The organism is Paraburkholderia sp. IMGN_8 (genome assembly GCF_038050405.1).
Taxonomy (GTDB): Bacteria; Pseudomonadota; Gammaproteobacteria; order Burkholderiales; family Burkholderiaceae; genus Paraburkholderia.
In genome coordinates, this window is sequence record NZ_CP150900.1 from 566,924 (window position 1) to 622,793 (window position 55,870).

Genomic DNA, 55,870 nt, shown 5'->3' on the forward strand with positions numbered 1-55,870 from the left:
AATGAAGCCATTCAGCCTCTGCGAGATCGCAAGGATAAGAGAGATTGAAAAGGGGCCGAGCCACAGCAGGCCGGTTCTCAATGACACCCTTCATTGCATCATCGGGCTAATTTTAGCTTGTGTAAGCTAAATATTCTGTCAAAAGTCGTCAAAGCCTGCTCCGTGGCGCTTTACCGCGCGATTGGAACCTTTTGCCTGCCGAACGAACGTTGATTCCGGGGGCCATTAGCGATACCCTTACGACTTTCATGGTCGTCAAACTCGTGATCTAACAGCGGGGAACCCTGATTCATGGCACGCAAGTGGCAGCGCATTAAAGGCGTGCTGATCGGTGCTTTGATGCTCGGCGGATTGTTCGGCTCCGTGCCTGGCGCGTTTGCGCGCGACTACACGGCACCCGCCGATACAGACGCACAGGTGCAAGGCACCATCGCCGCGGCGCAGTTGCCGCGCGAAGCGGTCAATACATTGAACTTGATTGCCGCAGGCGGGCCTTACCCGTATGAGAAGGACGGCATCGTATTCGGCAATCGCGAACGGTTGCTGCCGTCGCATCGGCGCGGCTATTACCACGAATACACCGTTCCCACGCCTCGCGCACATAATCGCGGCGCGCGTCGCATCGTCTGCGGAGGTCCGCTAAAGCGAACCGATAACTGCTACTACTCGGACGACCACTACACCAGTTTTAATCGTATTGTTGAATGACATCGGGATGAACGGCATGAGCGACAACGTCTACGCGCACGACTCCGGAGTCGCGACGGATCTTTTCGCGGCCGGCGACGGCAATTTGTTCCAGCGCGTCATGAAGATGCGCGTCGGCGGTCAAGGCCGGGATAACCAGAGCGAAGCTAGCACTGTGCTTTCATCGAACGAGGAGCCCATGAGCCTTTTCAAGACCGTACGACCGAACATCGTACAGTCGATCCGCGCGTTTCGCGTGCAGGATCTAGCCGACGAAGCCAATCAGCTCGGGCAGCATTTTCTGTATGCGTATTGCGCGAATGCGCAAAGCAAACAGGAAGTGCTTGAGACTATCGCTACATCGTTCCTGTTTCCGAAACACTTCGGCAAGAATTACGATGCGCTCTACGATTGTCTGACCGATCTGGTTCAGAAAGCGGGCGCACAGCCCGGCTTCGTGATCGTGCTCGAGCAACTGCCGGTTGCACAGAAATTCGACAAGGAAGGGCGCGAGACGCTATTGGACGTGTTCCGCGAAGCGGCCGAGTTCTGGGCCGAGCGCAAGGTTGCGTTCCGGGTGTTTTATTCGTTTGCCTGAACGCCGCTTGTCGCAGCAAAAGAAAGAGAAAGGCCCGCCAATTGGCGGGCCTTTGCTTTGGTGCTCGTTTTTTGCGCTGACTGTGGGGCCGGCCGGGCCAAATCGGCTGTCGGGCGCGGTGCGTCAGAGTGGCTTACCAGCCGCCCCAGCGAGCCGCCAGCGCCGAGAGCACCGCGATGCCGGCTGTTTCCGTGCGCAATACACGTGGGCCGAGGCCGACGGCGGTAAATCCGTGATCGGTCGCAGCTGCTTCTTCAGCGGCCGAAAAGCCGCCTTCCGGGCCGACCAGCACGGTCACGCGGCCGTACGGCGGATTAGCGGGCAAAGCTGAAAAGCTGATGCTGGCGCGTGGCGACAGCAAGATTCGCAGCTCGCCATCTTCAGGCGCGCGCGGCAGCGCGCCGAGCCAGGTGGCGATCTCGCGCACCGGCATGACTTCCGGCAAGCGGTTGCGTCCGCACTGTTCGCACGACGCGCGCACGATACCTTGCCAGTGCACATGCCGCCGTTGCGCGCGGTCGCCGGAAAGACGCACGACGCTGCGCGTGGTGGTGAGCGGCACGAAACTGGACGCGCCCAGTTCGACCGCCTTCTCGATCAGCCAGTCCATCTTGTCGCCGCCGGCAATACCTTGAGCGAGTGTCAGGTGATACGGTGCTTCGACTTCGATAGTGCGGAATTCGCGAATCCTTACCTTGGCCGAGCGGCGTTCGACTTCGACGAGTTCGGCGCTGTACTCGCCGCCTGCGCCGTTGAAAAGCACGATCGAATCGCCGGGCTGCAATCTCAGCACGAGAATGTGGCGCGTGACGTCATCGGGAAGCTGCATGATGTCGTCGGGCTGGAGAGGCGTATCGACGAAGAAGCGAGGCATCAGAAAAATACTCATTGGTTCAGGAAAGGTGGCGAGCGAGCGCCCAGCGGTAGCCGTCCAGATCTTCGACCTGGGCAAACCGGTCTCCCCAGAATTGATCCTGTGGCTCGCTCAGCGATTTTGCGCCGGCGGCCAGCGCCCGCGTGTAAACCGCGTCGACATCGTCGACATAGATATAGAACGATTGCGGCGCTATCGCGCCCGCGCTTCTGGGTGTCTTCGCAGCCGAGCCGAACGCGCCTTCCGGCGCGAACATCACGATCAACTGGCCCTGATAGATCATCTCGACATGCATGACAACACCGTCGTCCTGGACACTGTCACGTACTTCGAAGCCGAATGCCGCTTCGAAGAACGAGGTCGTGGCACGCGCGTCGCGTACCGTCAGATAGGGGGTCAACCAGGGCACACCGGCTGGACGGGGGGCGGTCATGGATTTCTCCGGATCTTTTGGGTTTTGCGGGACGCATGCTACGAAGCCAGGCGGGCGGCGGACCTATCGATATATCGATAGCGCGCACCGACCGAACCGTGCATTTTGCCCCTGCGTTACCGTGATGGCTTTAAGAATTGACTTAGTTTATCGCGCACAGACTGAGAATCCGAGAACAGTCCGGCGTGCGTAGCCGCGTCGTACTGCTTGAGCGCGTCGATTCGGCGCGCGGCGAGGCGGCTGGCGAGGTCGTCCACGGTGAGGGCGGCGGGGTCGAGCGTGTCGCTGGCGGTCGCCATCATCCAGAGCGAGCCGTATAGCGGGATGAAGGTGCTCATCGTGCGTACGACGGCGAACGCCTGGCGCAGATCGTCGAGCAGGCCGGCGACGCGTTCGGCATGAAAGTACGGCGAGCCGAGGTGCAGGGAGAGTGCGGAGGCCGGGCTCATCACCTGTTTGAGCTGCGCGTAGAACGCCGGTGTGTAGAGGCCGGCGAATCCGGTGGCGTCAGGTCGAACACGACGAGATCGAACTGCGCCGCTGTCGTCCTTGTTGTCGCTGCGGCCGCTGCTACGTAATGTGTGGCATCGCCGATCACGAGTTCGACGCGTGGATCGTCGAAGGCGCCGCCGTGCACGTCCGGCAAATGCTCGCGCGTCAGACGCACGACGTCGGCATCGAGCTCCGCCACCACGATTCGTTCGATGCCCGGGTGCCTCAGCAGTTGCCGTGCGGCGCCGCCGTCGCCGCCGCCCAGCACCAGCGCCGCTTTAGGCGACGGATGAGCCAAAGCGGCTGGATGCACCATGCATTCGTGATAGATGAACTCGTCGTCGGTGGAGGTCATCGGGCGGCCGTCGAGTGTGAACAGGCGTCCGAGCTGCGGGGTGTCCCATACCTCGATGCGCTGATAAGGCGAATCGACGCGCGCGAGCCGGCGCGCGTTCGGAAAGCCGTAGACGGCGTCGGTGCTCGGGTGGAACAGCAGAGGTGCGCTCACGGATGGCAGGGCTCGGTACGGAACATGGTGGGTTGAGGTTGCCCAATTGTAAAGGCGCCGCCGCGGCGCGGCTTCGGATCGCGCGCGGCCGGACAGCCAGGCGGCTTTCCGAGCGGGGAGCAGGTCAACGTTCTGTTAGAATGTCACGCTTTCAGCCTTGTCCGTTTGCTCTGCCCGTCTCGCGTCTCCTGGCGCCGCACCGTGCGCCGAAGTGGACTGGCCGCCGAGCTTCCGGGCCTCAAGCGCGCACCGCTTTTTGGACTCTGTCTCCGGACTCGACATGACGACCTCGTCTCCCGCAACCACCTCCCTGATGGCCAACGCAATCCGTGCGTTGTCCATGGATGCCGTTCAACAAGCGAATTCCGGTCACCCCGGCATGCCGATGGGCATGGCCGAAATCGGCGTGGCTTTGTGGTCGCGCCATCTGCGTCACAACCCGAAGAACCCGCACTGGGCCGATCGCGACCGTTTCGTTCTGTCGAACGGGCACGGCTCGATGCTGCTGTACTCGCTGCTGCATCTGACAGGCTACGATCTGCCGATGGAAGAGCTGAAGAACTTCCGCCAGATGCATTCGAAGACGCCGGGTCACCCGGAATACGGCATCACGCCGGGCGTCGAAACCACCACCGGCCCGCTCGGCCAGGGTCTGGCCAATGCAGTCGGCATGGCGCTCGCCGAGTCGCTCCTCGCCACCGAATTCAACAAGCCTGACGCGAAGATCGTCGATCACCACACGTACGTGTTCGTCGGCGACGGCTGCCTGATGGAAGGCATCTCCCACGAGGCCTGCTCGCTCGCCGGTGTGCTGAAGCTGAACAAGCTGATCGCGTTCTACGACGACAACGGCATCTCGATCGACGGCGAAGTGGTCCACTGGTTCCACGACGACACGCCGAAGCGCTTCGAAGCGTACGGCTGGAACGTGATTCCGAACGTGGTCGGCCATGACGTCGACGCGGTCGACGCCGCGATCAAGCAAGCCAAACAATCTGACAAGCCGACGCTGATCTGCTGCAAGACCGTGATCGGCGAAGGCGCGCCGACCAAGGCCGGCAGCCACGATTCGCACGGCTCGCCGCTCGGCGACAAGGAAATCGCGGCGACCCGCGCAGCCATCGGCTGGAAGTGGGAGCCGTTCGTGATCCCGCAAGAAGTCTACGCAGCGTGGGACGCGAAGGAAGGCGGCGCGCGCCTCGAGTCCGACTGGGACAAGGCATTCGCGCAATACGCGGCGAAATATCCGCAGGAAGCGGCTGAATTCACGCGCCGCAACGCAAAGCAACTGCCCGCCGACTGGAAGGAAAAGGCGCAGGCGATCATCGCCGGCGCGAACGAACGCGCGGAAACCGTCGCTACGCGTAAGGCATCGCAGCAAGCGATCGAAGGTTTGTCGGCCGTGCTGCCGGAACTGCTCGGCGGCTCCGCTGACCTGACCGGTTCGAACCTGACCAACTGGAAGGCCGCCAAGCCGGTGCGTGTGAACGCCGAAGGCAAAGCAGCCGGCAACTACGTGAACTACGGTGTGCGCGAGTTCGGCATGAGCGCGGCGATCAACGGCGTCGCGCTGCACGGCGGCTTCAAGGCGTTCGGCGGCACGTTCCTGACGTTCTCCGACTACAGCCGCAACGCGCTGCGCGTGGCCGCGCTGATGAAAGCGCCGTCGATCTTCGTGTTCACGCACGATTCGATCGGCCTCGGCGAAGACGGCCCGACTCACCAGTCGATCGAACACGTCGCGAGCCTGCGTCTGATCCCGAATCTGCAAGTGTGGCGCCCGGCCGATACGGTCGAAACGGCGGTGGCCTGGACTCACGCGGTCGAGCATCAAGGCCCGTCGTGCCTGATTTTCAGCCGTCAGAACCTGCCGTTCTCGGAGCGCACCGACGCGCAGATCGCCAACATCGAGAAGGGCGGTTATGTGCTGCGCGACTGGAACGACGAGATCGTCGCGCGCAAGATCATCCTGATTGCCACGGGTTCGGAAATCGAACTGGCGTTGAAGGCTGTCGAACCGTTGGCTCGTGAAGGCATTGCAGCGCGTGTCGTGTCGATGCCGTCGACCACCGTGTTCGACAAGCAGGACGCCGCATACCGCGAACGCGTGTTGCCGCACGGTGTGCGCCGCGTCGCGATCGAAGCGGGTGTCACGGATTTCTGGCGCAAGTACGTGGGTCTGGAAGGCGGCGTGGTCGGGATCGACACGTTCGGCGAATCGGCCCCGGCTGGCGTGCTGTTCAAGCATTTCGGCTTCACCGTCGAGCACGTCGTAGAGACGGCTAAAACCGCGCTCGGCTGATCTTCGGCAAGCGTTGCCGCATGCGTGCGAACGCGCGGCAACGCTGCCAGTCAGACGAACCTGGACGTATTTTTTCAGCCATCAGGAGATAGACCATGACGATTCGCGTCGCAATCAACGGCTACGGCCGGATCGGCCGCAACACGCTGCGCGCCTTCTATGAAAACGGCAAGAAGCACGATATCGAAATCGTCGCCATCAACGATCTTGGCGATGCCAGGACCAACGCTCACCTTACGCAATACGACACCGCGCACGGCAAGTTCCCGGGCGAAGTGTCGGTGGACGGCGACTACCTCGTTGTCAACGGCGACAAGATCCGCGTGCTGGCTAACCGCAACCCGGCAGAACTGCCGTGGGGCGAGCTGAACGTCGACGTCGTGATGGAATGCACGGGCTTTTTCACGACCAAGGAGAAGGCTAGCGCGCACATCAAGGGCGGCGCGAAGAAGGTGATCATCTCGGCGCCTGGCGGTAAAGATGTCGACGCAACGATCGTCTACGGCGTGAACCACAACGTGCTGAAGGCATCGGACACGGTGATCTCGAACGCATCGTGCACGACCAACTGCCTGGCACCGCTCGTCAAGCCGCTGAACGACAAGATCGGCCTGGTCAACGGCCTGATGACGACGATCCACGCGTACACGAACGACCAGGTTCTGACGGACGTGTACCACGAAGACCTGCGCCGCGCGCGCTCGGCCACGCATAGCCAGATCCCGACCAAGACTGGTGCTGCATCGGCAGTCGGCCTCGTGCTGCCGGAACTGAACGGCAAGCTGGACGGCTACGCGATCCGCGTCCCGACGATCAACGTGTCGGTCGTCGACCTGTCGTTCATCGCCGCGCGTGACACGACGGTCGAAGAAGTGAACGCGATCATGAAGGAAGCATCGGAAGGCGCGCTGAAGGGCATCCTCGGCTACAACGACGCGCCGCTGGTCTCGATCGACTTCAACCACAACCCGGCTTCGTCGACGTTCGATGCAACGCTGACCAAGGTGTCGGGCCGTCTGGTGAAGGTGTCGAGCTGGTACGACAACGAGTGGGGCTTCTCGAACCGCATGCTGGACACGGCTGTGGCGCTCGCTAACGCGAAGTAAGCTGTCTGCTTCGGGGTCCCTCCGCTCTAGCCGAAGGGACAAAAAAGCCGCTCTTCGAAGCGGCTTTTTTTACGCCTGCGGGATGGGGAAGTAGACGCCGGCGCGCTGCGCGGCATTGGAGATATGCGTTTCGATCGCTTTGCCGGCCGCGGTGGAGTCGCGCGCCGTGAGCGCGTCGAGAATCGCACGATGCTCGTGGTAGGTGGACAGCACAAGCTCGCGCCGGTAGAACGGCAGCCGTTGGCTTTCCTTCATGATGTCCGCGCTGCTGCTCAGAATCGATTCGATCGCCGCATTGCCGGCGATGCTCACGATCCGCATGTGGAAGTCGTAGTCGAGTTGGGCGGCTTCGTCGAGTTCTTCGCAGGTGAGCGCCGTCTGCATCGCCGCGATATTGTCTTCGAACCATACGAGGTCGGCGTCGCTGACAGCCTGCGCCGCCATTCGCGCGGCAAAACCCTCGAGCGCGAAACGCATCTGGTACGTATCCGGCAGCGACGACTGTTCAGCGAAGCGCCACGATTTCGCCGCCGTAGCCTGTGCGCTTTCCACATACACGCCCTTACCGGGGCGTATCACCAGCAAACCGAGCGCTTCGAGGGTGGACAGCGCCTCGCGCAGCGACGCGCGGCTGATCGCCAGTTCTTCGGAAAGCTGGCGCTGCGCCGGCAGCAGACTGCCCACCGGATAGGCGCCCGCTTCGATCCGTTCGCGGATGGTCGCGATGGCGGCATCAGTAACGGTATGCGGAACGTTTTTCATCCTGGCTCACTTGTGTGACGTGGTCTGACCAGCATTGTAGTACGCGTTCTGAACGCTCGTACGGATAGCCGCTCAACATGAGAATCCGGCCCTGAAACACGAAGAAAAGAACGGGTAAACACCGTGCTTTGAATCCTTGACGCCAGTATATCGGCTTCCTACTATTCGAGATAACAGAACTGGTCGGACCAGTCTGAACAGATGTGAATCGTAACCAGGAGAAAGCCGTGTTGAAGTTTTTCAATTCACTGTTTGGCCGGGTCGTCATAGCGCTGGTGGCGGGCATCGTGATCGGCGCCGTGTTCCCGCATTTCGCCCAATCGCTGCGCCCGCTCGGCGACGGCTTTCTCAAACTGATCAAGATGGTGATCGGCCCGATCGTCTTTTGCGTCGTCGTGAGCGGCATGGCGCATGCCGGCGATCTGCGCAAAGTGGGGCGTGTCGGCTTGAAGGCGGTGATCTACTTCGAAATCATGACCACGATTGCGCTCGTGATCGGCGCGGTGCTGGCCTATGCGACGCGGCCCGGCGTCGGCATGAATATCGACCTGCATTCGCTCGATCCCGCTTCGCTGTCCACGTACACCGAGCACGCGAAGAGCCTGAAGGACACAGCCGGCTTTCTGCTGAAGATCATTCCCGACACGGCGATCAACGCGTTCGCGACCGGTGACATCCTGCAAATCCTCGTGTTTTCGGTGCTGTTCGGCTCGGCGCTGTCGTTGCTCGGCAATAAGGCGCAGCGTGTCAGCAGCCTGATCGACGAGCTGGCGCAGGTGTTCTTCCGCGTGATGAGTTTCATCATCAAACTCGCGCCGCTCGGCGTGCTTGGCGCGATCGCTTTCACCACCGGCACCTACGGCGTGGAATCGCTCAAGCAACTCGGCATGCTGGTGCTGGTGTTCTACGCGAGCTGCATCGTGTTCGTGGTGGTCGTGCTCGGCGTCGTGATGCGGCTGTCCGGCTTCAGCATCTTCAAACTGATCCGCTACCTGCGCGAAGAACTGTCGATTGTGCTCGGCACGGCTTCGTCCGATGCGGTGCTGCCGCAGATCATGCGCAAGCTCGAATGGATGGGCGTCAAGGATTCGACCGTCGGCCTCGTGATTCCGACCGGCTACTCGTTCAATCTCGACGGCTTCTCGATCTATCTGACGCTCGCGGTGATCTTCATCGCGCAGGCCACCAATACGCCGCTCTCGATGCACGATCTGATCGTGGTGGTGCTGGTCTCGCTGGTGACGTCGAAGGGCGCGCACGGTATTCCCGGCTCGGCGATCGTGATTCTGGCCGCGACGCTGTCCGCGATTCCGGCGATTCCCGTGCTCGGTCTCGTGCTGATCCTGCCGGTCGACTGGTTCGTCGGCATCGCCCGCGCGCTCACTAACCTGATCGGCAACTGCGTCGCTACGGTGGTGGTCGCGGTGTGGGAAAACGATATCGACCGGAGCCGCGCCCATCGCGTGCTGAACCGCGACGCTGCGCTGCGCTACGTTCCTGCCGGTGAAGAAACAGGTATCGAGTCCACCGCCGGTGATCACGCGCCCGCGGTCTGATTTCATCCGATTTCGCGCGAGCCGACGCTCTGCGCTTTCTGGCCGGCGGATGCCGTGAATCCGCCGGCTGTCACCTACATAACTCACTGTTGCCTGACCGAGACTATGGCTAATCCGATCCTCGACCCCAACGCTCCCGCTTTCACCCGCCGCTACATGAACCTCGCCGACCCGCGTCTGGGTGCGAAGGCGCTCTACGCAAGCGATGAATTCTTCGCGCCGAAAGAACGCATGCTCGAGCCGCAACCGGCGGTGTTCATCCCCGGCAAGTACGACGACCACGGCAAGTGGATGGACGGCTGGGAGACCCGCCGCAAGCGCACCACCGGCCACGACTATTGCGTGATCAAGCTCGCGCGGCCGGGCGTCGTGCACGGCGTCGATCTGGACACGAGCCACTTCACCGGCAATTTTCCGCCGGCCGCCTCGATCGACGCGTGTCACGTGGACGGCGACGTCCCGCCGGACAACGTCGATTGGCAAACCCTCGTGCCGGCGACCACGTTGCAGGGCAACCAGCATCACTACGTCGAAGTGAACGACGCGCGCGCCTTCACGCATCTGCGCGTGAATCTGTATCCGGATGGCGGTCTCGCGCGCCTGCGCGTGTACGGCCAGCCGCAGCGCGACTGGGCGCGGGTCGAACGCGGCACGCTGCTGGACCTCGCCGCGATCGAAAACGGCGCGTACCTCGTCGCCGCGAACAACCAGCATTTCGGCCCTGCCTCGCAGATGCTGATGCCGGGGCGCGGCGTCAACATGGGCGACGGCTGGGAAACCCGGCGCCGTCGCGAGCCCGGTAACGACTGGGCAATCGTCGCGCTCGCGCGGCCGGGCGTGATTCGCAAGATCGAAGTCGATACGGCGCACTTCAAGGGCAATTTCCCCGACCGCTGCTCGCTGCAGGCAGCCTCGGTCACGGGCGGCACCGACGATTCGCTGGTCACGCAGGCGATGTTCTGGCCGGTGCTGCTCGGCGATCAGAAACTGCAGATGGACCACGTGCATACGTTCGCCGCGGAACTCGCGTCGCACGGGCCGGTGACGCATGTGCGTTTCAATATCTTCCCGGACGGCGGCGTGTCGCGCCTGCGGTTGTGGGGCGAAATCGCGTAACGGAGTGGCGTCGATGAAGACTTTGCAGATGGAGCGGCTGACGCGCGCGGCCTTCGCGCCGTTCGGCGACGTAATCGAGCTGGACGGCGCGCGCCATTTCGCGATCAACGGTGGCACGACCGAGCGCTATCACGACCTCGCCAAGGTCGACGTCACTGAAAACGGCGGGCGGCCGCTGATCAGCGTGTTTCGCGCGCAACCCCGGACGCTGCCGGTCGAAATCGCGATGATGGAGCGGCATCCGCTGGGCAGTCAGGCTTTCATTCCCTTAACGGCACGTCGATATCTGGTGGTCGTCGCCCCGGCGGGCGAGTTCGACCCGGCACAGATGCGGGGCTTCTGGAGCGACGGTTGGCAGGGCGTGAACTATGCGAAAGGCGTCTGGCATCATCCGCTGCTCGCGCTCGAGCAGGTGAGCGATTTTGTCGTGGTGGATCGGGGCGGCGAACAACCCAACTGCGACGAATTGTCGTTGTCCGAGCCGTACCGGCTCGTGTACGAAGCGAGCTTCGAAATGGTGGAATAGGGCCGGGATCGCAGCACGGCTACAGCACTGAGCATGCTGTAATCGCACGCAAAAAAGACCCGGCCGATTTTCACCGGCCGGGTCTTTTTGCGTTTTGTCTGCTCGACCGCGTACCCCGACGCGGCCTGCATCACGTCAATGCTTGCGATGCGGGCAATTCTCCTTGGTGCACGCGCCGTACAGTGCCAACGCGTGCTCCTGCAGCTTGAAGCCGCGTTCCTTTGCGATGGACTGCTGGCGGCTTTCGATTTCGGAGTCGAAAAACTCTTCGACGAGCCCGCAATCGAGGCATACGAGGTGATCGTGATGCGACCCTTCGTTCAGCTCGAATACCGCCTTGCCTGATTCGAAGTTGCTGCGCGACAGCAGGCCGGCCTGCTCGAACTGCGTCAGCACGCGATACACGGTTGCCAGGCCGATATCGAGTTCTTCATGCAGCAGGTTGCGGTAGACGTCTTCTGCGGTTAGGTGGCGCACCGGGCTATGCTGGAATATCTCAAGGATTTTGAGGCGCGGTAGGGTCGCCTTGAGCCCGATATTCTTGAGATCGGTTGGATTGGTCATGACAAGGGATCCCTAGAGTACAATGCTGGGCTCTCATAGTAATGTGTTTTTGCCGTTCTGGTCATCTTCGATGGAATGAAACTCGCGCGGCTCGTCCTCGGGCCCGCACGGTGAGTGAAATGATTTCAAAATCTCAATTGATCTACCGGGGGAGCCGCATGCGGGGTACCTTGATCGCTGCTGTGACTGTCGCGGTTCTTGCCGGATGTTCCACCTACGACAGCCTGACGCAGCGCGTTGCACAAAGCATCACGCCGTACCGGATTACCGTGGTGCAGGGCAATTTCGTCTCGAAAGAAGCGGCTTCGCAGATGCAGGTCGGCCTGTCGCGCGCGCAGGTGCGCCAGCTGCTCGGCACGCCGTTGCTTACCGACATGTTCCACGCGGATCGCTGGGACTACGTGTTCTATTTCAAGCGCGGCTCGACTAGCGTCGTGCAACAACGCGACTTCGTGGTGATCTTCGCGGGCGACCGCGTCGCCAGTTGGTCGGGCGGCGACGATCTGCCGTCCAACCTCGAGCTGCTAGCCGAAATCGACGGCGACAGGCGCGGCAGGAAGGCCGCCGTGCCGGTCGCGGCGAGCGGCGCAAGCGGCGCCAGCGCGCCGGTGGCCGCGGCGCCGGTTGCGGTGGACACCACGCGCTCGCCGTCCGCCGACGCCGCCGCAGTGGCTGCGCCGTCCACGGACGCGAACGCCGAAGCTGCACAGGCCGCCAATCGTGCGACCAATGCGGTGCAGTCGCCGTCGGGCAGAACGCGGTCATCGGTGCGCTCGACCGCCCCGACCGCCAACGGTGGCGGGGTGCCGCCGCAAGGCCCAACGTCCGCGGGTCAGCCGCAGTTCCAGTTCCATCGTCCGCCGCCGCCACAGGTTCCGGGCACGCAGGAAAATCCGGTGGGACCAACGGGCCCGCAAAGCAGCAACGGCGGCCCGACGTATAACGCGCCGCTGACTTCTTCTCCCGCAACTTCGGGAACGGGCGGCTAATCGGGCTGTCCGTGTCTTAAGAAGGGCACTGCGAACGGGCACTGCACACGGGCTACACGCCGTGCGTGGCGCCCGTCGGACTTTTTGCTTTTCCTGTTACGCGCGGCGCTTGCGCAAGATTTCGGCCGCCGCCGCTTTTGCCCGGTTTTTTGCCGGCTTTTTTGCTTTCGCCAAGCCTCGTAGCCATGAAAATTGCCATTGCTGGCGCATCGGGCCGTATGGGCCGGATGCTCATCGAAACCGTCCTTAACGATTCCGGCGCCACGTTGTCCGGCGCGCTTGACCGTGCAGGCTCCCCGCAACTCGGCCAGGACGCCGGTACGTTTCTCGGCAAACAAACGGGCGTCGCGCTGACCGACGACATCGAGCGCGTGTTCGCCGAGTCGGACTACCTGATCGACTTCACGCGCCCCGAAGGCACGCTGATGCATCTGGAAGCCGCGCAGCGCCACAACGTGAAAATGGTGATCGGCACGACCGGTTTCGACAACGAGCAGAAAGCGCAATTGCACGCCGCCGCGGACAAGATCGCCATCATGTTCTCGTCGAACATGAGCGTCGGCGTCAATGTGACGCTGAAGCTGCTCGAATTCGCCGCGAAGCACTTCGCGACCGGCTACGACATCGAAATCATCGAGGCGCATCACCGTCACAAGGTCGACGCGCCGTCCGGCACCGCGCTGACGATGGGTGAAGTGATCGCCAACGCGCTCGGCCGCAATCTCGACGATTGCGCCGTCTACAGCCGCGAAGGCGTGACCGGCGAACGCGATCCGTCCACCATCGGTTTTTCGGCGATTCGCGGCGGCGACATCGTCGGCGACCATACAGTGCTGTTCGCGGGCATCGGCGAGCGCATCGAAATCACGCACAAATCGGCGAGCCGCCTGTCGTACGCGCAAGGCGCGCTGCGCGCGGTGCGTTTCCTCGAAGGCCACGCAAACGGCTTGTTCGACATGCAGGACGTGCTCGGCCTGCGCTGAGCGTGTCGCGGGGTCTTTCGCAGACTCTGTGCGCCCCCTGAATCACTTCCGAAGGCGAGGTCAGATGGCAGGCAACGGCATTACCCATTACCTGCAAACCAGCGATGCGATCACGCATGCCGTCGCCTATGTGCTGCTGGCTATGTCGATTGCGAGCTGGTGCTTTCTGATCGTCAAAAGCTGGATTTTGGGGCGCGCGAAACATCAGGCCACGCGCGCGATCGCGCAGTTCTGGCAGGCGCCCACGCTTTCCGAGGGCGTCGCGGCACTCAAGCGTGTGGATCGCGAGCGCGTCTTTACGCCGCTCGCCGAAGCCGCGCTGCATGCGGTCGAAGTGGACATTCCGGGTGCGCTGCTCGCCCGCGTGGAGCGCAGCGAGCGGGTATTGCGGGCGCTGCGTCAGGCGCTCAGCGCGACGCAGCGGCGGCTCGAATTCGGCCAGGTGCTGCTGGCCTCGGTGGGCAGCACGGCGCCGTTCGTCGGCTTGCTCGGCACCGTTTGGGGCATCTATCACGCGCTCAGCAGCATCGCGGCGAGCGGTGATGCGATGATCGAGAATGTCGCCGGCCCGGTCGGCGAGGCGCTCATCATGACGGCCTTCGGTCTCGTGGTCGCGATTCCGGCGGTGCTCGCCTATAACGTGCTCGGGCGTCTGGTGCGGCAGTTATCAGAAGAACTCGACGGTTTCGCGCACGATCTGCACGCCTACGTGTGCGCGCCGGCCGATCAGGCCCAAGCCAAAACCCACGAACAGGCGCCAGCCCCGGTCCGGGCCCGTTAAGCGCACCGCTCAAGGCAGAAGGAGGCGACATGGCATTCGGCGGACTGGAAAAAAAGCAGACGGCCGCGCCGATGGCCGAGATCAACATGACGCCGCTGATCGACGTGATGTTGGTGCTGCTGGTGATCTTCATCATTACCGCGCCTTTATTCACGCACGCGATCCGGCTCGATCTGCCCAAGGTCGCTTCAGCGGCGGCGCGGCAAACGCCGCAAACCATTTCCCTTTCAATCGATGCCGCCGGCAAGCTGTACTGGAACGGCAACGTCATCACGCTTCAGCAGATGCGCGCGCGGTTCGCGCAAGCGGGCAAAGAGGCCGAGCAGCCCGAGATCCACCTGCGCGCCGAGCGCTCGACGCGTTACGAGGTGATCGCACAGGTAATGGGCGCGGCGCAGCAGGCGGGGCTGGAACGGATCGGCTTCGTGACGGACCCGCCGCCGCCGGGCGCCAGCCAATAGCAAGACCGCGCCAATCCCGAGCCGGCCGCGCTACCCGGAACCCGTAGCGCTGCATCCGGCGCCGATCCCGCCGGGATGGCCCGATCCCATCCCACCCGCGCACCACGCCACGCGGCGCACCCGTCCGCGAACGGTATAATCAGCCCTTTCCCCCGCAGAAGGGGAAATGACGCCATTTCATCCAGCAGAGCACCAAAGCGGCCGGTGCGAAAGCACCGAACCCATCAATCCCATCACACCATGCACGAAAAATACGTTCCCTCCGACGTCGAATCCGCCGCGCAAGGGCAATGGCGCGCCGTCGACGCGTACAAGACGTCGGAAACCACCGACAAACCCAAGTTCTATTGCGTCTCGATGCTGCCGTACCCGTCGGGCAAACTGCATATGGGGCACGTGCGCAACTACACGATCAACGACGTGATGTACCGCTATCTGCGGATGAACGGCTACAACGTGCTGATGCCGATGGGTTGGGACGCGTTCGGCATGCCGGCGGAAAACGCCGCCATGGCCAACAGCGTGCCGCCTGCCAAGTGGACCTACGACAACATCGACTACATGAAGAAGCAGATGCAGTCGATGGGCCTCGCGATCGACTGGTCGCGCGAAGTCGCGACTTGCAGCCCCGATTACTACAAGTGGAACCAGTGGCTGTTCCTGAAGATGCTCGAAAAGGGCATCGCGTACAAGAAAACCGGTACCGTCAACTGGGACCCGGTCGATCAGACCGTGCTCGCCAACGAGCAGGTGATCGATGGTCGCGGATGGCGTTCCGGCGCGCTGGTCGAAAAGCGCGAAATCCCGATGTACTACATGCGCATCACGCAGTACGCGGATGAGTTGCTGAACGACCTCGAAGGCCTCGGCTGGCCCGAGCGCGTCAAGGTGATGCAGCAGAACTGGATCGGCAAGAGCTTCGGCGTGAACTTCGGTTTCCCGTATGGAATCGACGGCGAGCAGAAGTTGCTGCGCGTGTTCACCACGCGTGCCGACACGATCATGGGTGTGACCTTCTGCGCGGTCGCCGCCGAGCATCCGCTCGCCACGCGTCTGGCGAAAGACAAGCCGGAACTGCAAGCGTTCATCGAGGAATGCAAGCGTGGCGGCGTCGCTGAAGCCGACATCGCGACGATGGAAAAAAAGGGCATGGGCACCGGCTTCTACGTCACGCATCCGCTGACGCAGGAACAGGTCGAAGTGTGGATCGGCAACTACGTGCTGATGAGCTACGGCGAAGGCGCGGTGATGGGCGTGCCGGCGCACGACGAGCGCGACTTCGCGTTCGTGAAGAAATACGGTCTGCCGATCAGGCAGGTGGTGGCGGTCGAAGGCAAGGAATTCTCGACCGAGGCCTGGCAGGAATGGTACGGCGACAAGGAAGGCGGCGTCTGCGTCAACAGCGGCAAGTACAACGGTCTGAACTACACGCAGGCGGTCGACGCGATCGCCGGCGACCTGAAGGAACTCGGTCTCGGCGACAAGCAGGTCACGTGGCGTCTGCGTGACTGGGGCGTGTCGCGCCAGCGTTACTGGGGCACGCCGATTCCGATCATCCACTGTCCGAAGTGCGGCGACGTGCCGGTGCCGGAAAAGGATCTGCCGGTTGTGCTGCCGGAAGACCTCGTGCCGGACGGCACGGGCAACCCGCTCGCGAAGTCCGAAGCGTTCGTGAGCTGCACCTGCCCGACGTGCGGCGGTGCGGCCAGGCGCGAAACCGACACGATGGACACTTTCGTCGACTCGTCCTGGTACTTCTACCGTTATGCGGCGCCGGATGCGAAGACCATGGTCGACGAGCGCACCGATTACTGGGCGCCGATGGACCAGTATATCGGCGGCATCGAGCACGCGATTCTGCACTTGCTGTACTCGCGCTTCTGGGCGAAGGTGATGCGCGATATGGGTCTGGTCAAGTTCGGCGAGCCGGCCAGGAACCTGCTCACGCAGGGCATGGTGCTCAACGAAACCTACTATCGTGAAAACGAAGCGGGCAAGAAGACCTGGTACAACCCGGCCGACGTGACCGTCACGTTCGACGACAAGGGCCGCCCAGTCGGCGCCGTGCTGAACGCGGACGGCCAACCGGTGGTGCTCGGCGGCGTCGAGAAGATGTCGAAGTCGAAAAACAACGGCGTCGATCCGCAATTGCTGATCGATCAGTACGGCGCGGATACCGCACGTCTGTTCGTGATGTTCGCCGCACCGCCTGAGCAACAGCTTGAGTGGTCCGGTTCGGGCGTGGAAGGCGCGAGCCGCTTCCTGCGCCGCGTGTGGAGCTTCGGTCACGCGAACGAAGCAGCGCTGCGCGCAGGCGGCAAGCTGGACGCCGCGACGTTCGGCGAGGCGGACAAGGCGCTGCGCCGCGAGATCTACAGCGTGCTGAAGCAGGCTGACTTCGATTACCAGCGTTTGCAGTACAACACGGTGGTGTCGGCGGCAATGAAGATGCTCAACGCGCTCGACAGCGCGAAGGGCGCGCAACCAGCCGTGCTGCGCGAGACGTATAGCGTGATGCTGCGCGTGCTGTACCCGGTCGTGCCGCATCAGACCTTCCAGCTGTGGCAGGAACTCGGTTATGCCGACGAATTCGGCTCGCTGCTCGATGCGGCATGGCCGAAGGTCGACGAACAGGCGCTGGAACAGGCCGAAATCGAACTCGTGTTGCAGGTGAACGGCAAGGTGCGCGGCGCGCTGACAGTGGCGAAGGACGCGCCGCGTGAAGCGATCGAACAGATCGCGGCTGCTCACGAAATGGTCGCGAAGTTCAGCGAAGGCAAGGCGCCGAAGAAGATCGTCGTGGTGCCGGGCCGCCTCGTGAACGTGGTCGTTTGACGGCGCACGAAAACATGACAGCAGGCAGGACGCCGCTGCGCGCGGCGGCGCTTGCCTGCGCTGCGCAATCTACTGCGAACCAGGAGCCAATGTGACTCGCAGATCGTTTTTGACGCTGGCTTGCAGCGTGCTGATGTTGTCCGCCTGCGGCTTCCAGCTGCGCGGCCAGCAGGACTACGCATTCAAACGCCTCTATATCTCCGGCGGGTCGGCAGCGGCCGGTGCGCGCCTGACGCGTCTGGTGCAAGGCGGTAGCGATACGGTGGTGGTCAGTTCGGTTTCGAACGCCGACGCGACGCTGCAGATTACCGAAGGCCGCGGCATCAGCACGCTGACCTTGAACTCGCTCGGCGTGGTCGAGGAGTATCAAATGAATCTTTCGATGAACTACACGCTGGTCGGTAAGGACGGCACTGTGCTGATTCCGTCGAGCGTGATCGCGTTGAACCGCGCGATGACCTATAGCGACCAGTACTCGCAGGCCAAGAGCGCGGAATCCGATATCCTGTTCGCCGACATGGAAAACGACGCGATCGACCAGCTCACGCGCCGTCTGGCTATCGTGAAGTCGCTGCATCCGGCGCCTGGCCAGGAAGTGCCGGCAGTCGCGCCGCGCGCGCCTCTGCCGCCGCCGCCGCTGTGAGCGTGGTGCTTTGCTTACATTGTTTCTTTTGCCGCACTTGTTCAACCTCGCCGATCGGTAGCCATGCAACTGCGACTTGACGCGCTCGAAGCGCATCTCGCCAAGGGACTCGCCGGACTGTACGTCGTGTACGGCGACGAGCACCTGCTCGCGCAGGAAGCGTGCGACCGGATTCGCGCGACGGCGCGCGCGGCCGGCTTCACCGACCGCTCGGTGTTTACTGTCGAACGCGGCTTCGACTGGAGTTCGCTGCTTGGCGCGAGTCAGTCGATGTCGCTGTTCGGCGATCGCCAACTGGTCGAGTTGCGCATTCCGTCGGGTAAGCCGGGCAAAGAAGGCGCGGACGCGCTGAAAGCGCTCGCCGCCGCCGTCAATGACGACGTGCTGACGCTGATCACGTTGCCGAGGCTGGACGCCGCCACGCAGAAAGCCGCATGGTTTACCGCGCTGGCTGATGCCGGTGTCGCGTTGAAGATCGATCCGGTCGAGCGCGCGCAGTTGCCGAATTGGGTCGCCCAGCGGCTTGCTGCCCAGGGCCAGCGGGTCGCCGCGGGTGAAGAAGGGCGGCGCGCGTTGGAATTTATCGCCGAGCGCGTGGAAGGCAATCTGCTCGCCGCGCACCAGGAAATCCAGAAGCTCGGGCTGCTGTATCCGGCCGGTTCGCTAAGCTTCGAGCAGGTTCAGGACGCTGTGCTGAATGTCGCCCGTTACGACGTTTTCAAGCTGAACGAGGCGATGCTGGCAGGCGATGTCGGCCGTTTGTCACGCATGCTCGACGGCCTGCGCGGCGAAGGCGAAGCTGCTGTGCTGGTGCTGTGGGCGGTTGTCGAAGAAGTGCGCACGCTATTGCGGATCAAGCGCGGCGTAGCGGCGGGTAAGCCGCTCGCGATGCTGGTGCGCGAGAATCGTGTGTGGGGTCCGCGCGAACGGCTGATCGGGCCGGCGCTTTCGCGCGTCACTGAGGGCGCGCTGGAGAAGGCGCTCGCTTTGGCGGCGCGGCTGGATCGTCAGGTGAAGGGATTGTCCGGCGGCACGCCGGGCAATCATCGCAACGATCCGCCGCCTGATCCGTGGGACGGCTTGTTCGAACTGGCGATGACGGTGGCCTCGCCCGCAAAAGCGGCACCCGTGCCGCCACCGCGACCTCGCTCGGCGGCAACTGCACCGGCGCGAAGGCCAGTTTGATCTGCCTGGTTGAGCTTGGCTGAGCCAGGTTGACGCGGCGGCTTGGCGCGGCTCGATGCGCAAGAGTGGTAAGGCGTGAGCCGCACTGCCAGTGTCTCGAAGACGTCTCGCACCACCGACGTTCAGTATCCAGAGGATCAAGCCCCTCGCGCCCTCCAGCCGCCGCGGCGAGCAAAGCGCCGCCACCCGACTTACAATCGTTTCATCTTTCGCTAATTCTGCCTGCCCGCCGCACGTGAACGTGCGCGGCACCACGAGAATCAACATGGATATCGACCAGTACATGACCGACCTGGGCCGCCGCGCCCGCCACGCTTCGCGTGCGATGGCGCGTGCGTCGACGGCGGCGAAGAATGCCGCGCTCGCAGCCGTTGCTCAGGCGATCGAACGCGATGCCGCGCTGCTGAAGGAAGCCAACGCGCGCGACGTCGCGCGCGCACGCGACAAAGGTCTCGACGCTGCGTTCATCGACCGTCTGACGCTGTCGGACAAGGCGTTGAGGACGATGGTCGAAGGTTTGCGGCAAGTCGCCGCGCTGGCCGATCCGATTGGTGAAATCAGCAATCTGAAGTACCGGCCAAGCGGGATTCAGGTCGGTCAGATGCGCGTGCCGCTCGGTGTGATCGGCATCATCTACGAATCGCGTCCGAACGTGACGATCGATGCCGCCGCGCTGTGCCTGAAGTCGGGCAATGCGACAATCCTGCGTGGCGGGTCCGAAGCGCTGGAGTGCAACACGGCGCTGGCGAAGCTGATCGGCGAAGGGCTGGAAGCCGCCGGTTTGCCGCAGGACGCTGTGCAAGTGGTGGCCACCTCGGACCGTGCCGCGGTCGGCAAGCTGATCACGATGACCGAATACGTCGACGTGATCGTGCCGCGCGGCGGCAAGAGCCTGATCGAGCGGCTGATGAACGAAGCGCGCGTGCCGATGATCAAGCACCTCGACGGCATCTGCCATGTGTATGTCGACGATCGCGCGGATCTGACTAAGGCGCTGACCGTCTGCGACAACGCCAAGACGCATCGCTACGGCACCTGCAACACGATGGAAACGCTGCTGGTGGCGCGCGGCATTGCGGCTGAAGTGCTGCCGCCTTTGGGCAAGCTGTACCGCGGCAAGGAAGTCGAACTGCGTGTGGACGCTGCCGCGCGCGCGGTGCTGTCGGCGGCCGGCGTCGGCCCGCTAGTCGATGCGACCGAGGAAGACTGGCGCACCGAATATCTCGCGCCGGTGCTGGCGATCAAGGTGGTCGACGGCCTCGATGCGGCCATCGAGCACATCAACACCTACAGCTCCGCGCACACGGACGCGATCGTCACCGAAGATCACGACCGCGCGATGCGCTTCCTGCGGGAAGTCGATTCGGCGAGCGTGATGGTCAACGCGTCGACACGCTTTGCCGATGGCTTCGAGTTTGGCCTTGGCGCGGAAATCGGCATTTCGAACGACAAGCTGCATGCGCGTGGGCCGGTGGGGCTGGAAGGGCTGACGTCGCTGAAATACGTTGTGCTCGGGCACGGCGAAGGCCGGCAATAACGGTTCGCTTCCGGCGCGCTATCGCCATCGCTGGGATCGACACGAGCCTTCCGTTCAGTGCGCTGGCAGCCCCCGCTCATTTCGACGCTGACAAGCAGTACAAGGACCGCTGATGCTTTGGGTAAAAACGTTTCACATCGTTCTGATTGCTTCCTGGTTTGCCGGCCTGTTCTATCTGCCGCGCATCTTCGTCAATCTGGCGATGGAGACGGAACCCGCCGCCACGGCGCGGCTTTTGACGATGGCGCGTAAGCTGTTCCGCTTCATGACGTTTATCGCGGTGCCGGCGCTCGCATGCGGTCTGTGGCTGTGGCTCGCGGTCGGCATCGGACGCGGGCAGGGCTGGATTCACGCGAAGGTGGGCGTGGTGGTGTTGCTGATCGTCTATCACGCGTACTGCGGCGTGCTGCTGCGGACTTTCGAGCGTGGCGAGAACCGCCGGACGGATAAGTGGTATCGGTTGTTCAATGAACTGCCCGTGCTGGGCATGCTGGCGGCCGTGGCATTGGTTGTTTTGAAGCCGTTCTAAGACGAAGCGCGGACCGGCCCCGGTCCGCGTGTCACGTCATCTTCGTAGCGTGCTCGATGCGCTACGTACCCGTGGCCGGCCCCTGAATCCGGCGCCGCAACAATACTTCCTTCGCCTGCGCAAGTTTCTCGACCAGTTCCGGTCCCCGGCTTAGCGCCACGCCCACCGCGAGAATATCGCCGATCGCCAGATGCGAGACGCGCGAGGTCATCGGCGAAAAGATATCCGTGTCTTCGTCCACGTTCGCAAACAGGCCCACCGTCGCGAGCCGAGCGAGCGGCGAATTGCCGTGCGTGATTGCAATCACCTTCGCGCCCGCCGCCAGAGCGGACTTCGCCGCATCGACGATATCGCGCGTACGTCCGGTATTCGAAATCGCCACAACCACATCGCCTTCACCCAGCAGCGCCGCAGACATCAAAAACGTATGCGGATCCGAATACGCGACGCTCGGCATACCCAGGCGAAAAAACTTGTGCTGCACATCCAGCGCAGCAATACCCGAGCCTCCCGCACCGTAAAACTCGATGCGCCGCGCCTGCGCCAAAAGTGTGATCGCCGCCGCCACGCTGTCCGACGACAGATTGTTGCGCACCTGGATCAGCGCGCCGATGGTCCGGTCGAGCACCTTCGCGGCGACGCCTGGCGTCGGCTCGTCCGGCCGCACGTCGCGGTAGACGGCGGGCACTTCCGCGGCAATGCCTTGCGCCAGCCGGATCTTGAACTCGCGAAAGCCCGAAAAGCCGAGCGCATGGCAGAACCGCGCAATGGTCGGCTGGCTGACGCCGGCGCGTGCAGCCACCTCGGTCATCGACAGATCGAGCACCTCGCGCGGCGCTTCGATCACGTAATCGGCCAGCTTGCGCTCGGACGGGCGCAGCTGCTCGCGCATCTCTTCCACCTGGGACAGCATCATTTGAAAACTCGCACTATGCTGAAGAATGCGGGGACTATATCTGATTGCCAGTGAGTGTACAAAAACTACATTTAGCGCTGTAGGTGTAATCCCCAGGCTTCGCGCGTTCATCACTGATTGGCCGCCAGTAAAGCGATGCGGGCAGTTCCGAGATGCGGCGGTGCAGCAGGAATCGTCGTTGCGATCGTGTAGTTTTTCTACTAAGATTGCGGCGTCGACTGTTTCGACATCCCCGCGATACCTGCCTGGCATAGTGCGCGTACACCTCACGCCAGCGACGAAGGAGCTCCGATGGTTTCCCCGCATTCGCAATTGTTGAAGGTCACGCAACGCGTGGTCGAGCGCAGCAAGCCCACTCGCGAGGCGTACCTGGCCCGCATCGCACACGCGCAGGGCAAATTCCCGGCGCGCGGCGCGCTCTCGTGCGCCAATCTGGCCCACGGCTTTGCCGGGCTCGAAGGCAACGACAAGCTCGTCATCAAGCAGATCCGCCAGCCGAACATCGGCATCGTTTCGTCGTACAACGAGATGCTGTCCGCGCACGCGCCGTACAAAAACTACCCGGATATCATCAAGGAAGCCGCGCGTGAAAATGGCGGCGTCGCGCAATTCGCCGGCGGCGTGCCGGCCATGTGCGATGGCGTCACGCAAGGCAACGCGGGCATGGAACTGTCGTTGTTCTCGCGCGAAGTGATCGCGATGAGCACCGCAGTCGCCCTGACGCACAATATGTTCGACGCGGCGCTGTGCCTCGGCATCTGCGACAAGATCGTGCCGGGTTTGCTGATCGGCGCGCTGCAATTCGGCCATCTGCCGACGATTTTCGTGCCGGCCGGCCCGATGGGAAGCGGCCTCTCGAACGACGACAAAGCCAAGACCCGGCAGCTGTTCGCCACCGGCCAGTGCGGCCGCGACGCGCTGCTCGAAGCGGAGGCCGCCGCGTATCACAGCCACGGCACCTGCACGTTCTACGGCACCGCGAACAGCAATCAGATGCTGATGGAAGTCATGGGCCTGCACCTGCCGGGTTCCGCATTTGTGCATCCGCATACGCCGCTGCGCGACGCGCTGACCGCGCAGGCCGCGCGTCGCGTGCTCGATCTGACGGTGGAACGTGGCAACTACATGCCGATCGGCCATGTGGTCGACGAGAAAGCCATCGTCAACGGCATCGTCGCGTTGCTGGCCACGGGCGGTTCGACCAATCACACGCTGCATCTGGTTGCGATTGCGCGGGCGGCCGGCATCGTGATCGATTGGGACGACTTCGACACGTTGTCGCAAGCCGTGCCGCTGCTCGCGAAGATTTACCCGAACGGCAAGGCCGATGTGAATCACTTCCACGCGGCCGGCGGCGTGGCGTTCCTGGTCCGCAATCTGCTGGAAGGCGGCTTGCTGCATGAAGACGTGAACACCGTCGCGGGGAAGGGGCTCAAGCACTACACGGAAGAGCCGAAGCTGCTCGACGGCAAGCTGCAATGGGTGCCGGGCGCGCAGGTAAGCGAAGACACAGCGGTGCTGCGCGGCATCAAGGAGCCGTTCCAGCCGGACGGCGGCTTGCGTCTGATGCAAGGCAAGCTCGGTCGCGGCGTGATCAAGATTTCCGCCGTGGCGGCGCAGCATCGCAAGGTGAAGGCGCCGGCCATCGTGTTCGATTCGCAGGAAGCCGTGCAGGAAGCTTTCGACAACGGCGAACTGAAACGCGACTTCATCGCCGTGGTGCGCTTCCAGGGCGCCCGCGCAAACGGCATGCCCGAGCTGCATCGTTTGACGCCGTTGCTCGGTGTGTTGCAGGATCAAGGTTTCCACGTTGCACTGGTCACCGACGGCCGCATGTCCGGTGCCTCGGGCAAGGTGCCGGCGGTGATTCACCTGTCGCCGGAAGCGTTGCTGCAAGGCCCGATCGGCAAAGTCCGCACCGGCGACATGCTGGTGATCGATGCGGAAGCTGGCGTGCTGGACATTGAAATCGATGCAGCCGCATGGGCTGCGCGACCGGAAGCGGTGCCGCAGCACCAGGCGGAAAACGAAGTCGGCTTCGGCCGCGAATTGTTCGGCGTGTTCCGTGCGGCGGCAGCGCCCGCGGAGCAGGGCGCCTCGGTGTTCGGCCCGATGGTCGGCGAGCGCCACGCGCACCACGGCGCGCAGGGCAAAGCACACACAAGCACCACTCAAGCCAGCCACGCGCTGCAGAAACAAGGAGTCTGACTATGACGTCGAAAACAGTAAGCGATATCGTGCGCCTCGGCCCGGTGATTCCGGTGCTCGCATTCGACTCGGCCGAACAGGGCGAACATGTGTCGCGCGCGCTGCATGCGGGCGGCGTGAAAGTGCTGGAAATCACGCTGCGCACGGCGGCCGGTCTGGAAGCGATCCAACGCGCGAGCCAGTTGGCCGAAGACATCGTGGTCGGCGTCGGCACGATCACGAAACCCGAACATTGCGCTCAGGCGAAGAAGGCGGGCGCACAGTTCGGTGTGTCGCCGGGTCTGACGAAAGACATGCACAAAGCCGCGCAGGATGCGGGTTTGCCGCTGCTGCCGGGCGTGATGACACCAAGCGACATCATCGCAGCGCTGGAACTCGGCTACGAAATCGTCAAGTTTTTCCCGGCCCAACAGGCCGGCGGCGTGCCGATGCTGCAAGCCTTTTATGGCCCGTTCCCGACGTTGAAGTTTTGCCCGACCGGCGGCATTACTGCCGAAAGCGCCATCAATTTCCTCGCACAACCGAACGTCGTGTGCGTGGGCGGATCGTGGTTGACGCCGAAGGCTGCAGTTGCCGCGCAGAATTGGGACGAAGTGACGCGTCTTGCGCGCGCCGCCAGCGAGCTCGCCGCGCCTGCGCATTGAACTGACCAGCGCGTACGTTCGCCAGTTCAGCAGGTTCAGGCCAAGGAGCCTCGTCGAAGCAGCCCGTCAGGCTGTCGCGGCGAGGCTCCTTTTAATATGCGGCGCTGCCCTTTTGGCGCGCCTTGAAACAAAACAGACAGTAAAATTCAGCGTCCGCACGACTGCCTGGTACCGGCAGCGTCACAGGCTGCGAGACACACTGTGCCAGCTTCGTCGGCACCGAGAATCAACAACACAAAGGAGGAGCTTCATGGAAGCTGTCCACGGCAGCATGCTGCTGGTTTACGGGGTGATCGCCATCGCAGCGCTGATCTTGCTGATCACGCGCTTCAAGGTTTATCCGTTTCTCGTCCTGATCATCGTCTCGCTACTGCTTGGGCTCGCGGCCGGCATGCCGATGAGCACGATCGTCAAATCGTTCGAAACCGGCAATGGCAATACGCTCGGTCACATCGCGGTGGTGGTCGGTCTCGGCACGATGCTCGGCAAGATGATGGCCGAATCGGGCGGCGCGGAGCGCGTCGCGACCACGCTGATCGACTGGTTCGGTGAGAAGAACATTCACTGGGCGATGATGTTCGTCGCGATCATCGTCGGTTTGCCGGTGTTCTTCGAAGTCGGCTTCGTGCTGCTGATTCCGATTGCCTTCAACGTCGCCAAGCGCACCGGCAAGTCGCTGCTGCTGATCGGCCTGCCGATGGTCGCAGGACTGTCTGTCGTGCACGGGCTGATTCCGCCGCACCCGGCCGCGATGCTCGCGGTGCAGGCGTATCACGCCGATATCGGCAAGACGATTGCGTATGGACTGCTGGTCGGCGTGCCGACCGCGATCGTCGCCGGTCCGCTGTTCGCGCTGCTGATTCATCGCCAGATCAAGCTGCCGGCGAACAATCCGCTCGCCGCGCAATTCACCGAGTCTCACGCGGAAGGGGTGAAGCGTGAGCTCCCCGGGTTCGGCATTACGCTGTTCACGATCCTGCTGCCGGTCATCCTGATGCTGGTCGGCAGTTGGGCCGATCTGGTGTTCACGCCGAAAACCCTGCCGAACGATCTGCTGCATTTTGTCGGCAACTCGGACGTGGCGCTGCTGATTGCGGTGCTGGTCAGCTTCTGGACCTTCGGGGCGAAGCGCGGCTTCAATCGTGAGCAGATCCAGAAGTTCTGCGGCGAGTGTCTTGCGCCGATCGCGGGCATCACGCTGATCGTCGGCGCGGGCGGCGGCTTCGGACGTGTGCTGATGGATAGCGGCATCTCGAAGGAAATCGTCGGTGCGGCGACCTCGGCGCATCTGTCGCCGCTGCTGCTTGGTTGGATCGTCGCGGCGATGATCCGTCTTGCGACCGGCTCGGCCACGGTGGCGATGACGACCGCGTGCGGCATCGTCGCGCCGATCGCCTCGGCCAGCGGCGTGCAGGTCACGCCGGAATTGCTGGTGCTCGCCACGGGTTCCGGTTCGCTGATCTTCTCGCACGTCAACGACGGCGGCTTCTGGCTGATCAAGGAATATTTCGGCATGACGGTGGGGCAGACGTTCAAGACGTGGTCGCTCTGCGAAACCATCATTTCCGTGTTGGGTTTGGCTTTAACCTTCGCACTCGCGACGGTCGTGTAAGGAGTAATTGATGATTCTGATCGCAATGGGCGTGTCGGGCGCCGGCAAAACGAGGATTGGCGAAATGCTGGCCGAGTGCCTGCACTGCGCATTCACCGACGGCGACGCGTTTCACAGCGCTGCTAACAAAGAGAAAATGCACCACGGCATTCCCCTCACCGACGAAGACCGCTGGCCGTGGTTGCAAACCATCCGTGCAGCGATTGAAGAGAAGCAGAAGGCGGGCGAGAACGCGGTGTTCACGTGTTCGTCGCTCAAGCGCTCGTACCGCGACGTTCTGCGTGGCGGCAGCAACGGTGACAAGGACGTGTGCTTCGTCTATCTGAAGGGGTCGTACGAGATGCTGCACGACCGGCTGACCACGCGTACCGGCCATTTCTTCGATCCGTCGCTGCTGCAAAGCCAGCTCGATACGCTCGAAGAACCGGGCGCTGATGAGGCGATTACCGTGAGCATCGAGTTGTCGCCGGAAGAGATCGTCGATGAGGTGTTGAAGCAGATGAAGGCGCGTTGAGCGTTTTCGTCGCTCACGCGGCAGGATGAAAAAAGGCGCTCCGAGTGAGCGCCTTTTTTGGCTGATTTTTATGCCTGAGGCAACGAGGCAATGACTGAGCTTAAGCGATTCGCTTCGCCAGTTCCACCGCCTTGCCGATATACGACGCCGGCGTCATTGCGAGCAAGCGATCCTTCGCGTCCTGCGGAATAGCCAGGCCGGTAACGAACGTCTGCAACGCTTCGCGCGTGATGCCCTTGCCGCGCGTCAGTTCCTTCAACTGCTCATACGGGTTCTCGATGCCGTAACGGCGCATCACCGTTTGTACCGGCTCGGCCAGCACTTCCCAGCAGTTGTCGAGGTCTTCGTTCAGGCGCTGCGCATTGACTTCGAGCTTGTCGAGACCGCGGATCAGCGAGTCGTACGCGAGCAGCGAGTAGCCGAACGCGACGCCCATATTGCGCAGCACCGTCGAATCGGTCAGGTCGCGCTGCCAGCGCGATACCGGCAACTTGTCGGCCAGATGGCGCAGCGTCGCGTTGGCGAGGCCCAGGTTGCCTTCCGAGTTTTCGAAGTCGATCGGATTGACCTTGTGCGGCATCGTCGACGAACCGATTTCGCCTGCCTTCGTGCGCTGTTTGAAGTAACCGACCGAGATGTAACCCCACACGTCGCGATCGAGGTCGAGCAGGATCGTGTTGGCGCGCGACACGGCGTCGAACAGTTCGGCCATGTAATCGTGCGGCTCGATCTGGATCGTGTACGGATTGAACGTGAGCTTCAGACGCTGTTCGACCACTTCACGCGAGAACGCTTCCCAGTCGAACTCCGGATAGGCGGACAGATGCGCATTGAAGTTGCCGACCGCGCCGTTCATCTTGCCCAGCAGTTCGACCTTCGCGACGCGGTCGATCGCGCGGTCGAGACGCGCGGCGACGTTGGCGATTTCCTTGCCGAGCGTGGTCGGGCTGGCCGGCTGGCCGTGCGTGCGCGACAGCATCGGCTGTTCGGCATGCGCGTGCGCCAGCGCGACGAGGCGCTGATGCACCGAGCGCAGCGCCGGCAGAATGACGTGCTCGCGTGCGCCGGCCAGCATCAGGCCGTGCGACGTGTTGTTGATGTCTTCCGAGGTGCACGCGAAGTGGATGAACTCGCTTGCGCGCTCCAGTTCTTCCTGACCCTTCACCGATTCCTTCAGCCAATACTCGACCGCCTTCACGTCGTGATTCGTCACGCGTTCAATGTCCTTGATGCGCGCGGCGTCGTGCGCGGTGAAGCGCTCGGCCAGTTGCAGCAGGAATTGTTCGGACGCGTCGGAAAAGCGCGGCACTTCGGCGAAACCGGCACGCGACAAGGCGATCAGCCAGTGGATTTCAACCGTCACGCGATGGCGCATGAACGCGGCTTCCGAGAGCCAGTCGCGCAGGGCTTCGGTTTTCGACGCATAGCGGCCGTCGAGCGGGGAGAGCGCGGTCAGCGCGAACAGGGTGTCGGGGCGGGTGTCGGACATGATGGGGGCCGGGTCGGGGCGTTGAGCGCTCAGTGAGCGGATCGGGAACGGAGGGAACCGCGAATTTTACCACCGCGCGGCTGTTTGCCCGATCTTGGGATCGATCTGGCGACGAACCCGGCCTGCGCCACGCTCGCTTCGAGTTCTCGCTCAAGCCGTGCTAACGCCCTGGCTCCTTGGCCGCGCCGCTAGAATGCTGACTTCTTCTCTCTCCGCTGGCAGCAGGTTTTCGCATGGAACTGAAATGGCTCGAGGACTTCGTTTCGCTCGCGGAAACGCGTAGTTTCAGCCGCTCGGCCGAATTGCGGCACGTCACGCAGCCGGCGTTTTCGCGGCGGATCCAGGCCTTGGAAGCATGGCTCGGCACCGAATTGATCGACCGTTCGGTCTACCCGACGCGGCTGACCGCGGCCGGCCAGGTGTTCAACGAGCAGGCGCTCGCGATGCTGTCGCAGTTCCACGAGGCGCGCGCGCTGCTGCGCGGACACACGGCGACACCCCAGGCGACCATCGAGTTCGCGGTGCCGCACACGCTGTCGCTGACTTACTTCCCGCGCTGGCTGCAACGCATCGAAGCGCAGATGGGGCCGATCCATACGCGGCTGCGCGCGCTGAACGTGCACGACGCGGCTTTGTCGCTGGTGGAAGGCGGCTGCGATCTGATGATGGGCTATCACCATCCCAGCCACCCGGTCGCGCTCGATCCGGCGCGCTACGACATGCTGACGCTCGGCAACGAGCCGATCAGCCCGTTCTCGGCGCCGGGCCGCGCGAGCCGGCCGCGTCACACGCTGCCCGGCGGCGCCGACGCGCCGACGCCGTATCTGTCATACACGCCGAACGCGTACCTCGGCCGCATGACCGAGGTGATCCTCGCCAACGCGCCCGAGCGCCTTTACCTCGACCGGCTGTACGAGACCGACATGGCCGAGGGGCTCAAGGCGATGGCGCTGGCCGGTCACGGTATCGCGTTCCTGCCGCACAGCGCAGTGGAAGACGCGGTCGCCGACGGCAAGCTGATCCGGCTGGATCGCGCGACACGCGGCACGCCCGAAGGACAGCTTACGCTGACCATGGAAATCCGCCTGTATCGCGACAAGCTGGCGGCGAAAAGCGATGATGCGCGGCAGATACTCGTGCGTCAGTTGTGGGACCTGGTGTCGGAGGAGCTGGCGCAGCGCGCTGTCTGAAACTGCCCGCGTACGACGTCAAATTGCGAGTTCTCGACGATTATGCAAAAAAAACATAATCGGATAAGGAAACGGCATTGGATTTCAAATCGGCGTTTTTCGACAATGGCGGCATTCGATCAACGCCGGAGCGTTCATGTCTTCCCAGCAGCCAGTCGCACAATCCGCATCATCGTTGCAGTCCGTCCCGTCCTACCTCAATATCGAAGACCTCGGCCCGTGGGGCAACTACCTGCGTCAGGTCGACCGCGTCGCGCCGTACCTCGGCTCGCTGTCCCGCTGGCTCGAAACCCTGAAGCGCCCGAAGCGCATTCTGATCGTCGATGTGCCTATCGAACTCGATAACGGCACGGTCGCGCACTTCGAAGGCTATCGCGTGCAGCACAACGTGTCGCGTGGTCCGGGCAAGGGCGGCGTGCGCTATCACCAGGACGTGACGCTGTCGGAAGTGATGGCGCTGTCGGCGTGGATGTCGGTCAAGAACGCGGCTGTGAACGTGCCGTACGGCGGCGCGAAGGGCGGTATCCGCGTCGATCCGCGTACCTTGTCGCGTGGTGAGTTGGAGCGCGTGACGCGCCGCTACACGAGCGAAATCGGCATCATCATCGGACCGAACACCGACATCCCCGCGCCGGACGTGAACACGAACGAGCAGATCATGGCGTGGATGATGGACACGTACTCGATGAACCAGGGCCAAACGGCCACGGGCGTCGTGACCGGCAAGCCGATTGCGCTTGGCGGTTCGCTGGGCCGCCGCGAAGCGACGGGCCGCGGCGTGTTCGTGGTCGGTTGCGAAGCGGCGCGCCGCATCGGCTTCGACATCGAAGGTGCGCGCATTGCCGTGCAAGGCTTCGGTAACGTCGGCGGGATTGCTGCACGTCTGTTCCAGGAAGCGGGCGCTAAAGTGGTCGCGGTGCAGGATCACACCGGTTCGCTGTACAAGTCGAGCGGTATCGATGCGGGCGCATTGCTCGAGCACGTCGCGAAGACGGGCGGTGTCGGCGGTTTCCCGGAAGCCGACGCGATCGCGAATGAAGACTTCTGGACCGTCGAATCGGACATCCTGATTCCGGCCGCGCTGGAAAACCAGATCACCGAAAAGAACGCCGGAAAGATCAAGACGAAGATCATCGTGGAAGGCGCTAACGGCCCGACCACCACCGCAGCGGACGACATTCTGCATGACCGCGGCATTCTCGTGATTCCGGACGTGGTCGCCAACGCGGGCGGCGTGACGGTGTCGTACTTCGAATGGGTGCAGGACTTCTCGAGCTTCTTCTGGACCGAAGACGAGATCAACCAGCGCCTCGAGCGCGTGATGCGTGAAGCATTCGCCGCGGTGTGGCAAGTGTCGAGCGAGCAGAATGTGTCGGTGCGGACCGCGGCGTTTATCGTGGCCTGTAAGCGCATCCTGCAAGCGCGCGAAATGCGCGGCCTGTATCCCTGATCTGTTTGCGTGAAACGGCCGGTCCGCCACCCTGCGGGCCGCAGCCCATTCTTGCTTTGACGCGGTTCACAAGACCGCGTGTATGACCGGCGGGCGGCATCGTATCGATGCCGCCCGCCTTTGTATATCCGGAAAGGTTGACCGATCGGCCGGAAGCGCTGTAAACCTGTAGCGGCGTAGACGCAACAAACATGGTTTATAGCCATACTTTCAGAATAATTACTTTGCTAAACTGGCGCCGGTTCTTGCCAAGGAGATCACAAATGAAGGTTAAAAAAGCTGCGCTGCTGCTCGCGACTCTCGGACTGTTTACGGTTGGCGCGCATGCGCAAGACGCTGGTACGCTGAAAAAGATCAAGGACACGGGCGTGATTTCGCTGGGTCATCGTGAATCGTCGATCCCGTTTTCGTACTACGACGACAAGCAGAACGTCATCGGTTACTCGCAGGAATTCGCGCTGAAGGTGGTGGACGCGGTCAAGGCCAAGCTGAACATGCCTAACCTGAAGGTCAAGCTCACGCCTGTCACGTCGCAAAACCGTATTCCGCTGGTGCAGAACGGCACCGTCGACATGGAATGCGGCTCGACCACCAACAACGCAGAGCGCCAGCAACAAGCTGCGTTCTCGAACACGATCTTCGTGATCGGCACGCGTTTGATGACCAAGAAGGATTCGGGCGTCAAGGACTGGGCCGACCTGAAGGGCAAGACGGTCGTGACGACCGCCGGCACCACGTCCGAGCGTATCCTGCGCAAGATGAACCAGGACAAGAGCATGGGCATGAACATCATCAGCGCGAAGGACCACGGCGAGTCGTTCCTGACGCTCTCCACCGGCCGCGCTGCCGCGTTCATGATGGATGATGCGCTGCTGGCAGGCGAACGCGCCAAGTCGAACAACCCGGGCGATTTCGTGATCGTCGGTACGCCGCAATCGCATGAAGCGTACGGCTGCATGATTCGCAAGAACGATCCGGAGTTCAAGAAGGTGGTGGACGACGCGATTGCGAAGGTCGAAACCTCGGGCGAAGCCAGCCAGATCTACAAGAAGTGGTTCGAATCGCCGATTCCGCCGAAGGGCCTGAACCTGAACTTCCCGGAAAGCGACGACATGAAGGCGCTCTACAAGAGCCCGAATGACAAGGCGATCGACTAAACCTTAGCTGTCTTTTTGAAACGCTGAACGAAACGGAAGGGGCCACGCGCTTCTTCCGTTTCTTTTTGCAGGAGTCTTCGTCATGTCATATCACTGGAACTGGGGCATTCTGCTGAGTCCGGTCTCCACCGGCGAGCCGACCACCTATCTGGGCTGGCTGATGTCCGGCTTCTGGGTGACGATCACCGTGTCGCTGTCGGCATGGGTGATCGCGCTGATCGTCGGATCGCTCTTCGGTGTGCTGCGTACGGTGCCGAACAAATGGGCCTCCGGCATCGGCACACTCTACGTCGCGATTTTCCGTAACATCCCGCTGATCGTGCAGTTCTTCATCTGGTATCTGGTGATACCGGAGTTGCTGCCGGTGTCGATCGGTACCTGGTACAAGCAATTGCCGCCGAGTGCGCAGTTCTTCTCGTCGTCGATTGTGTGTCTCGGGCTCTTCACCGCCGCGCGGGTGTGCGAGCAGGTGCGCTCGGGCATCAACGCGTTGCCGCGCGGCCAGCGCGCCGCGGGTCTGGCGATGGGTTTCACGCAGTGGCAGACGTACCGTTATGTGCTGCTGCCGGTCGCGTACCGGATCATCGTGCCGCCGCTCACGTCCGAGTTTTTGAATATCTTCAAGAACTCGGCGGTCGCGTCGACCATCGGTCTGCTGGATCTGTCCGCACAGGCGCGCCAACTGGTCGACTACACGTCGCAGGCGTATGAGTCGTTTATCGCTGTCACGCTGGCGTATGTGCTGATCAATCTGATCGTGATGCAACTGATGCGCTGGGTCGAACACAAGACCCGGTTGCCCGGCTATATCGGAGGCAAGTGATGCACCATTTCGACTGGAGCGGTATTCCGGGCGCACTGCCTACGCTGTGGACCGGCGCCATCGTCACTATCAAGATCACGTTGATCGCGATCGTGATCGGCATTATCTGGGGCACCATTCTTGCAATCATGCGGCTGTCGCCGTTCAAGCCGTTCGAATGGTTCGCGAAGGGCTACGTGACGGTGTTCCGCTCGATCCCGCTGGTGATGGTCCTGCTGTGGTTTTTCCTGATCGTGCCGCAGGTGCTGCAGAACGTGCTTGGGCTTTCGCCGGATATCGACATCCGGCTCGCATCGGCGATGGTCGCGTTTTCGCTGTTCGAGGCGGCGTACTATTCGGAGATTATCCGGGCTGGTATCCAGGCGGTGCCGCGCGGGCAGGTCAACGCGGCGTTTGCGCTCGGCATGAGCTACCCGCAGGCGATGCGCCTCATTGTGCTGCCGCAGGCGTTCCGCGCGATGGTGCCGCTGCTGCTTACGCAAGGTATCGTGCTGTTTCAGGATACGTCGCTCGTCTACGTGATCAGCCTCGCCGACTTCTTTCGCACCGCCACGAATATTGGCGACCGTGACGGTACGAATGTTGAAATGGTACTGTTCGCGGGCGCGTGTTATTTCGTGATCTGCGTGATCGCGTCGAACCTCGTCAAAGGTCTCCAGAAAAAGGTCGCAAGATGATCTCTATCAAGAATGTTTCGAAGTGGTACGGCCAGTTTCAAGTACTGACCGACTGCACGACGGAAGTCAAAAAAGGTGAAGTGGTGGTGGTGTGCGGCCCGTCGGGCTCGGGCAAGTCCACGCTGATCAAAACCGTGAACGGCCTCGAGCCGTTCCAGAAGGGCGAGATCGTCATCAACGGTCAATCGCTGACCGACAAGAAAACCAATCTGTCGAAGTTGCGTGCGAAAGTCGGCATGGTGTTCCAGCACTTCGAACTCTTCCCGCATTTGTCGATCGTGCAGAACCTGACGCTCGCGCAGGTGAAGGTGCTCGGCCGCACGAATGACGAAGCCACGACCAAGGGCTACAAGCTGCTCGATCGCGTCGGTCTGCGTGCGCATGCGGATAAGTTTCCGGGGCAGTTGTCGGGCGGTCAGCAGCAGCGTGTGGCGATTGCACGCGCGCTGTCGATGGATCCGATCGCGATGCTGTTCGACGAGCCGACCTCCGCGCTCGATCCGGAAATGATCAACGAAGTGCTCGACGTGATGGTCGAACTCGCGCAGGAAGGCATGACGATGATGTGTGTCACGCACGAAATGGGCTTTGCCAAGAAGGTCGCGCACCGCGTGATCTTCATGGACAAGGGCTTGATCGTGGAAGACGACCGCAAGGAAGACTTCTTCGCGAACCCGAAGTCGGATCGCGCGAAGGATTTTCTGGCGAAGATCCTGCACTGAGGTTTGTTCGCGGCACGTTATGCCGCCTTCGTCCTTTTGCAGAAAAAAGCCGCTTCGGAAGAAGCGGCTTTTTTATTTGTTGCGTGCTTCCGCGAGTTCGGGGTTTAGCGCACCGGGATCAGGATTCGAACGCCGCAGCGTCGTCCGCCGCTTCCAGATCGACTTCCGACTCTGTCAACGCTGACGCCGCGATCGTGGTTGCCGAAGCCGATGCATCCAGCGCCGGGTTGCGCAGTTTCTCTAGCACAGAAGGCGGTACCGGCACATTGACGCGGCCGATCACTTCGCCGTGCTGGAACATCATCAGATCGCCGGGTTTGAACGCGGTCCACACTTCGTTATCGGTGAGCGGTTGCGTCGCAATCACGGCGACGCGGTCTTCCGGCGTCGTGTACTTCGCGAAATCGATCGACACGTCTGCATCGACGAGATGCGCGGTCGAGAACGGCCAGCGTCGCACGATGAAGTGCAGATGTGTCGAGCAGTGCGCGAACAACGCCTGGCCGTTCGACATCAGGAAGTTGAATACGCCGAATTGCGTGATCTCGCGCGTGAGCGTTTCCAGTGCCGCGAACAGTTCGTCGAGCGGCGGCTGGCAGCCGGGGAAAGCCTTGCGCAAACCTTGCAGCAGCGCGCAGAACGCGAGTTCGCTATCGGTCGTGCCGACCGGTTGATAGACGCCCGTCAGCGTTGGCGAATAATTTTTCAGGTCGCCGTTGTGCGCGAAGATCCAGTGACGCCCCCACAACTCACGCATGAACGGATGGCAGTTCTCCAGCAGGATGTGCCCTTGCGTCGCCTTGCGGATATGCGCAATCGTGTTCTTCGATTTGATTGGGTAGCGCTTGACCATCTCGGCGATCGGCGAGGTGGCCGACGATTGATGGTCGATGAACAGGCGGCAGGCCTTGTCTTCGAAGAAGGCGATGCCCCAGCCGTCCGCATGGTGATCGGTGACGCCGCCGCGCTCCGCAAAGCCGGTGAACGAGAACGTGACGTCCGTCGGCGCGGCGCAGTTCATTCCGAGAAGTTGGCACATGTTGCGGGTGAGCCTGTGAACGGGGCGAGCCGTTACAATGATGATTTCCCAAGCATATCACCGAGCCAGAACCGCCAAATAGCAAAATTGACGTGTGTTTAGCCCGCAACACCGCGGTTTGCTGCGGTTTGCAGCCGTCGATTGGCTTTGTCGCCGAGGTTCGTTCCCCTCTCGCCATGACTGCTTCCAACGCTTCCCTCGATTCCCTCACGCTCGCACGCCCGGACGATTGGCACCTGCACGTCCGCGACGGCGAGATGCTTGCCGCCGTGCTGCCGGACACCGCGCGCCAGTTCGGCCGCGCGATCATCATGCCGAACCTGAAACCGCCGGTCACCACCACCGCGATGGCGCAGGCGTACCGCGAGCGCGTCGTCGCCGCGATTCCGGCCGGCGTGAAGTTCGAACCGCTGATGACGCTGTATCTCACCGACAACACGCCGCCTGACGAAATCCGCCGCGCACGCGAAAGCGGCTTCGTGCATGGCATAAAGCTGTACCCCGCGGGCGCGACGACCAATTCGGACGCGGGCGTCACCGACATCATGAAGTGCGCGAAAACGCTCGAAGCGATGCAGGAAACCGGCATGCCGCTGCTGGTGCACGGCGAAGTGACGGATTCGTCGATCGATCTGTTCGACCGCGAGAAAGTGTTTATCGATCGTGTGATGACGCCGCTGCGCCGCGAGTTTCCAGCCCTGAAAGTGGTGTTCGAGCACATCACCACGAAAGACGCAGTCGACTACATCCGTGAGGCCGGCGTGGCTCCGGGGCTGCTGGGCGCGACGATCACCGCGCACCATCTGCTGTACAACCGCAATGCGATCTTCCAGGGCGGCATCCGCCCGCATTACTACTGTCTGCCGGTGCTCAAGCGCGAGACGCATCGCGTGGCGCTGGTCGAGGCGGCGACCTCGGGCAATCCGCGTTTCTTCCTCGGCACGGATAGCGCGCCGCATCCGAAGGGTTTGAAGGAGCACGCGTGCGGCTGCGCGGGCTGCTACACGGCGCTGCACGCGCTCGAACTGTATGCGGAAGCGTTCGACAAAGCGGGTGCGCTGGATAAGCTCGAAGGCTTTGCGAGCTTCTTCGGGGCGGATTTCTACGGCCTGCCGCGCAGCGCGGAAAAGGTCACGTTGCGTCGCGAGGAATGGACGCTGCCCGCCGAGTTGCCGGTCGGCGATACGCCGGTCGTGCCGTTGCGTGGCGGTGAGTCGATTGGTTGGCGGCTGGTCTGAGCTTGGACCAGATGCAGGTGATGCAGGTGCAGGAGGCGGCGCGCGTGGGTTTCGCCGATATTGACTGGTCGAAGCCGTGGTTCGCGCAGTTTGCCGTGCGCGGCGCCCGCTGGCAGGAGGCCGCGCTGACGAGCTACGCGGCTTTGCTCGATGAAATGAACGCGGATGCTGGCGCGATGCAGCAGCGCACCGGGCGCGGTCAGCGCCTGGCGTTCATCGCGCAGGACGATTTGCCGCCGGGCGCGGCTTACGAGGCGCACATCGCGTCGACCGGCTGCGTGCCGACTCGTCACAATCTGCATGACTTCTTCAACGCGTCGATGTGGTTTGCGTTTCCGCGCATCAAGGCGGCGCTGAACGCGCGTCAGTCTGCGGCAATCGACGTCTTAGGCGTCGGCCCGACCCGCGGCGGCGTGCGCGATGCGTTGACTCTGTTCGACGAAAACGCGTTGCTGTTCACCTGCGCGGATCCGGCATTGAGTGCCGCCTTGCGTGGATTCGACTGGCAGACGCTGCTGGTTTCGCGGCGTGATGCGTGGGGCATGTATTGTGAAGTGCGCTGCTTCGGGCATGCGTTGCTGGAAAAACTGATCGCGCCGTTCAAGGCTTGCACGGGTCACGCCTGGATCGTCGACGTACCCACCGAGTACTTTGGGTGGCCCGCCTTGGCGCGCGACGCGTGGCTAGATGAAGCGGTCGGCACCGCGCTGCTGAATACCGAAGCGTTGACGAGCCGCCTGTTCGCGCCGCTCCCCGTGCTGGGCATTCCGGGCTGGTGGCCGGACAACGAATCGCCCGCGTTTTACGACGACGTCTCGGTGTTCCGCGCCGGCCGCCGCTCGCGCTGAAACGCCAGCGGGCCAAGCGCGGCTCCGTACGCGACGACACCCATTCGGCTATTTCCACTGCGCGAGCGGCTTCCCGCCCGTCGCAGTGGTAAAATCCGCCCCAGCAAAGCGGGCCAGGCAGTCGCGGCCTCTGCGGCTTCGGCCAAAGAGGGCGAGGAAAGTCCGGACTCCACAGGGCAGGGTGATGGCTAACGGCCATCCGTGGCGACACGCGGAACAGGGCAACAGAAAGCAAACCGCCGATGGCCCGGCGCGAGCCGGGATCAGGTAAGGGTGAAACGGTGCGGTAAGAGCGCACCGCGGCTGCTGCAAGGCAGACCGGCACGGTAACCTCCACCCGGAGCAATTCCAAGTAGGCAGGCGCGCATCTTCGAGATGCAGGACGGGGCCCCCGTCTCGTCTGCGGGTAGGAAGCTTGAGCGCGTCAGTAATGGCGCGCCTAGAGGAATGGCTGCCACGCGCGTCGCGTTTTCGGACGTTGCGCGTGCACAGAATCCGGCTTATCGGCTTGCTTTGCCACCCAATGAAAAATGCCGGCGTCCGTGTGGACGCCGGCATTTTCTTTTTGTGCGCTCCTTCGGCTACCGGAGCCGACGAGCCGCGCCGCGCTTAGCTCGCGACGATATCGAACGAGTGCGACAGTTCGGCGGTTTTTGCGATCATGATCGACGCCGAGCAGTATTTGTCGTGCGACAGATTGATCGCCCGTTCCACGGTAGCCGGATTCAGATTCTTGCCGGTCACGGTGAAGTGGAAGTGGATCTTGGTGAACACCTTCGGATCTTCGCTCGCGCGTTCCGCCTTCAGCGTTACCGAGCAGCCGGCAATTTCCTGACGGCTCTTCTTCAGGATCATCACGACGTCGTACGCCGTGCAGCCGCCCGTGCCGAGCAGAACCATTTCCATCGGACGCGGCGCAAGATTGCGGCCGCCGCCTTCCGGCGCGCCGTCCATCGTGACCAAATGGCCGCTGCCCGTCTCGGCGGCGAACGCCATCCCGTCTTGCCCCATCCAGCTAACTTTGCATTCCATGCTGTGCTCCACCGCGCTTCGCTTATTCGAGACGGCATTGTAGCCCGGCGTTTGCGTGTCCGCCCGGAGGGACTTCGGCGGGAAATTATGCACAATGACGGCTTGCGTGTTGCGGTGCGGCATGTTCAGCCGGTTCGGGAATGCCCTGAAGGGTTTAGGGGTTTTACTCTAGTCGATGTCTGCCGTCGAGGCCGCTCTTGGAAGGTTTAGTGTTTGATTTAAAAGAGAATTTCCAGCGTGGTGGCCAGCTTTTGTGTTTCCCATATAATGAAATCACATTTCGCAATGCAAATGTTCTTGCATCGCACAAGGGTGCCTCATATAATCGATCCCATCGGTTGCCAGTAGTCCTGCAACCTCCGCTGTCTCCTCCACCTCCTCCTTTGGTGGATTAAACCCGAACCGCTCGTTCGGGTTTTTTTTCGTCTTCGCTTTTGCCTTCAAGGCACGGTTTCACGACCCGGCACGAAGGCCGGATGACTACTGTCCTGGCCACCTGCGCAACACGCCTGCCAGTCCAAGCAGCCGCAGATTTTGACTTGACGTCACAAATTCCTTTATAATCCAAGGCTTTTCCGCATCCGCGCCCGCGGAGGAAGAACAGGGAGAGCCTGCACGCGCCTCGATGCGCACACTACAAGCAGGAAAAAAACATTGGGCGCAGCAATTTTTTTGGATCGATCATGAAGACGTTTTCCGCAAAAGCCCATGAGGTGACGCGCGAATGGTACGTGATTGACGCGACGGATAAGGTTCTCGGGCGTGTCGCCAGCGAAGTGGCACACCGTCTTCGCGGCAAGCACAAGCCTGAATTCACTCCCCACGTCGACACCGGTGATTTCATCATCGTTATCAACGCAGGCAAGCTGAAAGTCACGGGCAACAAGGCTACTGACAAGAAGTACTATCGCCACTCGGGTTACCCGGGCGGTATCTATGAAACGACGTTCGGCAAAATGCAAGAACGCTTCCCGGGCCGTGCGCTCGAGAAAGCGGTCAAGGGCATGCTGCCGAAGGGCCCGCTCGGCTACGCGATGATCAAGAAGCTGAAGGTCTACGCCGAAGCAACGCATCCGCATTCGGCGCAACAGCCGAAAGCGCTCGAGATCTAAGGGGAGCCCACATGATCGGTAACTGGAATTACGGCACGGGCCGCCGCAAGAGCGCCGTCGCACGTGTGTTCATCAAGGCAGGCAAGGGCGATATCGTTGTGAACGGCAAGCCTATCGCCGATTACTTCTCGCGCGAAACGTCGCTGATGATCGTGCGTCAGCCGCTGGAACTCACGAACCACGGCGTTACGTTCGACATCAAAGTCAACGTAACGGGTGGCGGTGAAACGGGTCAAGCCGGTGCGGTTCGCCACGGCATCACCCGCGCGCTGATGGACTATGATGCAACGCTGAAGCCGACGCTGTCGAACGCCGGCTTCGTGACGCGTGATGCTCGTGAAGTCGAACGTAAGAAGGTCGGCTTCCACAAGGCACGCCGCAGGAAGCAATTCTCGAAGCGTTAATCGCTTTGGGTGCGATCCGGCTCTTGGGCCGGAGCGCTGCAAAAGCCGCCGACGCTTTCGCGAAGGCGGCTTTTTTATTTTTTCTCCCGTTTTTGCATTGGCCATTTCGTTGCTGCGGCGGCTGTTTGGCACGCGCGGACGCGCGCGGACAGGCTGGGAGCGGCTATGGCGTCGTCAAACGATTTTCCTGGAAGAACCCATTGATTTTGTGGGCTTCAGCACGATATCGAGATCAGCCCTACAATAGCGGTTAGAAGCTTTTTGGAGAGTTCGAATGAACGCAGTCACCGATACACCCGTGACCGAGATGCCCGCCCCCTTCGTTTTCACCGACGCAGCGGCTGACAAGGTCAAGCAACTGATCGAAGAAGAAGGCAACGCGGACCTCAAACTGCGCGTTTTCGTGCAGGGCGGCGGCTGCTCGGGCTTTCAGTACGGTTTTACGTTCGACGAAGCCGTCAACGAAGACGACACCGTCATGAACAAGAGCGGCGTCCAGCTGCTGATCGATTCGATGAGCTACCAGTATCTGGTCGGCGCTGAGATCGACTACAAGGACGACATCAACGGCGCGCAGTTCGTCATCAAGAACCCGAATGCCACGACCACCTGCGGCTGCGGTTCGTCGTTCTCGGTTTGATGGCAGCGGTTTGATGGCCCTTTGGGCGACAGGTTGTAAAAAAACGGGGCGTTGGCCCTAATGCCGTTCAGTTAAGCGACTGAACGGCATTTTCATTTGGGGCACACAAACTGGTTGTAAACGGCCGCTGGCGATGTTAACCTGCATCGCCATGCTGGCCGATGACCTCATCTGTCTTGTCGAATCGCAGCCGCCTGTCGATCTGAACCGGCTGGGCGAGCATCTGCCTTACGACTGGATCGAGAACACGGTTCAAGCCACGGGCGTGGCCAGCATCCGTCGGCGACGTTTGCCCGCGCAGCAGGTCGTGTGGCTGGTCATCGCGCTGGCGCTGTACCGTCATCAATCGATCAGCGAGGTCGTGGACGAGCTTGATCTCGCCTTACCTGCACGCGATGCGTCATTTGTCAGTAAAAGCGCGGTGACGCAGGCGCGGCAGCGCACCGGCGCCGCGCCGCTGGCGTGGCTGCTTCGCGAGTCGGCCAGCAACTGGGCCGCCCAGGATCAGGCGCAATATCAGTTCAAAGGCTTCTCGCTGTACGCCATGGACGGCACGACGTTGCGCACGGCCGACAGTGCGGCCAATCGAGATCATTCCGGTGCGCCGGCGTGCGTACACGGGCGGGTGGGAAGTTATCCCCAGTTGCGCGCCGTGACGCTCACCGCCATTCCCACGCACCTGGTGCGCGACGTCGAGTTCGGCCCGTACGACATCAACGAGATGCCATCGGCTGGCAAGCTCATCCCACGTGTACCTGAGAACTCCATCACAGTGTTCGACAGAGGATTCCTGTCGGCGCAGATCCTGTGCAACCTGGTTGCAGGCGGCCAGAACCGGCATTTCATCATTCCCGCCAAATCCAATACGTGCTGGGACGTGGTGACAGGTCAACCCGGCGACCAGATGGTACGGATGCGCGTGTCGCCTCAGGCCCGCAGGAAATGCCCCGGGTTACCCGAGTTCTGGCAGGCGCGTGCGGTTCTGAGCGTCGATGCACGCGGGCGTCAACGCACCCTGCTGACCTCGCTGACCGACCGAAGACGCTTCAAACCGGCAGATATCGTTGCGTGCTACGAGCGTCGCTGGCAGATCGAGACCAGCTATCACGAGTTGAAGCAGTCCATGCTGGGCATGGAGCTGACCCTTCGCAGCCAGACCGTCGAAGGGGTCTACCAGGAAGTGTGGGGCACCCTGATCGCCTACAACCTGATCCGACTGGAAATAGCAAAAGCCGCACTGGAAGCCCGGTGTGCGCCAGAAGCGTTGAGCTTCATCCGTGCATTCCACACCATCCAGTACGAAATGACATGGGCCGCCGCAACACGCTCGTACGGCAAGCTGCCCGCCTTGCTCACGCGTCTGCGCGAACGCCTCAAGCAACTTCCCAACGAAAAACGGCCCGGGCGCTGTTGCGCTCGGGCCGTTAAATCCAGACCTTTCCGTTACACCGTTCGATACCTCAAAAGAGACCTTAACTGAACGGCATTAGGGCGTTGGCCCCGTTTTTTATTGCCTGAACCAGAAGCGCGCGGTCAACGCGGATAAATCGCCCCCAGCACGCGCTCGGCGGCGGCGCCGGTGACGGCCGGCAAATTGCCCGGCAGGCGCGCCACGCAACGCATCGCCAGCCACGCGAACGCCAGAGGCTCAACCTGGCTTGGCGGCACGCCGAGGGCGTCGGTGGTCAGCACCGGCACGCCGCTCACGCCGCTTTCCTCCAGCGCTGCCTGCAGCGCCTTCATCAGTTCCGGGTTGCGCGCGCCGCCGCCACAAACATAAACCGCCCTGGCATCCGACGCATGCCGCTCGATCTCGCGCGCGACTGTCACCGCGGTCAGCGCGACCAGCGTTGCTTGCACGTCGGCGGGAGAAAGCGTGGCGAACGGCTGGAGCTTAGCGTCGAGCCATTCGGGATTGAACAGGTCGCGGCCGGTGCTTTTCGGCGGTTGTTGCGCGAAAAAGGGTTCGTCGAGCAATGCGCAAAGCAGCATGCGATCGACTTGACCGCTCGCCGCGAAATGGCCGTTTTCGTCGAACGGTTTGCCAAGATGGCGCTGCGCCCACTCGTCCAGCAGCGCGTTGGCCGGACCGCAGTCGAAGCCGCGTACGCTGCCCGTCGCGTTCAGGATCGTGATGTTGCTGATGCCGCCAAGATTGCAGACCACCCGCGTTTCGTTTTTTGCGCCAAATACCGTGGCGTGAAACGCCGGTACGAGCGGCGCGCCCTGACCGCCGGCTGCGACATCGCGACTGCGGAAGTCGGCGACCACGTCGATGTGCGTCATTTCCGCGAGCAGCGCCGGGTTGTTGATTTGCCGCGTATAGCCTTTCTCCGGCCGATGCCGCACCGTCTGGCCATGCACGCCGATCGCGCGGACCTCGGCGGCGGACAATCTGCCGCTGCGCAGCAGTTCGTGGCAGCACACCGTATAGCGGGTGGCGAGCGCATTGGCCGCCAGCGCCTCGCGTTCAATCTCGTTGTCGCCCGGCTGTTGCAGCGCGAACAGCGCCTCGCGCAAGCCTGCCGCGAAGCCGACGAACGCCTCGGCCCGTACAACCGGCGGTTTCCCTTTGGCAAATTCGACGGCCACGCCGTCCACGCCGTCCATGCTCGTGCCGGACATCAGTCCGAAGTAGACGCCGTCTGCGGGGTCTTGCGCCACGTTGCTGCTCCTCTCGATGGTTCGTTGCGACCGTTTTAGCAGATTATCAGCGCAAGCGAGGCGGAACATAAAGCTTTGCGACGCCGGCCCTGCGCCTGATTTGCGCTTGAATCAGCGGAAATCGGCCGGCGCAGGGTGCGTTGTGGCTGAGTCAGTGGGTGCGGCGGCGCGCATCTATGGGACAATCTCCTTTTTTCGCGACTTCACGTTTCCAGCATGAGCACCGAGTCCATCAAGCCCAGCCCCGCCTTCCCGATCACCGACGAAGTCCGTCACGCGCTCGCCGTCACCAAACGCGGTGTCGACGAACTGCTGATCGAAGACGAATTCGCGCAAAAACTCGCGAAGAGCCAAGCGACCGGCACGCCGCTGCGCATCAAGCTGGGCCTCGATCCGACCGCGCCGGATATCCACATCGGCCACACGGTCGTGCTGAACAAAATGCGTCAGTTGCAGGACCTCGGCCACACCGTGATTTTCCTGATCGGCGATTTCACCTCGCTGATCGGCGATCCGTCGGGCCGTAACGCCACGCGCCCGCCGCTCACGCGCGAGCAGATCGAATCGAACGCAAAGACCTATTTCGAGCAGGCCGCGCTGGTGCTCGACCGCGACAGGACGGAAATCCGCTACAACAGCGAATGGTCCATGCCGCTCGGCGCCGACGGCATGATCAAGCTCGCGTCGCGCTACACGGTGGCGCGCATTCTTGAGCGCGAAGATTTCACCAAGCGTTTCCAGGGCGGCGTGCCGATCTCGATCCACGAGTTCCTGTACCCGCTGATGCAAGGCTACGACTCTGTCGCGCTAAATGCCGACCTCGAGCTCGGGGGCACGGACCAGAAGTTCAACCTGCTGGTGGGCCGTGAACTGCAGAAGCAATACGGCCAGGAACAGCAGTGCATCTTGACGATGCCGCTGCTCGAAGGGCTCGACGGCGTCGAAAAAATGTCGAAGTCGAAGAACAACTACATTGGCATCAGCGAAAAACCGAACGACATGTTCGGCAAGCTGATGAGCATTTCCGACGTGCTGATGTGGCGTTACTTCGAACTGCTGTCGTTCCGCCCGATGGAAGAGATCGCCGGCTTCAAGCGTGAGATCGAAGCGGGTCGCAATCCGCGCGATTTCAAGGTGATGCTCGGCCAGGAAATCGTCGCGCGCTTCCACTCGCAAGCCGATGCCGAGCGTGCGCTCGAAGACTTCAACCACCGCGCGAAGGGCGGCGTGCCGGACGATATTCCCGCCGTGACGCTCGCGGGCGCGCCGCTCGCGATCGGCCAGTTGCTCAAGCAGGCCAACCTCGTGCCGTCGACCAGCGAAGCGCTGCGCAACATCGAGCAGGGCGGCGTGAAGATCGACGGCGCGACCGTGTCCGACAAGGGCCTCAAGGTCGAAGCCGGCGAGTTCATCGTGCAGGTCGGCAAGCGCCGTTTTGCGCGCGTCACGCTGACGGCTTGATGCCCGCGTTTTTGCCGATGCATCCGGAGTCGAGCCGTTGATCGCGCTGATCCAACGCGTGCGGCGCGCGGAAGTGCGCGTCGGCGAACGTGTGACCGGCGCGATCGATGCGGGCCTGCTCGCGCTCGTGTGCGCCGAACGCGGCGACACCGACGCGGTAGCCGACCGGCTGCTGGCGAAGGTGCTCGGCTACCGCGTATTCAGCGACGCGGCCGGCAAGATGAATCTGTCCGTACAGAATCTCGATGGCGCCGGGCGCGCAGGCGGTCTGCTGCTCGTTTCGCAGTTCACGTTGGCCGCGGACACCAACAGCGGCCTGCGCCCGAGCTTCACGCCGGCGGCGCCGCCTGACGAAGGCAAGCGTCTGTTCGATTACTTCGTATCGTCCGCACGTGCGAAGCATCCGATCGTCGAGACCGGTGAATTCGGCGCCGATATGCAAGTGTCGCTCGTCAACGACGGACCGGTCACGTTCTGGTTGCAGACACACGCCTGAACTGCCGCTGACGCTTCTCGCCCAACGGCGCGCATCAACTTCACCTACCGCTTTTTGCGACAATAGCGGCTCGGCATAACCGGCTACTGGCGCCCACGCTCATCCCATGACCACGCAGATTCTGTTTATCCGGCACGGCGAGACCGACTGGAACCGCATCAAGCGCATTCAAGGGCACATCGACATTCCGCTCGCGACAACCGGCCTGGCACAAGCGCAACGGCTCGCGCGCCGCATCGCGGACGATGCAAAGCAGGGCGCGCGGCTCGATGCGATCTATTCGAGCGATTTGCAACGCGCACAGCAAACGGCGCAACCGATCGCGGATGCGCTCGGCTTGCCGCTGCAACTGCGCGAAGGCCTGCGTGAGCGTTCGTATGGTGCGTTCCAAGGGCATGACAGCGACGAGATCGCCGCCCGTTTTCCCGACGAGTATGCGCACTGGCAAACCCGTGATCCGGGTTTCGCGCCGCCGGACGGCGAATCACAACGCGCGTTTTACCATCGCGTGCTGCACGCGATCGAGCCGGTCGTTGCCGCGCATCCGGGCGGCCGGATCGCGTGTGTCGCGCATGGCGGCGTGCTGGATTGTGTGCGCCGGTTTGCTAGCGCTTTGCCGCTCGACGCGCCGCGCAATTACGCGTTGCTGAACACAAGCGTCAACGTGGTGGATTTCGATGCTGGAAAGGCAACGATCGTTTCGTGGGCAGACGTCGCGCATCTCGATGCAGCCAGCGAGGACGACAGCTTCAGGAAAGTGCAGGAGCCGGGGCGTTAATCTGTACGAGTCGGTTGGCGCGGGTCAGTTCGATTTTCGCGCGGCGGCAACGCGCCGGCCGCGAGCTTCGAGCGGATCCTTGCAGCGAGCAATTGCGCGAGACCGCCGCGAGAGGTGGGCTGCCTGGCTTGATCGGAAATCGCTAGATCGGCCTCACGCGAGGGATAACCGGCTCAGGACGCGGCCGAATCCCACAGTCCGGGCACAGGGCTCGAAGCATCAGGCGCTGCGAGACCGAAATGGCGATACGTCAGCAACGTGGCAACCCGGCCGCGCGGCGTGCGCTGCAAGAAGCCTTGCTGGATCAGATACGGTTCGAGCACGTCTTCGATCGTGTCGCGCTCTTCGCCGATCGCTGCCGCCAGATTGTCGACGCCGACCGGGCCGCCGTCGAACTTGTGCAGGATCGCTTCGAGCAGCTTGCGGTCCATCAGGTCAAAGCCGACCGCGTCGACGTCGAGCATTCTTAGCGCAGCGTCAGCGACCTGCGCGGTGATGTTGCCGTCGGCTTTCACTTCGGCGAAATCGCGCACGCGGCGCAGCAGCCGGTTCGCGATCCGCGGCGTGCCGCGTGCGCGCCTGGCGATTTCAAACGCGCCGTCAGGATGGATCTGCGCATGCAGCAGCGACGCCGAACGCGTGACGATACGCGCCAGTTCCTCGGCGTTATAAAACTCGAGCCGCGCGACGATGCCGAAACGGTCGCGCAGCGGATTGGTCAGCATGCCCGCGCGGGTGGTCGCGCCGACCAGCGTGAACGGCTGCAGATCCAGCTTCACGCTGCGCGCGGCCGGCCCTTCGCCGATCATGATGTCGATCTGATAATCCTCCAACGCCGGGTACAGAATTTCCTCGACGACCGGCGAAAGCCGGTGGATTTCGTCGATGAATAAAACGTCGTTGGCTTCGAGATTGGTGAGCAGTGCGGCGAGGTCGCCTGCGCGCTCAAGCACCGGGCCGGACGTTTGCCGCAGATTGACGCCCATTTCCCGCGCAATGATGTGCGCGAGCGTGGTCTTGCCGAGACCCGGCGGGCCGAACAGCAAGACGTGGTCGAGCGATTCGGAACGGCGTTTGGCAGCCTCGATGAAAATTTCCAGCTGACCGCGCACTTTTTCCTGCCCGACATATTCTTCGAGCTGGCGCGGGCGCAACGCGCGCTCGAACGCTTCTTCGTTCGGCGAGACGGGCGTGGCCGCGATGATGCGCTCGGCGGCGAGTTTGTCGGTTTCGATCATGCGGCCATTGTACCGCGCGCGCCCCGAAGGAAGCCCCCTTGGAGGGCCGCCCGTTGCAGAACCCGGCCGAATGGCCAGGGTGAGCGGCGAAGGGCCGTATGCGAAGCTTTACCCATCGGCTGGGGGGGCTAACCGCCGAGGCTCGAGGTTCAGCCTTCGTTCAGCCCTTGGATAGCGCCTTCAACGCGAGTTTGATGCCCTCGGAAACGCCAGTGCCGGCCGGCACGTTCTTGATGGCCGCCAACGCTTCTTTTTCGGAGTAACCCAATGCGATCAGTGCGTTCAGGATATCGGAGGCATGGTCGGATGCCGACGCCGCGCCCGCCATCGCGCCGAGGTCGGCGCCGATCTTGCCCTTCAGTTCGAGGAGCAGCCGCTCCGCCGTCTTCTTGCCGATGCCCGGCACGCGCGTCAGACGCGCCGCGTCCTGCATCGTGACGGTCTGCGCCAGTTCGTGCACGCTCATGCCCGACAGCACCGCGAGCGCCATGCGCGCGCCGATGCCGGTGATCTTCAGCAGTTCGCGGAAGGTCGAGCGCTCCTCGGCGGTGCCGAAACCGTACAGCAGATGCGCGTCTTCGCGCACGATCATTTGCGTGAGCAGCACGACGCGTTCGCCGTTCGACGGCAGGTTGTAGAACGTGCTCATCGGCACATCGACTTCGTAGCCGACGCCGTTGCAGTCGACGAGCAGATGCGGCGGGTTTTTTTCCAGCAGAACGCCGGCAATGCGACCGATCATGGCGGATTCAATCTTGAGAGAAAGGGCGAGTGTAGCGCAGCGGGTGCGCCGCAGGCGCGGCGGCACGCTGCAAAAGCACGGCGAGAAATAATGACGGCGAATCGGGCCAGCGACGCGTGGTGTGTTATGCGCAATCGCGGTTGACCGGCGCGAGGCGGCCCCCTAGACTGAGATCCCTTTTGGCGGGTTCTCGCCCCAACGAACCAAAAGGAGCTTCCATGCTGAGCCTCACCACGCTCGCGCTGTTTGCCGGCGCGTGTCTCGCGTTGACCGCCACGCCCGGCCCCGACATGTTGCTGATCGCTTCACGCAGCGTGAGTCAGGGACGTCCTGCGGGTTTTGCATCGTTGGCGGGCATTCTGGCCGGCACCTACTGTCACGCGCTGGCCGCCGCGTTCGGTCTGTCGCAGCTGTTTCTGGCGGTGCCGCTGGCTTATGACGTGGTGCGGTTCGCCGGCGCCGCGTATCTGCTGTATCTCGCATGGAAAACGTTCCGCACGCAAGGCACCGCGCTGTCGCCGGATGCGTCGATGAGCCGTTATCCGGTCGGTCGTATTTTCCGGCAAGGTCTCTTCACCAATCTGCTGAATCCGAAAGTCGCGTTGTTCGTGCTCGCACTGTTTCCGCAATTCGTGCGGCCCGAGGCTGGCTCGGTGGCGTTGCAGATCATGGTTCTGGCAACCGTGTTGAATGTGATCGGTTTCTGCGTGAACGGGGCGGTGATTCTGATGGCGAGCAAATTGAGCCGCAAGCTGTCGGCGGGGCGCCGGCCGTCGCGGGTGCCGCAATATCTGCTGGGGACCGTGTTTGCCGGGCTTGCCTGCCGGTTGGCGCTGGCGAGCCGGAGCTGAGCGCGACTTCGACTATCCCACCAGGCGCCCGCGCCGCACCCGCAAACCCTTCTTCGCCAGCGACGGCGCAATGCCGCCCAGCGTGCTGAGCGTGCTGCCGCCATGCGCATGGCAGATCGCCATGCCGAGCGCGTCGGCGGCGTCGGTGCTGGGCACGCCGGAGAGGTTCAGCAAGCGCACCACCATCTGCTGCATCTGCTCCTTGGTCGCGCGGCCATAGCCAACCACCGCCTGCTTCAATTGCAGGGCCGTATATTCGGCGACCGGCACACCGCCCGCCACTAGCCCGCAGATCGCGGCGCCGCGCGCCTGACCGAGCAGCAAAGTGGATTGCGGGTTGACGTTGACGAACACCTTTTCGATCGCCGACTGATCGGGCGAATGCTGACGGATCAACGTCGAAATGCCCTCGAAAATGGTGCCGAGGCGCGACGGCAGGTCGGCGTCGGCGGTCTTGATGACGCCGCTCGCGACGTAGCTGAGCGTGTGTCCGCTTTGATCGATCACACCAAAGCCGGTCACGCGCAAGCCGGGGTCGATGCCGAGAATTCTCATGAGGTGCCGCACGTGCGGTAAGGACGAAGTGCTTGCGATACTACAACGAACCCGGCGCATGGCGGCCGGTGTGCTGTGATGTAGCCGGAATAACGGCCGCCGGATGTGCTGAAAGGGGGTAATCGCACATGGAGCGCCGCCGGAATCTCAGGGGCAAAGGAAAACGGCCCGGCAGAAAACTCCGCCGGGCCGCCTCGCTCAAACTAGGCCAGCGACCGTCGCTTCACCAGGAAGCCGGCACCGTCTGCCAAGCCTTCATCCATCAATGCCGGAAGTGACGCACGCCGGTCACCACCATCGCGATATTGTGCTCGTCAGCCGCGGCGATCACTTCGTCGTCGCGCATCGAGCCGCCCGGCTGGATCACGCAGGTTGCGCCCGCTGCCACCACCACGTCGAGGCCGTCGCGGAACGGGAAGAATGCATCCGACGCCACTGCCGAACCGGTCAGCGTCAAACCTGCGTTCTGCGCCTTGATGCTGGCGATGCGCGCCGAGTCCACGCGGCTCATCTGACCTGCACCGACGCCGAGCGTCATGCCATTGCCGCAGAACACGATCGCGTTCGACTTCACGTACTTCGCAACACGCCATGCGAACAGCAGATCGTCCATTTCCTTCGGCGTCGGGTGACGCTTCGTGACGACGCGCAATTCGCGCGGTTGCACGTTCTTCGAATCGAGCGATTGCACCAGCAGACCGCCGCCGACGCGCTTCAGATCGAACGCGTTATGGCCCTCGCCCAAGGCGATTTCCAGCAAACGCACGTTCTGCTTGGCCGCGAACACCTGGCGAGCCGCCGCACTGAACGAAGGGGCGGTCAGCACTTCGACGAACTGCTTGACCACCGCTTGGGCCGCCGCTTCGTCGACTTCGCGGTTGAACGCGATGATGCCGCCGAACGCCGAGGTCGGGTCGGTCTGGAACGCCTTCGAATACGCTTCGTTCGCGTCCGCGCCCACTGCCACGCCGCACGGATTCGCGTGTTTGACGATCACGCAGGCCGGCACATCGAAGGTCTTCACGCATTCCCACGCCGCATCGGAATCGGCGATGTTGTTGTACGACAGTTCCTTGCCTTGCAACTGGTTGTAGTTCGCCAGTGCGCCGGCCGGCACCGACAGGTCGCGATAGAACGCAGCGCTCTGGTGCGGGTTCTCGCCGTAGCGCAGATCCTGCACCTTGTCGAAAGCCAGGTTGAAGGTGGCTGGGTAAGTGTTGCGCGACGAGTGTTGCAGTTCGTCGGTCAGGCTCGTCAGGTAGTTCGTGATCGCGCCGTCGTACTGCGCGGTGTGCGCGAACACCTTGGTCGCCAGACGGAAGTTGGTCTTGTACGCAACCGTGTTGCCGTTCGCGCGCATTTCGTCGAGCACCGTCGCGTAATCGGCCGGATCGACCACCACCGTCACGTCGCGATGATTCTTCGCCGCCGAACGCAACATGGTCGGGCCGCCGATATCGATGTTCTCGATCGCGTCTTCGAGCGAGCACTCTTCCTTCGATACGGTCTGCACGAACGGGTACAGATTCACGACCAGCAGGTCGATCGTCGGGATGTCGTGCTTTTCAAGCGCCGCCATGTGTTCCGGCAGATCGCGGCGCGCGAGAATCCCGCCATGCACCTTCGGATGCAGCGTTTTCACGCGCCCGTCCAGCATTTCCGGGAAGCCCGTGTAATCGGCGACTTCGGTGACGGAGAGGCCCGCGTCCGCGAGCAGTTTCGCGGTGCCGCCGGTCGACAGGATCTTGACGCCGAGGTCCGACAGCGACTTGGCGAAGTCGACGATGCCGGACTTGTCGGAAACGGAGATGAGCGCTTGCTTGATCATGATGAAGACGAAAAGCCGAAGGGAAACGTGGCGGGGCGCCGGGAAACTACAACAAACCGTGCTGTTGCAGCTTCTTGCGCAGCGTATTGCGGTTGATGCCGAGATACTCGGCGGCCAGCGACTGATTACCGCCGGCCTGCTCGAGCACCACCTCGAGCAACGGTTTTTCTACGCACGAAATAACCATGTCGTAGACGTCGTGCGGATTGGAGCCGTCGAGGTCCTGGAAATACATTCCCAGGCTGTCGCGGACAGATTGTTCGATATTGTTCTTGCTCATGCTGCTAGTCGGTCGGTTTGGTCCGGCTCGCCGTCGTTCTTGTTGAGCGTTTCTTCGACGTAGACGAGGCGGTCGGAAATCGCCTTTTGTGCGTCGAAGAACTCGTTGACGGCGAGGAGTTGTTCGCGCGTGGTGTCCAGCGTATTCATGCGATGCCGGAACACGTTGGCGCCAGAAAGGCCGCGAGTGTACCAGCCGATGTGCTTGCGCGCAGTGCGCACACCCGTAAATTCGCCGTAGAACGCATAGTGATCCTCGAGATGCTCGTTCATCACCTGCTGGATTTCGTCGATGCGCGGCGGCGGCAGCAACTCGCCCGTTTGCAGGAAATGCTCGATCTCGCGGAACAGCCACGGGCGCCCCTGTGCCGCGCGGCCGATCATGATTGCATCGGCACCGGTGGCGGCGAGCACCTCGCGCGCTTTTTGCGGCGACGTTATGTCGCCGTTGGCGACCACCGGAATGCGCACCGCCGCCTTCACCGCGGCGATGGTCTCGTATTCGGCGTCGCCGTGATACAGGTCGGCGCGCGTGCGGCCGTGCACGGTCAGCATTGAAATGCCGGCGGCTTCGGCCAGACGCGCAACGGTCAAGGCATTTTTGTTGTCGCGGTCCCAGCCGGTGCGGATTTTCAGCGTGACGGGCACCGCATCGGGTCCCGCGCCCACCGCGCCGACCACCGCCTCGACGATGCGTTGCACCAGCGGTTCGTTCTGCAGCAGCGCCGAACCGGCCGCGACGTTGCAGACTTTTTTGGCCGGGCAACCCATGTTGATGTCGATGATCTGCGCGCCGTTGGCGACGTTGTAGCGGGCCGCTTCGGCCATCATGGCCGGATCGGCGCCGGCGATCTGCACGGCGATCGGCTCGACCTCGCCCGCGTGGTTGGCGCGGCGCATGGTCTTCTCGCTTTTCCACAACTGCGCGTTCGACGCGACCATTTCCGACACCGCATAGCCTGCGCCCAGCCGCTTGCAAAGCTGCCGGAATGGCCGGTCGGTCACGCCCGCCATCGGGGCGACGAACAGGTTATTACGCAGATTGTGGGGGCCGAGAGTAGGCATGACGTGGTCGCGCGCGCAGCCGATTGTTTCAGTTTCTTTTCAGATTTTGTCAATCGGAGCGTTCGCGAAATGCGAGGGAAAACCGCTATTTTAGCGTTAACGGATAGCCGGCACCTGACTTGAGCCTGTTGTAACTCATTAAATCTTCTATGAAAGTGCTCCGGTTCATAGAACCGGCACCGCTCGCGCGCTGCGTCGAGATGACAGCACAGCGCGAGCGGGCTGCGCGCTCAGCGGCGCTGGCCGAACATCATTTGCCGTGCCAGCGCGGTTTTCACCGGCGGCACGAATTCGAGCGCGATGAGGGCGAGTCCGCGCACGATCGCCAGAGGCGGGAAGTCGACGGTGAAGAGGCGCGCGAGCGTGTCGGTGGCGCCGATCGTCAGACGCCGGTCCAGCGCGCGGCGCTGGGCGAACTCGGCCAGCGCGAGCGGCGTGGCACCTTCTGCCGACAGCGCGTCGGCGAGCGCGTGCGCGTCACGCAGGCCGAGATTCAGACCTTGACCCGCCACCGGATGCAGTGTCTGCGCCGCGTTGCCGATCGCGACCACGCGGCCTTTCACCAGCGTATCGACCGTGTTCAGCCCCAAGGGAAACGACGCGCGCCCTTTGATCTGCGTAAAGCGGCCCATGCGGTCGCCGAAGGCGGCGCCGAGTTCGCGCAGGAATACCTCGTCGGAGAGCTGCGTGCGGCGCGCGGCTTCGCCGGGCGCGCAGCACCAGACCAGCGCGTAGTCCGCGCCGCGCACGCCGCCCATCGGCAGCAACGCGATCGGCCCTTGCGACGTGAAGCGCTCCCACGCAACGTGCGGTTGCGGTGCCGACACGCTGACCGTGCCGACCAGCGCGGTTTGCCCGTAATCGCGCGTGCCGCCGTTGCCGGCGCCTTTGCCGGTTTTCTGGTCGCCGAACAAACCGCCCTCGGCGTTCACCAGAATGCGCGTGCGCAGATGGCGCGTGACGCCCGCGGTTTCGACCGGCAGCGTGACGCCGTCATGCTCCTGAACCGGCGCTGACGCGGAAGTCGAGCGGAACCAGTGCACCGGACTTGCGTGGACCGCTTCGGCGAGCCCATGCACGATCGAGCCGTAGCGCAGCACGTAACCGAGCGCCGGCAGGCCGTGTTCGCTGTGATCGATCAGCGTGCGGCCGAAATGGCCGCGCTGGGATACGTGGATGCGCTGGATCGCGGTGGCGTCGGCGGGCCAGCGCAGCGGTTCGAGAATCATCCGGCTGCCGTGCGACACGGCAATCGCGCGCGGATCGGCGATCGAGTCTTCCGGTTCGCGCGCGTCGATCAGCGCGATTTTCAGCGCCTGCGTCGCGCTGCGGCGCGTCAGCCATCCGGCCAGCGCGAGCCCCACCGGGCCGGCGCCGACGATCGTCACGTCGAAATCGAATGAGGCGTCGGACGCGGCGGGTTTCAGAATGACAGCCGGCTGGGAAACGTCGTTCATTGCGGGTTACTTCCTTGCTTCATGGGCCGCGCGGGCTTCCTGCATCAGCGCTTCGATCTCGTGGACGGCCACCGGCACGTCGCGCGTGATCAACTCGCAGCCTGTCGCGGTGACGATCGCGTCGTCTTCGATGCGGATGCCGATGTTCCAGTAGCGCTGCGGCACGCCTTCGGCCGGACGGATGTATAGACCGGGCTCGATGGTCAGCGTCATCGACGCTTGCAGCGTGCGCCACGGCAGCGCGCCCGCTTCGTCGCGCGGCGCGCCGCGCTCGCGATAGTCGCCGCAATCGTGCACATCCATGCCGATCCAGTGGCCGGTGCGGTGCATATAGAACGGCGCATAGGCGCGCTCGGCGATCACGTCGTCGACCGACTTGAATTTCGTGCGGTCGACGATGCCCGTGTCGAGCAGGCCCTGCGACAGCACACGCACGGCGGCCTGGTGCGGATCGTCGAAGCTGGCGCCGGCGTGGGTGGCGTCGACGGCAGCCTGCTGCGCGGCCAGCACGATGTCGTACAGTTCGCGCTGCGCCGGCGTGAAGCGGCCACTGGCGGGGAACGTGCGGGTGATGTCGGACGCGTAGCCGTCGAGTTCGCAGGCCGCATCGATCAGGATCAGGTCGCCGTCCTGGGCGATGGCGTTGCCGGCCGGGTAGTGCAGCACGCAGGCGTTCGCGCCCGCGGCGACGATCGACGTGTAAGCCGGCGCTTGTGCGCCGAATTTGCGGAAGGTGTACAGCAGCTCGGCTTCGAGTTCGTACTCGCGCACGCCAGGCCGGCACGCGGCCATCGCGCGGCGATGCGCCTGTGCGGAAATTTTTCCTGCACGGCGCACGATCGCGAGCTCGTGATCATCCTTGATGAGCCGCATGTCGTCGAGCAACGGGATGAGGTCGCGCGCGGCGGTGGGCGCGGCGACGCCGCTACGGCCCTGCGCGCGCACCGCGTCGAGCCAGCCGCGTACCTGTTCGTCCAGTTGCGCGGAAGTGCCGAGCGCGTAATGCAGCGACGGCTTGTCCGCCAGAATGCGCGGCAGTTGCGCATCGACTTCGCCGATGGCGAATGCGGCGTCGAAGCCGAACGCCTCACGCGCGCCCTCCGGGCCGAAGCGGAAGCCTTCCCACGTCTCCCGCTCGATGTTCTTCGCGCGGCAGAACAGGATCGAAGCCGGCTCGCCCGGCGCGGCGCTTGCGTCGAGCACCAGCAGCGCCTCGGGTTCGGTGAAGCCGGTGAGATAGTAGAAGTAGCTGTCGTGCCGGTATGGGTAATCGG

53 protein-coding genes, 1 other RNA gene and 1 pseudogene (1 of these 55 only partly in view) are annotated in these 55,870 nt (G+C 62.8%); 37 read left to right on the plus strand and 18 right to left on the minus strand.

The window, feature by feature from the left end; all coding sequences use genetic code 11:
- Positions 1-291 precede the first annotated feature (291 nt).
- Both WN982_RS02795 and WN982_RS02800 read left to right on the plus strand, forming a co-directional pair.
- Positions 292-708: a ribonuclease gene (locus WN982_RS02795; protein WP_341314282.1), complete on the plus strand. Its 417-nt coding sequence runs from the start codon at positions 292-294 to the stop codon at positions 706-708.
- A gap of 16 nt (positions 709-724) precedes the next feature.
- Positions 725-1,285 (plus strand): barstar family protein, encoded by a 561-nt coding sequence (locus WN982_RS02800; RefSeq protein ID WP_341314283.1) that lies wholly within the window; start codon positions 725-727, stop codon positions 1,283-1,285.
- A gap of 133 nt (positions 1,286-1,418) precedes the next feature.
- On the opposite strand, the gene WN982_RS02805 is transcribed toward WN982_RS02800, so the two are convergent.
- The 3 genes and pseudogenes from WN982_RS02805 to speE all read right to left on the minus strand — a co-directional run bounded on the left by WN982_RS02805 (position 1,419) and on the right by speE (position 3,592).
- On the minus strand, positions 1,419-2,159 hold the full coding sequence (locus WN982_RS02805) for a 16S rRNA (uracil(1498)-N(3))-methyltransferase (RefSeq protein ID WP_341314284.1): 741 nt from the start codon (positions 2,157-2,159) through the stop codon (positions 1,419-1,421).
- A gap of 19 nt (positions 2,160-2,178) precedes the next feature.
- Complete coding sequence (locus WN982_RS02810; RefSeq protein WP_341314285.1) at positions 2,179-2,592, minus strand: VOC family protein; 414 nt, start codon at positions 2,590-2,592, stop codon at positions 2,179-2,181.
- 116 nt (positions 2,593-2,708) lie between these two features.
- Positions 2,709-3,592: pseudogene (gene speE / locus WN982_RS02815) on the minus strand (polyamine aminopropyltransferase).
- A gap of 280 nt (positions 3,593-3,872) precedes the next feature.
- Here speE and tkt point away from each other — a divergent pair.
- Both tkt and gap read left to right on the plus strand, forming a co-directional pair.
- Positions 3,873-5,894 carry a transketolase gene (gene tkt, locus WN982_RS02820; protein WP_341314286.1) on the plus strand — a complete coding sequence of 674 codons (2,022 nt, stop codon included), beginning with the start codon at positions 3,873-3,875 and terminating at the stop codon, positions 5,892-5,894.
- A 95-nt stretch (positions 5,895-5,989) separates the two neighbouring features.
- Positions 5,990-7,000 (plus strand): type I glyceraldehyde-3-phosphate dehydrogenase, encoded by a 1,011-nt coding sequence (gap, locus tag WN982_RS02825; RefSeq protein ID WP_341314287.1) that lies wholly within the window; start codon positions 5,990-5,992, stop codon positions 6,998-7,000.
- A gap of 69 nt (positions 7,001-7,069) precedes the next feature.
- Here gap and WN982_RS02830 read toward each other — a convergent pair whose 3' ends face one another.
- Positions 7,070-7,762, minus strand: coding sequence for a FadR/GntR family transcriptional regulator (locus tag WN982_RS02830; RefSeq protein ID WP_341314288.1), 693 nt, complete (start codon positions 7,760-7,762; stop codon positions 7,070-7,072).
- 227 nt (positions 7,763-7,989) lie between these two features.
- Here WN982_RS02830 and WN982_RS02835 point away from each other — a divergent pair, with 227 nt between their 5' ends.
- From WN982_RS02835 to WN982_RS02845, 3 genes are all read left to right on the plus strand, one after another.
- The gene (locus WN982_RS02835; protein WP_341314289.1) at positions 7,990-9,318 is read left to right on the plus strand and encodes a C4-dicarboxylate transporter DctA; all 1,329 of its coding nucleotides are present in this window, start codon (positions 7,990-7,992) and stop codon (positions 9,316-9,318) included.
- 105 nt (positions 9,319-9,423) lie between these two features.
- The gene (gene alc / locus WN982_RS02840) at positions 9,424-10,434 is read left to right on the plus strand and encodes an allantoicase (RefSeq protein ID WP_341314290.1); all 1,011 of its coding nucleotides are present in this window, start codon (positions 9,424-9,426) and stop codon (positions 10,432-10,434) included.
- Between the two features lie 13 nt (positions 10,435-10,447).
- On the plus strand, positions 10,448-10,960 hold the full coding sequence (locus WN982_RS02845) for an ureidoglycolate lyase (RefSeq protein ID WP_341314291.1): 513 nt from the start codon (positions 10,448-10,450) through the stop codon (positions 10,958-10,960).
- 135 nt (positions 10,961-11,095) lie between these two features.
- Here the strand turns inward: WN982_RS02845 and fur are convergent, their stop codons facing one another.
- Positions 11,096-11,524: a ferric iron uptake transcriptional regulator gene (gene fur / locus WN982_RS02850; protein ID WP_012434340.1), complete on the minus strand. Its 429-nt coding sequence runs from the start codon at positions 11,522-11,524 to the stop codon at positions 11,096-11,098.
- A 158-nt stretch (positions 11,525-11,682) separates the two neighbouring features.
- On the opposite strand from fur, the gene bamE reads away from it, so the two are divergent.
- The 9 genes from bamE to WN982_RS02895 all read left to right on the plus strand — a co-directional run bounded on the left by bamE (position 11,683) and on the right by WN982_RS02895 (position 21,467).
- Entirely contained in the window at positions 11,683-12,513 is an 831-nt protein-coding gene (gene bamE, locus WN982_RS02855; RefSeq protein ID WP_341315701.1) for an outer membrane protein assembly factor BamE, read from the plus strand.
- 185 nt (positions 12,514-12,698) lie between these two features.
- The gene (dapB, locus tag WN982_RS02860) at positions 12,699-13,496 is read left to right on the plus strand and encodes a 4-hydroxy-tetrahydrodipicolinate reductase (RefSeq protein WP_341314292.1); all 798 of its coding nucleotides are present in this window, start codon (positions 12,699-12,701) and stop codon (positions 13,494-13,496) included.
- Between the two features lie 64 nt (positions 13,497-13,560).
- Positions 13,561-14,277 (plus strand): MotA/TolQ/ExbB proton channel family protein, encoded by a 717-nt coding sequence (locus tag WN982_RS02865; RefSeq protein WP_341314293.1) that lies wholly within the window; start codon positions 13,561-13,563, stop codon positions 14,275-14,277.
- Positions 14,278-14,306: 29 nt separating this feature from the next.
- Positions 14,307-14,738, plus strand: coding sequence for a biopolymer transporter ExbD (locus WN982_RS02870; RefSeq protein WP_341314294.1), 432 nt, complete (start codon positions 14,307-14,309; stop codon positions 14,736-14,738).
- A gap of 240 nt (positions 14,739-14,978) precedes the next feature.
- Positions 14,979-17,573, plus strand: a complete 2,595-nt coding sequence (leuS, locus tag WN982_RS02875) for a leucine--tRNA ligase (RefSeq protein ID WP_341314295.1) — start codon at positions 14,979-14,981, stop codon at positions 17,571-17,573.
- Positions 17,574-17,664: 91 nt separating this feature from the next.
- Entirely contained in the window at positions 17,665-18,216 is a 552-nt protein-coding gene (lptE, locus tag WN982_RS02880; protein ID WP_341314296.1) for an LPS assembly lipoprotein LptE, read from the plus strand.
- 63 nt (positions 18,217-18,279) lie between these two features.
- On the plus strand, positions 18,280-19,401 hold the full coding sequence (holA, locus tag WN982_RS02885; protein ID WP_341314297.1) for a DNA polymerase III subunit delta: 1,122 nt from the start codon (positions 18,280-18,282) through the stop codon (positions 19,399-19,401).
- Positions 19,402-19,666: 265 nt separating this feature from the next.
- Complete coding sequence (locus WN982_RS02890) at positions 19,667-20,938, plus strand: glutamate-5-semialdehyde dehydrogenase (protein WP_341314298.1); 1,272 nt, start codon at positions 19,667-19,669, stop codon at positions 20,936-20,938.
- Between the two features lie 112 nt (positions 20,939-21,050).
- Positions 21,051-21,467, plus strand: coding sequence for a CopD family protein (locus WN982_RS02895; protein ID WP_341314299.1), 417 nt, complete (start codon positions 21,051-21,053; stop codon positions 21,465-21,467).
- Positions 21,468-21,528: 61 nt separating this feature from the next.
- Here WN982_RS02895 and WN982_RS02900 read toward each other — a convergent pair whose 3' ends face one another.
- On the minus strand, positions 21,529-22,383 hold the full coding sequence (locus tag WN982_RS02900) for a MurR/RpiR family transcriptional regulator (protein ID WP_341314300.1): 855 nt from the start codon (positions 22,381-22,383) through the stop codon (positions 21,529-21,531).
- Positions 22,384-22,674: 291 nt separating this feature from the next.
- On the opposite strand from WN982_RS02900, the gene edd reads away from it, so the two are divergent.
- The 4 genes from edd to WN982_RS02920 all read left to right on the plus strand — a co-directional run bounded on the left by edd (position 22,675) and on the right by WN982_RS02920 (position 27,361).
- Positions 22,675-24,591, plus strand: coding sequence for a phosphogluconate dehydratase (gene edd / locus WN982_RS02905; protein ID WP_341314301.1), 1,917 nt, complete (start codon positions 22,675-22,677; stop codon positions 24,589-24,591).
- Between the two features lie 2 nt (positions 24,592-24,593).
- The gene (eda, locus tag WN982_RS02910) at positions 24,594-25,235 is read left to right on the plus strand and encodes a bifunctional 4-hydroxy-2-oxoglutarate aldolase/2-dehydro-3-deoxy-phosphogluconate aldolase (RefSeq protein ID WP_341314302.1); all 642 of its coding nucleotides are present in this window, start codon (positions 24,594-24,596) and stop codon (positions 25,233-25,235) included.
- Positions 25,236-25,485: 250 nt separating this feature from the next.
- The gene (locus WN982_RS02915; RefSeq protein ID WP_341314303.1) at positions 25,486-26,847 is read left to right on the plus strand and encodes a gluconate:H+ symporter; all 1,362 of its coding nucleotides are present in this window, start codon (positions 25,486-25,488) and stop codon (positions 26,845-26,847) included.
- Positions 26,848-26,857: 10 nt separating this feature from the next.
- The gene (locus WN982_RS02920; protein ID WP_341314304.1) at positions 26,858-27,361 is read left to right on the plus strand and encodes a gluconokinase; all 504 of its coding nucleotides are present in this window, start codon (positions 26,858-26,860) and stop codon (positions 27,359-27,361) included.
- Between the two features lie 100 nt (positions 27,362-27,461).
- Here WN982_RS02920 and purB read toward each other — a convergent pair whose 3' ends face one another.
- Positions 27,462-28,850: an adenylosuccinate lyase gene (gene purB, locus WN982_RS02925; RefSeq protein WP_341314305.1), complete on the minus strand. Its 1,389-nt coding sequence runs from the start codon at positions 28,848-28,850 to the stop codon at positions 27,462-27,464.
- Positions 28,851-29,083: 233 nt separating this feature from the next.
- On the opposite strand from purB, the gene WN982_RS02930 reads away from it, so the two are divergent.
- The 6 genes from WN982_RS02930 (at position 29,084) to WN982_RS02955 (ending at position 34,869) form a co-directional block, all read left to right on the plus strand.
- Entirely contained in the window at positions 29,084-30,040 is a 957-nt protein-coding gene (locus WN982_RS02930) for a LysR family transcriptional regulator (RefSeq protein WP_341314306.1), read from the plus strand.
- Between the two features lie 136 nt (positions 30,041-30,176).
- Positions 30,177-31,490: a Glu/Leu/Phe/Val dehydrogenase gene (locus WN982_RS02935; RefSeq protein WP_341314307.1), complete on the plus strand. Its 1,314-nt coding sequence runs from the start codon at positions 30,177-30,179 to the stop codon at positions 31,488-31,490.
- A gap of 263 nt (positions 31,491-31,753) precedes the next feature.
- Positions 31,754-32,647, plus strand: coding sequence for a glutamate/aspartate ABC transporter substrate-binding protein (locus WN982_RS02940; protein WP_341314308.1), 894 nt, complete (start codon positions 31,754-31,756; stop codon positions 32,645-32,647).
- An 82-nt stretch (positions 32,648-32,729) separates the two neighbouring features.
- Entirely contained in the window at positions 32,730-33,470 is a 741-nt protein-coding gene (locus tag WN982_RS02945) for an amino acid ABC transporter permease (RefSeq protein WP_341314309.1), read from the plus strand.
- Positions 33,470-34,147: a glutamate/aspartate ABC transporter permease GltK gene (gene gltK / locus WN982_RS02950; RefSeq protein ID WP_341314310.1), complete on the plus strand. Its 678-nt coding sequence runs from the start codon at positions 33,470-33,472 to the stop codon at positions 34,145-34,147. Before WN982_RS02945 ends, gltK begins: the two co-directional genes overlap by 1 nt.
- Entirely contained in the window at positions 34,144-34,869 is a 726-nt protein-coding gene (locus tag WN982_RS02955; RefSeq protein ID WP_341314311.1) for an amino acid ABC transporter ATP-binding protein, read from the plus strand. Before gltK ends, WN982_RS02955 begins: the two co-directional genes overlap by 4 nt.
- Before the next feature lie 118 nt (positions 34,870-34,987).
- Here WN982_RS02955 and WN982_RS02960 read toward each other — a convergent pair whose 3' ends face one another.
- On the minus strand, positions 34,988-35,908 hold the full coding sequence (locus tag WN982_RS02960) for a class II glutamine amidotransferase (RefSeq protein ID WP_341314312.1): 921 nt from the start codon (positions 35,906-35,908) through the stop codon (positions 34,988-34,990).
- A gap of 176 nt (positions 35,909-36,084) precedes the next feature.
- Between WN982_RS02960 and pyrC the strand changes: the two genes are divergently transcribed.
- The 3 genes from pyrC (at position 36,085) to rnpB (ending at position 38,513) form a co-directional block, all read left to right on the plus strand.
- Positions 36,085-37,146, plus strand: coding sequence for a dihydroorotase (gene pyrC / locus WN982_RS02965; RefSeq protein ID WP_341314313.1), 1,062 nt, complete (start codon positions 36,085-36,087; stop codon positions 37,144-37,146).
- Between the two features lie 20 nt (positions 37,147-37,166).
- Complete coding sequence (locus WN982_RS02970) at positions 37,167-37,994, plus strand: DUF3025 domain-containing protein (protein ID WP_341315702.1); 828 nt, start codon at positions 37,167-37,169, stop codon at positions 37,992-37,994.
- Positions 37,995-38,099: 105 nt separating this feature from the next.
- An RNA gene (gene rnpB / locus WN982_RS02975) (RNase P RNA component class A) lies at positions 38,100-38,513 on the plus strand.
- A gap of 90 nt (positions 38,514-38,603) precedes the next feature.
- On the opposite strand, the gene WN982_RS02980 is transcribed toward rnpB, so the two are convergent.
- Positions 38,604-39,026, minus strand: a complete 423-nt coding sequence (locus WN982_RS02980; protein ID WP_341314314.1) for an OsmC family protein — start codon at positions 39,024-39,026, stop codon at positions 38,604-38,606.
- A 683-nt stretch (positions 39,027-39,709) separates the two neighbouring features.
- Between WN982_RS02980 and rplM the strand changes: the two genes are divergently transcribed.
- From rplM to WN982_RS03000, 4 genes are all read left to right on the plus strand, one after another.
- Positions 39,710-40,138: a 50S ribosomal protein L13 gene (gene rplM, locus WN982_RS02985; protein ID WP_020069304.1), complete on the plus strand. Its 429-nt coding sequence runs from the start codon at positions 39,710-39,712 to the stop codon at positions 40,136-40,138.
- A gap of 11 nt (positions 40,139-40,149) precedes the next feature.
- Positions 40,150-40,542 carry a 30S ribosomal protein S9 gene (gene rpsI, locus WN982_RS02990; protein WP_341314315.1) on the plus strand — a complete coding sequence of 131 codons (393 nt, stop codon included), beginning with the start codon at positions 40,150-40,152 and terminating at the stop codon, positions 40,540-40,542.
- Positions 40,543-40,816: 274 nt separating this feature from the next.
- The gene (gene erpA / locus WN982_RS02995; protein WP_007180424.1) at positions 40,817-41,182 is read left to right on the plus strand and encodes an iron-sulfur cluster insertion protein ErpA; all 366 of its coding nucleotides are present in this window, start codon (positions 40,817-40,819) and stop codon (positions 41,180-41,182) included.
- Between the two features lie 151 nt (positions 41,183-41,333).
- A complete protein-coding gene (locus WN982_RS03000) occupies positions 41,334-42,662 on the plus strand; it encodes an IS4 family transposase (protein WP_341315703.1) in 1,329 nt (442 codons plus the stop codon).
- 53 nt (positions 42,663-42,715) lie between these two features.
- Here the strand turns inward: WN982_RS03000 and WN982_RS03005 are convergent, their stop codons facing one another.
- Positions 42,716-43,846: an anhydro-N-acetylmuramic acid kinase gene (locus WN982_RS03005; protein WP_341314316.1), complete on the minus strand. Its 1,131-nt coding sequence runs from the start codon at positions 43,844-43,846 to the stop codon at positions 42,716-42,718.
- Between the two features lie 216 nt (positions 43,847-44,062).
- Here WN982_RS03005 and tyrS point away from each other — a divergent pair, with 216 nt between their 5' ends.
- The 3 genes from tyrS (at position 44,063) to WN982_RS03020 (ending at position 46,581) form a co-directional block, all read left to right on the plus strand.
- A complete protein-coding gene (tyrS, locus tag WN982_RS03010; RefSeq protein WP_341314317.1) occupies positions 44,063-45,307 on the plus strand; it encodes a tyrosine--tRNA ligase in 1,245 nt (414 codons plus the stop codon).
- 37 nt (positions 45,308-45,344) lie between these two features.
- A complete protein-coding gene (gene dtd / locus WN982_RS03015; protein WP_341314318.1) occupies positions 45,345-45,803 on the plus strand; it encodes a D-aminoacyl-tRNA deacylase in 459 nt (152 codons plus the stop codon).
- 106 nt (positions 45,804-45,909) lie between these two features.
- A complete protein-coding gene (locus tag WN982_RS03020; protein ID WP_341314319.1) occupies positions 45,910-46,581 on the plus strand; it encodes a histidine phosphatase family protein in 672 nt (223 codons plus the stop codon).
- 173 nt (positions 46,582-46,754) lie between these two features.
- On the opposite strand, the gene ruvB is transcribed toward WN982_RS03020, so the two are convergent.
- Complete coding sequence (gene ruvB, locus WN982_RS03025; RefSeq protein WP_341314320.1) at positions 46,755-47,819, minus strand: Holliday junction branch migration DNA helicase RuvB; 1,065 nt, start codon at positions 47,817-47,819, stop codon at positions 46,755-46,757.
- A 160-nt stretch (positions 47,820-47,979) separates the two neighbouring features.
- Positions 47,980-48,561 carry a Holliday junction branch migration protein RuvA gene (gene ruvA / locus WN982_RS03030; protein WP_063497311.1) on the minus strand — a complete coding sequence of 194 codons (582 nt, stop codon included), beginning with the start codon at positions 48,559-48,561 and terminating at the stop codon, positions 47,980-47,982.
- Between the two features lie 218 nt (positions 48,562-48,779).
- Between ruvA and WN982_RS03035 the strand changes: the two genes are divergently transcribed.
- On the plus strand, positions 48,780-49,412 hold the full coding sequence (locus tag WN982_RS03035; RefSeq protein WP_341314321.1) for a LysE family translocator: 633 nt from the start codon (positions 48,780-48,782) through the stop codon (positions 49,410-49,412).
- A 12-nt stretch (positions 49,413-49,424) separates the two neighbouring features.
- Here the strand turns inward: WN982_RS03035 and ruvC are convergent, their stop codons facing one another.
- The 6 genes from ruvC to WN982_RS03065 all read right to left on the minus strand — a co-directional run.
- The gene (gene ruvC / locus WN982_RS03040; protein ID WP_341314322.1) at positions 49,425-49,967 is read right to left on the minus strand and encodes a crossover junction endodeoxyribonuclease RuvC; all 543 of its coding nucleotides are present in this window, start codon (positions 49,965-49,967) and stop codon (positions 49,425-49,427) included.
- Positions 49,968-50,229: 262 nt separating this feature from the next.
- On the minus strand, positions 50,230-51,795 hold the full coding sequence (purH, locus tag WN982_RS03045; RefSeq protein ID WP_341314323.1) for a bifunctional phosphoribosylaminoimidazolecarboxamide formyltransferase/IMP cyclohydrolase: 1,566 nt from the start codon (positions 51,793-51,795) through the stop codon (positions 50,230-50,232).
- 46 nt (positions 51,796-51,841) lie between these two features.
- Positions 51,842-52,075 (minus strand): Fis family transcriptional regulator, encoded by a 234-nt coding sequence (locus WN982_RS03050; RefSeq protein WP_007180440.1) that lies wholly within the window; start codon positions 52,073-52,075, stop codon positions 51,842-51,844.
- Entirely contained in the window at positions 52,072-53,139 is a 1,068-nt protein-coding gene (gene dusB, locus WN982_RS03055) for a tRNA dihydrouridine synthase DusB (RefSeq protein WP_341314324.1), read from the minus strand. Before dusB ends, WN982_RS03050 begins: the two co-directional genes overlap by 4 nt.
- A 230-nt stretch (positions 53,140-53,369) precedes the next feature.
- The gene (locus tag WN982_RS03060; protein ID WP_341314325.1) at positions 53,370-54,596 is read right to left on the minus strand and encodes a UbiH/UbiF/VisC/COQ6 family ubiquinone biosynthesis hydroxylase; all 1,227 of its coding nucleotides are present in this window, start codon (positions 54,594-54,596) and stop codon (positions 53,370-53,372) included.
- A gap of 6 nt (positions 54,597-54,602) precedes the next feature.
- On the minus strand, positions 54,603-55,870 hold the 3' portion of the coding sequence (locus tag WN982_RS03065) for an aminopeptidase P N-terminal domain-containing protein (protein ID WP_341314326.1). 139 nt of this gene lie beyond the right edge of the window; 1,268 of the gene's 1,407 nt are visible here — the last part of the coding sequence; its start codon lies beyond the right edge, outside the window; its stop codon occupies positions 54,603-54,605.

Excerpts from the sequence above, each read along its gene's own strand:
- WN982_RS02795 (WP_341314282.1), top strand. The coding sequence starts at position 292 with ATGGCACGCAAGTGGCAGCGCATTAAAGGCGTGCTGATCGGTGCTTTG.
- WN982_RS02800 (WP_341314283.1), top strand. The coding sequence starts at position 725 with ATGAGCGACAACGTCTACGCGCACGACTCCGGAGTCGCGACGGATCTT.
- WN982_RS02805 (WP_341314284.1), bottom strand. The coding sequence starts at position 2,159 with ATGCCTCGCTTCTTCGTCGATACGCCTCTCCAGCCCGACGACATCATG.
- WN982_RS02810 (WP_341314285.1), bottom strand. The coding sequence starts at position 2,592 with ATGACCGCCCCCCGTCCAGCCGGTGTGCCCTGGTTGACCCCCTATCTG.
- tkt (WP_341314286.1), top strand. The coding sequence starts at position 3,873 with ATGACGACCTCGTCTCCCGCAACCACCTCCCTGATGGCCAACGCAATC.
- gap (WP_341314287.1), top strand. The coding sequence starts at position 5,990 with ATGACGATTCGCGTCGCAATCAACGGCTACGGCCGGATCGGCCGCAAC.
- WN982_RS02830 (WP_341314288.1), bottom strand. The coding sequence starts at position 7,762 with ATGAAAAACGTTCCGCATACCGTTACTGATGCCGCCATCGCGACCATC.
- alc (WP_341314290.1), top strand. The coding sequence starts at position 9,424 with ATGGCTAATCCGATCCTCGACCCCAACGCTCCCGCTTTCACCCGCCGC.
- WN982_RS02845 (WP_341314291.1), top strand. The coding sequence starts at position 10,448 with ATGAAGACTTTGCAGATGGAGCGGCTGACGCGCGCGGCCTTCGCGCCG.
- fur (WP_012434340.1), bottom strand. The coding sequence starts at position 11,524 with ATGACCAATCCAACCGATCTCAAGAATATCGGGCTCAAGGCGACCCTA.
- bamE (WP_341315701.1), top strand. The coding sequence starts at position 11,683 with ATGCGGGGTACCTTGATCGCTGCTGTGACTGTCGCGGTTCTTGCCGGA.
- dapB (WP_341314292.1), top strand. The coding sequence starts at position 12,699 with ATGAAAATTGCCATTGCTGGCGCATCGGGCCGTATGGGCCGGATGCTC.
- WN982_RS02865 (WP_341314293.1), top strand. The coding sequence starts at position 13,561 with ATGGCAGGCAACGGCATTACCCATTACCTGCAAACCAGCGATGCGATC.
- WN982_RS02870 (WP_341314294.1), top strand. The coding sequence starts at position 14,307 with ATGGCATTCGGCGGACTGGAAAAAAAGCAGACGGCCGCGCCGATGGCC.
- leuS (WP_341314295.1), top strand. The coding sequence starts at position 14,979 with ATGCACGAAAAATACGTTCCCTCCGACGTCGAATCCGCCGCGCAAGGG.
- holA (WP_341314297.1), top strand. The coding sequence starts at position 18,280 with ATGCAACTGCGACTTGACGCGCTCGAAGCGCATCTCGCCAAGGGACTC.
- WN982_RS02890 (WP_341314298.1), top strand. The coding sequence starts at position 19,667 with ATGGATATCGACCAGTACATGACCGACCTGGGCCGCCGCGCCCGCCAC.
- WN982_RS02895 (WP_341314299.1), top strand. The coding sequence starts at position 21,051 with ATGCTTTGGGTAAAAACGTTTCACATCGTTCTGATTGCTTCCTGGTTT.
- WN982_RS02900 (WP_341314300.1), bottom strand. The coding sequence starts at position 22,383 with ATGATGCTGTCCCAGGTGGAAGAGATGCGCGAGCAGCTGCGCCCGTCC.
- edd (WP_341314301.1), top strand. The coding sequence starts at position 22,675 with ATGGTTTCCCCGCATTCGCAATTGTTGAAGGTCACGCAACGCGTGGTC.
- eda (WP_341314302.1), top strand. The coding sequence starts at position 24,594 with ATGACGTCGAAAACAGTAAGCGATATCGTGCGCCTCGGCCCGGTGATT.
- WN982_RS02915 (WP_341314303.1), top strand. The coding sequence starts at position 25,486 with ATGGAAGCTGTCCACGGCAGCATGCTGCTGGTTTACGGGGTGATCGCC.
- WN982_RS02920 (WP_341314304.1), top strand. The coding sequence starts at position 26,858 with ATGATTCTGATCGCAATGGGCGTGTCGGGCGCCGGCAAAACGAGGATT.
- purB (WP_341314305.1), bottom strand. The coding sequence starts at position 28,850 with ATGTCCGACACCCGCCCCGACACCCTGTTCGCGCTGACCGCGCTCTCC.
- WN982_RS02930 (WP_341314306.1), top strand. The coding sequence starts at position 29,084 with ATGGAACTGAAATGGCTCGAGGACTTCGTTTCGCTCGCGGAAACGCGT.
- WN982_RS02935 (WP_341314307.1), top strand. The coding sequence starts at position 30,177 with ATGTCTTCCCAGCAGCCAGTCGCACAATCCGCATCATCGTTGCAGTCC.
- WN982_RS02940 (WP_341314308.1), top strand. The coding sequence starts at position 31,754 with ATGAAGGTTAAAAAAGCTGCGCTGCTGCTCGCGACTCTCGGACTGTTT.
- WN982_RS02945 (WP_341314309.1), top strand. The coding sequence starts at position 32,730 with ATGTCATATCACTGGAACTGGGGCATTCTGCTGAGTCCGGTCTCCACC.
- gltK (WP_341314310.1), top strand. The coding sequence starts at position 33,470 with ATGCACCATTTCGACTGGAGCGGTATTCCGGGCGCACTGCCTACGCTG.
- WN982_RS02955 (WP_341314311.1), top strand. The coding sequence starts at position 34,144 with ATGATCTCTATCAAGAATGTTTCGAAGTGGTACGGCCAGTTTCAAGTA.
- WN982_RS02960 (WP_341314312.1), bottom strand. The coding sequence starts at position 35,908 with ATGTGCCAACTTCTCGGAATGAACTGCGCCGCGCCGACGGACGTCACG.
- pyrC (WP_341314313.1), top strand. The coding sequence starts at position 36,085 with ATGACTGCTTCCAACGCTTCCCTCGATTCCCTCACGCTCGCACGCCCG.
- WN982_RS02970 (WP_341315702.1), top strand. The coding sequence starts at position 37,167 with ATGCAGGTGCAGGAGGCGGCGCGCGTGGGTTTCGCCGATATTGACTGG.
- WN982_RS02980 (WP_341314314.1), bottom strand. The coding sequence starts at position 39,026 with ATGGAATGCAAAGTTAGCTGGATGGGGCAAGACGGGATGGCGTTCGCC.
- rplM (WP_020069304.1), top strand. The coding sequence starts at position 39,710 with ATGAAGACGTTTTCCGCAAAAGCCCATGAGGTGACGCGCGAATGGTAC.
- rpsI (WP_341314315.1), top strand. The coding sequence starts at position 40,150 with ATGATCGGTAACTGGAATTACGGCACGGGCCGCCGCAAGAGCGCCGTC.
- erpA (WP_007180424.1), top strand. The coding sequence starts at position 40,817 with ATGAACGCAGTCACCGATACACCCGTGACCGAGATGCCCGCCCCCTTC.
- WN982_RS03000 (WP_341315703.1), top strand. The coding sequence starts at position 41,334 with ATGCTGGCCGATGACCTCATCTGTCTTGTCGAATCGCAGCCGCCTGTC.
- tyrS (WP_341314317.1), top strand. The coding sequence starts at position 44,063 with ATGAGCACCGAGTCCATCAAGCCCAGCCCCGCCTTCCCGATCACCGAC.
- WN982_RS03020 (WP_341314319.1), top strand. The coding sequence starts at position 45,910 with ATGACCACGCAGATTCTGTTTATCCGGCACGGCGAGACCGACTGGAAC.
- ruvB (WP_341314320.1), bottom strand. The coding sequence starts at position 47,819 with ATGATCGAAACCGACAAACTCGCCGCCGAGCGCATCATCGCGGCCACG.
- ruvA (WP_063497311.1), bottom strand. The coding sequence starts at position 48,561 with ATGATCGGTCGCATTGCCGGCGTTCTGCTGGAAAAAAACCCGCCGCAT.
- WN982_RS03035 (WP_341314321.1), top strand. The coding sequence starts at position 48,780 with ATGCTGAGCCTCACCACGCTCGCGCTGTTTGCCGGCGCGTGTCTCGCG.
- ruvC (WP_341314322.1), bottom strand. The coding sequence starts at position 49,967 with ATGAGAATTCTCGGCATCGACCCCGGCTTGCGCGTGACCGGCTTTGGT.
- purH (WP_341314323.1), bottom strand. The coding sequence starts at position 51,795 with ATGATCAAGCAAGCGCTCATCTCCGTTTCCGACAAGTCCGGCATCGTC.
- WN982_RS03050 (WP_007180440.1), bottom strand. The coding sequence starts at position 52,075 with ATGAGCAAGAACAATATCGAACAATCTGTCCGCGACAGCCTGGGAATG.
- dusB (WP_341314324.1), bottom strand. The coding sequence starts at position 53,139 with ATGCCTACTCTCGGCCCCCACAATCTGCGTAATAACCTGTTCGTCGCC.
- WN982_RS03060 (WP_341314325.1), bottom strand. The coding sequence starts at position 54,596 with ATGAACGACGTTTCCCAGCCGGCTGTCATTCTGAAACCCGCCGCGTCC.